The sequence below is a fragment of the Burkholderia sp. BCC1644 genome (assembly GCF_902833225.1).
GTDB lineage: Bacteria > Pseudomonadota > Gammaproteobacteria > Burkholderiales > Burkholderiaceae > Burkholderia.
The window spans coordinates 111,088-161,536 of sequence record NZ_CADFEI010000020.1 but is presented as its reverse complement, the minus strand read 5'-3'; the positions used below and the strand labels follow the sequence as shown (position 1 = coordinate 161,536).

47 protein-coding genes, 2 tRNA genes and 1 pseudogene (1 of these 50 cut by a window edge) are annotated in these 50,449 nt (G+C 64.0%); 29 read left to right on the top strand and 21 right to left on the bottom strand.

The window, feature by feature from the left end; genetic code table 11:
• From HWX87_RS31370 to HWX87_RS31355, 4 genes are all read left to right on the top strand, one after another.
• Positions 1–362 (top strand): aldehyde dehydrogenase family protein (locus HWX87_RS31370; RefSeq protein WP_176050850.1); only part of this gene is annotated, 362 nt, incomplete at its 5' end.
• Between the two features lie 180 nt (positions 363–542).
• Positions 543–1,325, top strand: coding sequence for an amino acid ABC transporter substrate-binding protein (locus tag HWX87_RS31365; protein WP_176050849.1), 783 nt, complete (start codon positions 543–545; stop codon positions 1,323–1,325).
• Positions 1,326–1,339: 14 nt separating this feature from the next.
• Positions 1,340–2,020: an amino acid ABC transporter permease gene (locus HWX87_RS31360; protein ID WP_176050848.1), complete on the top strand. Its 681-nt coding sequence runs from the start codon at positions 1,340–1,342 to the stop codon at positions 2,018–2,020.
• Positions 2,017–2,775 carry an amino acid ABC transporter ATP-binding protein gene (locus tag HWX87_RS31355; protein WP_176050847.1) on the top strand — a complete coding sequence of 253 codons (759 nt, stop codon included), beginning with the start codon at positions 2,017–2,019 and terminating at the stop codon, positions 2,773–2,775. Before HWX87_RS31360 ends, HWX87_RS31355 begins: the two co-directional genes overlap by 4 nt.
• A 24-nt stretch (positions 2,776–2,799) precedes the next feature.
• On the opposite strand, the gene HWX87_RS31350 is transcribed toward HWX87_RS31355, so the two are convergent.
• The gene (locus HWX87_RS31350) at positions 2,800–3,615 is read right to left on the bottom strand and encodes an alpha/beta hydrolase (RefSeq protein ID WP_176050846.1); all 816 of its coding nucleotides are present in this window, start codon (positions 3,613–3,615) and stop codon (positions 2,800–2,802) included.
• 81 nt (positions 3,616–3,696) lie between these two features.
• Here HWX87_RS31350 and HWX87_RS31345 point away from each other — a divergent pair, with 81 nt between their 5' ends.
• Positions 3,697–4,311, top strand: coding sequence for a CGNR zinc finger domain-containing protein (locus HWX87_RS31345; protein ID WP_176050845.1), 615 nt, complete (start codon positions 3,697–3,699; stop codon positions 4,309–4,311).
• A gap of 8 nt (positions 4,312–4,319) precedes the next feature.
• Here HWX87_RS31345 and HWX87_RS31340 read toward each other — a convergent pair whose 3' ends face one another.
• Entirely contained in the window at positions 4,320–5,369 is a 1,050-nt protein-coding gene (locus HWX87_RS31340) for a DUF3592 domain-containing protein (protein ID WP_176050844.1), read from the bottom strand.
• Positions 5,370–5,664: 295 nt separating this feature from the next.
• Positions 5,665–6,225 carry a hypothetical protein gene (locus tag HWX87_RS31335; protein ID WP_176050843.1) on the bottom strand — a complete coding sequence of 187 codons (561 nt, stop codon included), beginning with the start codon at positions 6,223–6,225 and terminating at the stop codon, positions 5,665–5,667.
• Positions 6,226–6,612: 387 nt separating this feature from the next.
• Here HWX87_RS31335 and HWX87_RS31330 point away from each other — a divergent pair, with 387 nt between their 5' ends.
• The 3 genes and pseudogenes from HWX87_RS31330 to HWX87_RS31320 form a co-directional block, all read left to right on the top strand.
• A complete protein-coding gene (locus HWX87_RS31330; protein ID WP_176050842.1) occupies positions 6,613–6,927 on the top strand; it encodes a hypothetical protein in 315 nt (104 codons plus the stop codon).
• Positions 6,927–7,583 (top strand): helix-turn-helix domain-containing protein, encoded by a 657-nt coding sequence (locus tag HWX87_RS31325; RefSeq protein ID WP_176050841.1) that lies wholly within the window; start codon positions 6,927–6,929, stop codon positions 7,581–7,583. The genes HWX87_RS31330 and HWX87_RS31325 overlap by 1 nt, the downstream gene beginning before the upstream one ends.
• 239 nt (positions 7,584–7,822) lie before the next feature.
• A pseudogene (locus HWX87_RS31320) lies at positions 7,823–8,007 on the top strand (integrase core domain-containing protein); the annotation flags it as partial.
• Between the two features lie 382 nt (positions 8,008–8,389).
• Here the strand turns inward: HWX87_RS31320 and HWX87_RS31315 are convergent.
• The 3 genes from HWX87_RS31315 to HWX87_RS31300 form a co-directional block, all read right to left on the bottom strand.
• A complete protein-coding gene (locus HWX87_RS31315; RefSeq protein WP_176050840.1) occupies positions 8,390–11,257 on the bottom strand; it encodes a hypothetical protein in 2,868 nt (955 codons plus the stop codon).
• Between the two features lie 143 nt (positions 11,258–11,400).
• Positions 11,401–13,122, bottom strand: coding sequence for an ATP-binding protein (locus tag HWX87_RS31310; protein WP_176050839.1), 1,722 nt, complete (start codon positions 13,120–13,122; stop codon positions 11,401–11,403).
• 462 nt (positions 13,123–13,584) lie between these two features.
• Positions 13,585–14,046 carry a sigma factor-like helix-turn-helix DNA-binding protein gene (locus HWX87_RS31300; RefSeq protein ID WP_176050837.1) on the bottom strand — a complete coding sequence of 154 codons (462 nt, stop codon included), beginning with the start codon at positions 14,044–14,046 and terminating at the stop codon, positions 13,585–13,587.
• A gap of 535 nt (positions 14,047–14,581) precedes the next feature.
• Between HWX87_RS31300 and HWX87_RS31295 the strand changes: the two genes are divergently transcribed.
• Positions 14,582–15,133, top strand: a complete 552-nt coding sequence (locus tag HWX87_RS31295) for a hypothetical protein (protein WP_176050836.1) — start codon at positions 14,582–14,584, stop codon at positions 15,131–15,133.
• Positions 15,134–15,646: 513 nt separating this feature from the next.
• Here the strand turns inward: HWX87_RS31295 and HWX87_RS31290 are convergent.
• Positions 15,647–16,177, bottom strand: a complete 531-nt coding sequence (locus HWX87_RS31290) for a conjugal transfer protein TraD (protein WP_176050835.1) — start codon at positions 16,175–16,177, stop codon at positions 15,647–15,649.
• A 357-nt stretch (positions 16,178–16,534) separates the two neighbouring features.
• Between HWX87_RS31290 and HWX87_RS31285 the strand changes: the two genes are divergently transcribed.
• Positions 16,535–17,638 carry a MobA/MobL family protein gene (locus HWX87_RS31285; RefSeq protein WP_208456554.1) on the top strand — a complete coding sequence of 368 codons (1,104 nt, stop codon included), beginning with the start codon at positions 16,535–16,537 and terminating at the stop codon, positions 17,636–17,638.
• Here HWX87_RS31285 and HWX87_RS31280 read toward each other — a convergent pair.
• The 5 genes from HWX87_RS31280 to HWX87_RS31260 form a co-directional block, all read right to left on the bottom strand.
• Complete coding sequence (locus HWX87_RS31280) at positions 17,635–18,726, bottom strand: type IV secretion system protein (RefSeq protein ID WP_176050834.1); 1,092 nt, start codon at positions 18,724–18,726, stop codon at positions 17,635–17,637. The two genes, HWX87_RS31285 and HWX87_RS31280, sit on opposite strands and share 4 nt — an antisense overlap.
• A 34-nt stretch (positions 18,727–18,760) precedes the next feature.
• Complete coding sequence (locus HWX87_RS31275; RefSeq protein ID WP_176050833.1) at positions 18,761–18,997, bottom strand: hypothetical protein; 237 nt, start codon at positions 18,995–18,997, stop codon at positions 18,761–18,763.
• A gap of 76 nt (positions 18,998–19,073) precedes the next feature.
• The gene (locus tag HWX87_RS31270; protein ID WP_176050832.1) at positions 19,074–19,301 is read right to left on the bottom strand and encodes a hypothetical protein; all 228 of its coding nucleotides are present in this window, start codon (positions 19,299–19,301) and stop codon (positions 19,074–19,076) included.
• An 80-nt stretch (positions 19,302–19,381) separates the two neighbouring features.
• Positions 19,382–20,599, bottom strand: a complete 1,218-nt coding sequence (locus tag HWX87_RS31265) for a site-specific integrase (RefSeq protein ID WP_244137796.1) — start codon at positions 20,597–20,599, stop codon at positions 19,382–19,384.
• Between the two features lie 27 nt (positions 20,600–20,626).
• Positions 20,627–20,702: transfer RNA gene (locus HWX87_RS31260), tRNA-Lys, on the bottom strand.
• Positions 20,703–20,892: 190 nt separating this feature from the next.
• On the opposite strand from HWX87_RS31260, the gene HWX87_RS31255 reads away from it, so the two are divergent.
• On the top strand, positions 20,893–21,297 hold the full coding sequence (locus HWX87_RS31255) for a PaaI family thioesterase (RefSeq protein ID WP_034201217.1): 405 nt from the start codon (positions 20,893–20,895) through the stop codon (positions 21,295–21,297).
• A gap of 8 nt (positions 21,298–21,305) precedes the next feature.
• The gene (locus HWX87_RS31250) at positions 21,306–22,172 is read left to right on the top strand and encodes a patatin-like phospholipase family protein (RefSeq protein ID WP_176050831.1); all 867 of its coding nucleotides are present in this window, start codon (positions 21,306–21,308) and stop codon (positions 22,170–22,172) included.
• Positions 22,173–22,221: 49 nt separating this feature from the next.
• Here the strand turns inward: HWX87_RS31250 and HWX87_RS31245 are convergent, their stop codons facing one another.
• Positions 22,222–23,235 (bottom strand): D-2-hydroxyacid dehydrogenase family protein, encoded by a 1,014-nt coding sequence (locus HWX87_RS31245; RefSeq protein WP_176050830.1) that lies wholly within the window; start codon positions 23,233–23,235, stop codon positions 22,222–22,224.
• Positions 23,236–23,661: 426 nt separating this feature from the next.
• Here HWX87_RS31245 and HWX87_RS31240 point away from each other — a divergent pair, with 426 nt between their 5' ends.
• On the top strand, positions 23,662–24,711 hold the full coding sequence (locus tag HWX87_RS31240) for a LysR family transcriptional regulator (RefSeq protein ID WP_176050829.1): 1,050 nt from the start codon (positions 23,662–23,664) through the stop codon (positions 24,709–24,711).
• 140 nt (positions 24,712–24,851) lie between these two features.
• Here HWX87_RS31240 and HWX87_RS31235 read toward each other — a convergent pair whose 3' ends face one another.
• The 3 genes from HWX87_RS31235 to dprA form a co-directional block, all read right to left on the bottom strand.
• Positions 24,852–27,491, bottom strand: coding sequence for a DNA topoisomerase III (locus tag HWX87_RS31235; RefSeq protein ID WP_176050828.1), 2,640 nt, complete (start codon positions 27,489–27,491; stop codon positions 24,852–24,854).
• A gap of 194 nt (positions 27,492–27,685) precedes the next feature.
• Positions 27,686–28,066, bottom strand: coding sequence for a thioredoxin family protein (locus HWX87_RS31230; protein ID WP_176050826.1), 381 nt, complete (start codon positions 28,064–28,066; stop codon positions 27,686–27,688).
• Positions 28,067–28,102: 36 nt separating this feature from the next.
• Positions 28,103–29,416, bottom strand: a complete 1,314-nt coding sequence (gene dprA / locus HWX87_RS31225; protein ID WP_244137795.1) for a DNA-processing protein DprA — start codon at positions 29,414–29,416, stop codon at positions 28,103–28,105.
• Between the two features lie 185 nt (positions 29,417–29,601).
• On the opposite strand from dprA, the gene def reads away from it, so the two are divergent.
• The 14 genes from def to HWX87_RS31155 all read left to right on the top strand — a co-directional run bounded on the left by def (position 29,602) and on the right by HWX87_RS31155 (position 42,401).
• Positions 29,602–30,105 carry a peptide deformylase gene (gene def / locus HWX87_RS31220; protein WP_176050823.1) on the top strand — a complete coding sequence of 168 codons (504 nt, stop codon included), beginning with the start codon at positions 29,602–29,604 and terminating at the stop codon, positions 30,103–30,105.
• A 34-nt stretch (positions 30,106–30,139) separates the two neighbouring features.
• A complete protein-coding gene (gene fmt / locus HWX87_RS31215) occupies positions 30,140–31,123 on the top strand; it encodes a methionyl-tRNA formyltransferase (protein ID WP_176050822.1) in 984 nt (327 codons plus the stop codon).
• A 120-nt stretch (positions 31,124–31,243) separates the two neighbouring features.
• Positions 31,244–31,885, top strand: coding sequence for a LysE family translocator (locus tag HWX87_RS31210; RefSeq protein WP_176050820.1), 642 nt, complete (start codon positions 31,244–31,246; stop codon positions 31,883–31,885).
• A 101-nt stretch (positions 31,886–31,986) separates the two neighbouring features.
• Positions 31,987–32,844, top strand: coding sequence for a zinc metalloprotease HtpX (gene htpX / locus HWX87_RS31205; RefSeq protein ID WP_176050819.1), 858 nt, complete (start codon positions 31,987–31,989; stop codon positions 32,842–32,844).
• Positions 32,845–33,064: 220 nt separating this feature from the next.
• Positions 33,065–34,456: a 16S rRNA (cytosine(967)-C(5))-methyltransferase RsmB gene (rsmB, locus tag HWX87_RS31200; protein WP_176050818.1), complete on the top strand. Its 1,392-nt coding sequence runs from the start codon at positions 33,065–33,067 to the stop codon at positions 34,454–34,456.
• Positions 34,453–35,043: a DUF4390 domain-containing protein gene (locus HWX87_RS31195; protein ID WP_176050817.1), complete on the top strand. Its 591-nt coding sequence runs from the start codon at positions 34,453–34,455 to the stop codon at positions 35,041–35,043. Before rsmB ends, HWX87_RS31195 begins: the two co-directional genes overlap by 4 nt.
• Complete coding sequence (esaS, locus tag HWX87_RS31190) at positions 35,033–37,447, top strand: sensor histidine kinase EsaS (RefSeq protein WP_176050816.1); 2,415 nt, start codon at positions 35,033–35,035, stop codon at positions 37,445–37,447. The genes HWX87_RS31195 and esaS overlap by 11 nt, the downstream gene beginning before the upstream one ends.
• Positions 37,448–38,149 (top strand): response regulator transcription factor EsaR, encoded by a 702-nt coding sequence (esaR, locus tag HWX87_RS31185; RefSeq protein WP_176050815.1) that lies wholly within the window; start codon positions 37,448–37,450, stop codon positions 38,147–38,149. It abuts the gene before it with no gap.
• Between the two features lie 60 nt (positions 38,150–38,209).
• Positions 38,210–38,285 (top strand) — tRNA-Phe (locus HWX87_RS31180).
• Between the two features lie 350 nt (positions 38,286–38,635).
• Entirely contained in the window at positions 38,636–39,370 is a 735-nt protein-coding gene (gene queC, locus HWX87_RS31175) for a 7-cyano-7-deazaguanine synthase QueC (RefSeq protein ID WP_089426591.1), read from the top strand.
• A gap of 75 nt (positions 39,371–39,445) precedes the next feature.
• A complete protein-coding gene (queE, locus tag HWX87_RS31170; protein ID WP_176050814.1) occupies positions 39,446–40,078 on the top strand; it encodes a 7-carboxy-7-deazaguanine synthase in 633 nt (210 codons plus the stop codon).
• A gap of 18 nt (positions 40,079–40,096) precedes the next feature.
• Positions 40,097–40,549: a 6-carboxytetrahydropterin synthase QueD gene (gene queD, locus HWX87_RS31165; protein WP_006482561.1), complete on the top strand. Its 453-nt coding sequence runs from the start codon at positions 40,097–40,099 to the stop codon at positions 40,547–40,549.
• A 317-nt stretch (positions 40,550–40,866) separates the two neighbouring features.
• The gene (locus HWX87_RS31160) at positions 40,867–41,652 is read left to right on the top strand and encodes an HpcH/HpaI aldolase/citrate lyase family protein (RefSeq protein ID WP_176050813.1); all 786 of its coding nucleotides are present in this window, start codon (positions 40,867–40,869) and stop codon (positions 41,650–41,652) included.
• Entirely contained in the window at positions 41,649–42,401 is a 753-nt protein-coding gene (locus HWX87_RS31155; RefSeq protein WP_176050812.1) for a tetratricopeptide repeat protein, read from the top strand. The genes HWX87_RS31160 and HWX87_RS31155 overlap by 4 nt, the downstream gene beginning before the upstream one ends.
• Before the next feature lie 81 nt (positions 42,402–42,482).
• Here the strand turns inward: HWX87_RS31155 and rodA are convergent, their stop codons facing one another.
• The 5 genes from rodA to HWX87_RS31130 form a co-directional block, all read right to left on the bottom strand.
• Entirely contained in the window at positions 42,483–43,631 is a 1,149-nt protein-coding gene (gene rodA, locus HWX87_RS31150) for a rod shape-determining protein RodA (RefSeq protein WP_176050811.1), read from the bottom strand.
• A gap of 11 nt (positions 43,632–43,642) precedes the next feature.
• Positions 43,643–45,928, bottom strand: a complete 2,286-nt coding sequence (gene mrdA / locus HWX87_RS31145; RefSeq protein WP_176050810.1) for a penicillin-binding protein 2 — start codon at positions 45,926–45,928, stop codon at positions 43,643–43,645.
• 94 nt (positions 45,929–46,022) lie between these two features.
• Positions 46,023–46,535, bottom strand: a complete 513-nt coding sequence (gene mreD, locus HWX87_RS31140) for a rod shape-determining protein MreD (RefSeq protein ID WP_176050809.1) — start codon at positions 46,533–46,535, stop codon at positions 46,023–46,025.
• On the bottom strand, positions 46,532–47,599 hold the full coding sequence (mreC, locus tag HWX87_RS31135; RefSeq protein WP_176050808.1) for a rod shape-determining protein MreC: 1,068 nt from the start codon (positions 47,597–47,599) through the stop codon (positions 46,532–46,534). The genes mreD and mreC overlap by 4 nt, the downstream gene beginning before the upstream one ends.
• 373 nt (positions 47,600–47,972) lie before the next feature.
• Complete coding sequence (locus HWX87_RS31130; RefSeq protein WP_004189550.1) at positions 47,973–49,016, bottom strand: rod shape-determining protein; 1,044 nt, start codon at positions 49,014–49,016, stop codon at positions 47,973–47,975.
• A 367-nt stretch (positions 49,017–49,383) separates the two neighbouring features.
• Between HWX87_RS31130 and gatC the strand changes: the two genes are divergently transcribed.
• Complete coding sequence (gene gatC, locus HWX87_RS31125; RefSeq protein ID WP_006477478.1) at positions 49,384–49,683, top strand: Asp-tRNA(Asn)/Glu-tRNA(Gln) amidotransferase subunit GatC; 300 nt, start codon at positions 49,384–49,386, stop codon at positions 49,681–49,683.
• A gap of 69 nt (positions 49,684–49,752) precedes the next feature.
• Positions 49,753–50,449, top strand: partial view of an Asp-tRNA(Asn)/Glu-tRNA(Gln) amidotransferase subunit GatA gene (gene gatA / locus HWX87_RS31120; protein WP_176050807.1) — the beginning only. The gene runs 794 nt beyond the window's last position; the window shows 697 of its 1,491 coding nt (coding positions 1–697); the start codon lies at positions 49,753–49,755; its stop codon lies beyond the right edge, outside the window.

Here is a 50,449-nt window from a genome sequence, read left to right as displayed (position 1 = left end):
GTGCGCTGTATTCGCCGACGGTGATCGATCGCGTGACGCCCGACATGCCGCTCGTGAAGTACGAGACGTTCGGCCCCGTGTCGCCGATCATGCGCTTTCGCGACATCGACGAAGCGATCCGGATGTCGAACAGCACCGACTATGCGCTGTCGTCGTCGGTGTGCACGAACCGCTTCGACAACATCACGCGCTTCATCACCGAGCTGGAAGTCGGCAGCGTGAACGTGCGCGAAGTGCCGGGCTATCGACTCGAACTGACGCCGTTCGGCGGCGTGAAGGATTCGGGGCTAGGGTACAAGGAAGGCGTACAGGAAGCGATGAAGAGCTTCACGAATACGAAGACGTATTCGCTGCCGTGGTAAGTGGCGTGTAAGGCGCTCGCGCCGGCTTCGCCGCCGGTGCGGGCGTTATTCGATCGGCTCATATCGTTAGCCGATTTGCGTTTTTGCCGTGCTCCAACGCGTCGGTAGAATTCGCGGACCTCTCGAACGGCGCATGCGTGCCGGCGGGATGATTCTCTCCAATCATTCGGGGTCCGCACCATGAAATTCCTCCGCTCCATCCTGATCGTCGCGCTGCTGCAGGCGACCGCGGCCACCAGTGCGCTGGCGGCCGACGACCTGTCGCAGATCAAATCGGCCGGCGTGTTCCGGGTCGGCACCGAAGGCACTTATGCGCCGTTCACGTACCACGACGAAACGGGCAAGCTGACGGGTTTCGACGTCGATATCGCCACGGCGATCGCGCAGCGCCTCGGCGTGAAGCCGCAGTTCGTCGAAGGCAAGTGGGACGGGCTGATCGCGGGCCTCGACGTGAACCGCTACGATGCGGTCGTCAATGAAGTGTCGATCACCGATGCGCGCAAGGCGAAATACGATTTCTCGTCCCCGTACATCACGTCGCACGCGGTGCTGATCGTGCGCGCGGACAACACGACGATTCGCTCGTTCGACGACCTGAAGGGCAAGAAATCCGCGAACACGCTGACGAGCAATTTCGGCAAGCTCGCGGCCGCGCATGGCGCCGACGTGGTTCCGGTGCAGGGCTTCAACGAATCGATCGACCTGCTGAGCTCGGGGCGTGTCGACGCGACGATCAACGATTCGCTGTCGTACCTCGATTTCCGCAAGCACAAGCCCGACGCGAAACTGAAGATCGCGGCGACCGACAAGACCGGTGCCGGCGATGCGTCCGGCGTGCTGCTGCGCAAGGGCAGTCCCGCGCTGGTGGCTGCGATCGACAAGGCGCTCGCGGACATCAAGGCCGACGGTACCTACGCGAAGATCTCGCAGAAGTACTTCGGCCGCGACGTGTCGCAGCCGTGACGCGAGGCTGAACGATGCCGGCCTGGCTGCACCTGATGGCGGAATCGCTGCGGCCGCTGCTTTACGCGGGGCTCGTGTTCACGGTTCCGCTCACGCTCGCGTCGTTCGCGATCGGCCTGCTGCTCGCGTTCGGCGCGGCGCTCACGCGGCTGTTCGGGCCGCGCTGGGCGCAAGCCGTCGTGCGCTTCTACATCTGGCTGTTCCGCGGCTCGCCGTTGCTCGTGCAGCTGTTCGTGATCTTCTACGGATTGCCGAACGTCGGCATCGTGCTCGACCCGCTGACGGCCGCCGTGATCGGCTTCTCGCTGAACGTCGGCGCGTACAACGCCGAGGTGATTCGCGGCGTGATCGAATCGATGCCGAAGGGACAGTGGGAGGCCGCCTACTCGATGGCGATGACGCGCGCGCAGGCATTGCGCCGCGCGATCCTGCCGCAGGCCGCGCGTGTCGCGCTGCCTGCACTGTCGAACTCGTTCATCTCGCTCGTGAAGGACACGTCGCTCGCGGCCGTGCTGACCGTGCCCGAGATTTTCCAGGCCGCGCAACGGATCGCGGCCGTGACCTACGAGCCGCTGATCCTCTATACAGAAGCCGCGGTGATCTATCTGCTGTTCAGTTCGGTGCTGTCCACGCTGCAACGTCGCCTCGAAGCCCGCTTCGGCCGGCACGCGCTGTTCCAGGCGGAGTTGCGATGATCCGTCTCGACCATATCGACAAGTCGTTCGGCGCACATCGCGTGCTGAGCGGAATCGACCTCGCGTTGCAGCCGGGCAGCGTGACCGCGCTGATCGGGCCGTCCGGCAGCGGCAAGAGCACGCTGCTGCGCTGCGTGAACCTGCTCGAAGTGCCGGAGGCGGGCGCGCTCACGGTCGGCGATGCGCGCATCGAGTTCGCGCCGGGGCGCCGGCCGTCGCGTGACGCGGTGTTCGCCGTGCGCAGGCAGACCGGCATGGTGTTCCAGAACTTCCAGTTGTTTCCGCACCTGAGCGTCGTGCAGAACGTGATGGAAGGGCTCGTGACCGTGCAGCGCTGGCCGCGCGAACAGGCGCGCCAGCGGGCGCTCGCGTTGCTCGGGAAGGTCGGCATCGCGGACAAGGCCGACGCATGGCCGGCCACGCTGTCGGGCGGTCAGCAGCAGCGCGTGGCGATCGCGCGGGCGCTCGCGCCGTCTCCGCAGGTGCTGTTGTGCGACGAGCCGACGTCGGCGCTCGATCCGGAACTGTCCGTCGAAGTAGTCGAGGTGCTGCGCCAGCTCGCACGCGAAGGCACGACGATGCTGATGGCCACGCACGACTTGCGCCTGGCCGCGTCGATCGCGCACGATGCGGTGTTCCTCGCCGACGGCCGCATCGTCGAAGCCGGTGCATCGCGCGACCTGTTCGGCCGGCCGCGCGACCCGCGCACCGCGAAGTTCGTCGCGACGCTCGCGCAGGGCGTACCGGCGTTCTGATGCGGGACGGAATGCCGGCGGTGGTCAGCCCGGCACGTGCCCATCCAGTACCGCGGCGACGATCGCCTCCGGCGCATCTTCCTGGACCAGATGCCCTGCTCGCGGCACCCTGATCAGCTTGCCGTTCGCGATGCGATCGGCAAGCGCCTGCCCCTGTTCGAGCGGAATCCACGCGTCGTCCTCGCCCCACACGATGCGCACCGGGAAGTCCGGCGGCGCGTAACGTGCCTCGGCTTCCTCGATGTAGCGTTGGCGCATCTGCGCGATCTGGCGATAGAACGCGGCCTGGCCGGCCGGCGTGAGCCACGGCGCACGGTAGATCGACAGTGTGTCGTCGCTCAGCGGCCGCGCCACTGCATTGCCGAGATAGGCCGACAGGAGCGCATGATGCGCGTATGCGGGCAGCCCGGTGAACGCGGCTTCGTGCTGCGCGACATGGCGTACGAACGGCGACCCTTGCGGCGCGATCGCGACCGGATTCACGAGCGTGAGATCCGCATACTCGATGCCGTCGAGAAAGTGCGCGCGCAGCACGGTTGCGCCGCCGTAGTCGTGCGCAAGCACGCGCGGCCGCGAAATTTCCCATTCATTCAGCAGCGCGCCGAACAGCGCGTTCTGGCGGCCGAGCGACACGTCCGCGTCCGGCATGTCGGACTGGCCGTAGCCGAGCAGGTCGTAGAAATACACGCGATGACGGCGCGCCAGCCACGGCGCGATCCGGCGCCACACCTGCGATGAAAACGGCGTGCCATGCACGAGCACGAGCGGTGGGCCTTCCCCGAGCCTGCCCCATGCAATCCGGTGGCCTTCGAAATTGAAGCGATTCGCGAGTTCGAGCATCGGCTTCTCCGTGCTAACCTGTTTTGGTTGTTAACAGGTTACGCCGGATTGTCCGGATATGAAACCGATAGGTGAAATTAAATGGTTACTCGATCCGAGCCTGCACGACACGCGCACACCTGGGGCGCGGCCGATTTCGTCGGTGGCCATCCGGCGCTCGACTTCCTCAATACGGTGGCCGACACGGGCAAGACGCGCGACGACGACAAGCTCGTCGACTGGCCGTGCGTGCGTGCGTGGGCGGAGCAATCGGGGTTGCTGGCGCCGGCCGATCTGGCGCGGCTGCTGCGTCATCCGCGGCAGGACGGGCCTGACGAACTGGCTGCGCTGCGCCGCTTTCGCGACGATGCGTACGCTGCGGTCGCGCACCTGACGGCCGAAGGTGGCGGCAGCGCCGGTGCGCGCGCGGCGGACCGGCTCGCGGTGGCGATCCGCGAAGCGATCGGGCGCAGCGCGTTCGACGCGGTCGACGGCCGCTTCGCGTGGCGGCCCGACGCGCGCGTCGCGTCACGCTGGATCGATGCGGCCGCGCTCGGCTTCGAGCAGTTGCTGCGCAGCGACGATTTCGCGCGCGTGCGGCAGTGCGGCCGGTGTACGTGGTTCTTCGTCGATCGCGGCCGCGGCGTCGGGCGCCGCTGGTGCGACATGCGCACGTGCGGGAACCGCGCGAAGGTCGAGGCGTTCAGGGAGCGGTGAAGCGCGCGTCATTGAGCGGCTTCGTGCGGCCGATGTTCGGGCCACAGTGTCGCGGCGATGAACAGCCCGGCGGCGAGGAACGGCGCACCGATCGCAAACAGGATGGCCGTGAGCCCCCAGCGATCCCAGAAGCGGTCGACGATCGCGCGTTCGGGCGTGACGGGGTCGTACAGCACGTCGACCGCATCGCCTTCGTGCAGGCCTGGATGCGACGACGCCGAACCCTGCGCGAACGTGATCAGCCGCCCGCTGTCGGTCGTGAACGCGACGATCGCCGAATACAGCGACGTGCGCAATCGCGCCGACCGCGCGTTCTTCGCGATCTCGACGACATGGCCGGTCGAGCGCGCATAGTGATGGACGATCTGCCACTGACGCAGGCCGGTCGCACCGGCGCCGGCGAGAAAGCCCGTGCCGATGGCGATCGGAATCAGCACGATCGCGATATCCCAGCGGCGCCGCGTTTCCTTGCGTGCGGCGCGGGTCGGCGGGGGCTCGGCTTGCCGGCGGCGACGCTCGCCGGCGATCAGCAGGCCGCCGATCGCGAACGACGCGACCGCGAGTAGCGCCGGCACGGCCACCGGAAACCAGCGTTGCGCGAAATCGTCGATCAGGGCGGGGCGGTCGGGGTGGTCGGGGTCGAGCAGCACGTCGACGTTCTCGCCGATGTCGTACGCGGGGACGGTCGACGCGGTATTGCCGGCAATTTCGCGGCGCAGGCCGTCGTTCGAGAGGTACGCGACGATCGGCCGGTACGCGCGCATCGCGTCGCTGTCCTGCACGATGCGCACGACGGTGCCCGGCGCGCGGACCAGGTGGCCGGTCGCGCGGCCGGTCGTGACGGCGAGTACGCCCGCCAGCACGAGCAGCACGACGCCGAGCGCCAGCGCGACGAGCGCGTCCTTACCGGGCATGGCCCGATCCGGTTCGTGCGTCGCGCGGCGGATTCGGGGGTACTCGGATGAACGGCTCGTCCCGACGGACAAGCCGATATCGGCGCAACCATGGCCTCTGAATGGTCGCGTCTCGTTCACATGCTTCCATGTCTGACGTCCCATGTTCTCTCAGTGCCGGCGGGCAACAGGACCTGCGCCGGTCGTGTGATATTTGTCGGACGATTCTAGCGGAAACGATGCGCAAGAGGCGTGCGGATGCGTCCCGCGAACGGCGCGCGCCGTGAATTCGGCGGCGGAAAAGGAAAAGGCCGGTTAGCTTGCGCTAACCGGCCTTTGAAATTCCTGGTGGGGCGTGAGTGACTCGAACACTCGACCTACGGATTAAGAGCCAAACCAAGCTGCTTGTACGTTACAGCTAATTCCTTGAGTTTACAAGGAATTTGTTGACTCCCGGTCGCTACAGTTGATTCGCCGTTACACCACTGCTCCGGCAGATTTCCGGCAGAAGATGGTCCGGCAGTTCCATTTCTTCCAGAAAGATGTCGACAAACGTTTCTGCGACGTTTCCCCATCCGGGAGGGCCGACCAGGTCGTTGGTTGTGGCGGAGATGAAACGCTCTCGGAGGTGCATTGTCCGTGTTCCCGTCCATCGGTCGATCAAGCCTGGATTCTCGCTCATCTTTTGTACGATCAACGGTAGCAAAATCTCGGTCGCCAGATCCTCGGATATGTCAACTTGTTCGCACCAGTACGAGAGCCAATGGCGGGGAATCTGCCTGAACTGGCTACACCACTTCTGCCGATGCTCATTGGGCGCTTCATCCCACAAGCAACCCCATTGCCATCCAAACCCGCGGAATAGCTCCGGTTGATCGGCCCAGGGGCATTCGATATCGAATCGTCCGTCTCTCGACAAGTCTGCATACGTGGGCCAGTAGTTGTCGTAGATGAGTTCGATGTCATCCGCGCCGACATGTCGCGGTAGCCCAAGGTTGGCCACTGGCATGCGATACAGCATTGCGAGGGCGTCGAGCTCATGAGTCTCGACAACGGCAATCAGATGGGCTGGGCGCCGCAACAGTCTCGCGACTCGGTTCTCTAGCGACTGTATTCCGCCAATCTGTACCGCCCGTGATTTGGGCCGAGAGGGGTCTAGGGAGTAGCGGTAACTGTTCCCGGACGTCAGTCCAAGTGCCTCGTCAAGCTTCTCATAGCTGAGCCCGGTAAGGTCGCGTGCCTCCCTGATCAGCATCGCAGTGAAACGGCTGATTGCGGTTTTGAGCCGTCGTCCTTGGTTGGGGCCAACGTTCGCCATTGATTACCAGTTCAAAAACTGGCCCTAGTTCGGATACCCGACGAATTCTAGGCTATCGACATGTTCACTGCCAGTCACTGGTGATTGCAAATGAAGAAAGCAGACACTGATTTCCGACAGACATTCGCTCGGATGGCGCCGCAAGCGATCGTTACGCGCGACGAACTCGCGGCACTGTTGGCGACCACCGTTGGCGCGATCGCGCAAATGACCTACAGGGGGGAGCTGCCGCAGACTGCCTTTCCGGATAAACGACGGGCATGTTGGTTTGCTGCTGATATTCGCGAGTGGTTGGACGACGTTGCAGCGCGGAGGGCAGGCCATGAAGCACCAGTGCCTAGTGAGACGAACTCGGACACGGTTCGACCGCGCATCGGCCGCCCGCGACATGCAACGGGTGAGTGATGGCTGACCAACTACCGGTACAAGGTGAACTTTTCAGGGCTGAGACTGGCTGGTTTCACGTCTTTCGGTCATTCGTCGACAGTGGGGCGATGGCGGAAATGGATGGGGCGACCCTGAAGGTCTACCTGGTCATCAAGACACACACGAATATCGAAACCGGGATTGCTGGCCCGATCGGGCACAAAACGATCGCATCAAAGTCCGGTTTGCACCAGTCGTCCGTTAAGCGCGCGATCAAAGAACTCGAATCGCTTGGATATCTGTCGAAGTCGCCGCGTGGACGCTCACACGAGTATCGCTTCACGGAGAAGTGGCGTGTCCAGGACAAGGACGGGCGACAGACTGCGATAGCGTCATGGGGATACGTTCCTTCATTAGTGAAGCCGACGGCGGATGAATTACGGGCGGGACTACTGGCCGGGCGTCTGCCGCCGGACGTTCACATTGAACGTCTGCAAGTCAACATTAACCATGTCGCTCCCGGCGCCGTTGTGATCAATTTCCAGGAAGGGGAGCAGACCGAGGGAGTGGCGAAAATTAGCGATCCGGCTCTGCGTAACGCACTCAATGCGCTCCTGGTCAAGCGCGTCAATGTGCCCAGGGAGGCATCGGCACAAAGTTATACACAGATCGTGGATGGTCGGGATCAGGAGTGATCTGCGTCGCGGACGAAAGGGATCACACGCGAGCTGCATTCATGGGGAAGTGGTCCCCCCATGAGCTACTAAATAGAGAGAGCCTTTTATCTAAAAGAGGGCGGGGCGACCAGCGATGATGCTCAGAAGATGAGTCTTCACCCATGGAAAATGTCAGGCTACCCCGGAATTTGTCAGATGCGCTCCTAGAGCATGGCAGGCTTCCCATTTCTGCACAGCGGAAATGGTGTGGGGTATGCGTGGCCGAGTCGTTCGTAAGGACCATGAAGCACAATTGCGTCGCCTGTATGGACAAGCCAGATGGGCCAACAGCGCTCTCGCATCTGGCCGTAGTGTTCAACCGCTACAACGACGCCGTTCGCATAAAGCATTGAAATACCGCTCGCCTCGGGAGTTTCGGCAGACTGCTGCGGTCTTGGCGTAACAATGTACAAGTGCCCTGACTTGCGGGCGCAACTCCTGGGGGAGCGAGAAAGGACCCCACTCGCGTTTTCGCGTACGCGAAAATCCTGGCAGACGATCGATTCCATGTGCCGCACGTATTTCGTCGTGAGCAGTCAGTTCGGTATCGCGAGCGCTGTGGCTGGCGTTCAAAAACACAGACGCGGAAAATCGGCCGACGACCATTGCTGACCCGGTGTGGGCTATTGCGTTGGCGATGCCTATGGCCGATTCGGAGATGGTGCGGCCGTACGGGGGGCGCTAGTTAGGTACAGCTATCCATCAAGAAGTTTGGGTACGTAGATACCGAACCGACGAAGGCAAGCAATCTGGTGCTGAGCAACATTGCGATGCTCGTCCGGTACTTACGCTTGCTCGCCATTCATGTTGTCAAGGAGCGCTAGTATTTCGTCGGCTGTGACGTTGTAGTTGCGCTGCACCCGCAAATACAACACCAACCACTTGATCATGGTTTCATGCAGCGGCCCAACGAAGGCGCGGGATGTCGCATCAGCCAACTCGGCCAACTCGTCTTCCGTGACAGGTTGCCGCGAATCGACATGTGACGACACGAGATTAAGCAAATCGATCAGGCCGCAAACATTGAACAGGAAAACTCCCGGTGCCGAAATTTCAGTGCTAATGCCTTGTGACATTGGCACTACGAGCTCCTCCGTAAGCATTCGCGCCGCGCCCTCGATATGCTCACGAGCGGACGTCATACTTACGATTACAAGAGATCCGGCAGCTTTTCTTAGACGTACTATTGCAAGGTGAAGATTAAACGACTCGTTCTTAAGGCCGCTGATAATCAGTTCCCGAAGCGCATCGTCTAATCCGTGAAGAGCGAGTTCCGGGCCGATGATGGACTCAAGTTCTGGTATAGGCTCCATATCGATGGCCAATAGCCCAGCCTCACCAATTGAGTTGCTAATGAATTCAACGGCTCCTAGTTCAATGAATAGTTGCGCTGCTGACACATACGTTTCGAGGGCCCTTGAGTTTTCTCCGGCATATGCTAAGCAGTTTCCGATGTGATGCAGGATCGATCCACGATTGATGGGATCGTTGCGCGCCTCAGTTCCGATCAAAGCCTCTTCGTATAGAGGCAGGGCCTCTGCCGGTCGATCACTAAACTCCAGGGAGCGCGCCAAGGTGAATAGCACTTGGTCTGCAGCGCGCGTCCCCCGCATGCCAGCCGCAGCATACAGATCAAACGCCTCCCGCCCAAGACGTTCCGCCTCGCGATATGCGCCACGTTCACCGGCGTCCAAAGCCTGCATGGCACGCAGCGCAATGAGATCGCTCTCGGAGGCCGCCTGTGAGATCTTTCGAGCTTCTTCGAGTGCACTCGCGGCGCCAAGTCGATCGTCGGAACGAAGACATAGAGAGTGGAGTTGTTGCAACGTTTCAATTGCATCACTAGTATCTCCGTCGTCTATCGCGACTTGCGCTGCGCGCGCCATCATCTGTTTTCCGATTCGAAATCTACCGCTTGTAAAAAGAAATGTCATCAGAACGGAGGCGTAACCCGAGATAGCCTCCCGGAGAGTTACATCTCGCTGAACTGCTCGACTCGCTATATCAAAAGCAGACAGAATGTTTGGAAACGCTCGCTCCATCAACTGCATTCCTGCATAATGCCGTCCACCGTGAATGAGTTCGCCGTCGATGTATGCTGCGTGGAAGAGCATGGACCGCACAAACCCGCTAATCAAAGAATGTTCATTTGATACAGGGTGGTCAGCCAGCCACGCTTCGGCAAAGGCTCGAACGGGCGAAGTCATGGAGATAAACACTAACCGCCCATTGCGTTCGACCTGGACGAGCTCCCAACGCCGAAGCCCTGCCACGGCCGCTCCAAGGTCCGGGACTTCGACCAGGTTAGCCTCGATCGTATGCTGGTAAATTCCAGCGGGGCTATGTGCGCAGATCCACATCAGTCGCCGCTCCTGAGGATCAAGGTTCTCCGCGGCAAGTTTGAGGCACAGATTCAGGGACGTTTGTGTCGTTTGACTCCGGCGCTTAGGCATTTGAAGGGCAGTCGCGCCATTGATGGTGATACGTTGAAGCACCTCCGAGGGCGAACCAAAGTGAGCTATTAAAGCAGCAAGAATACGGAGCGTTAGCGGGTGTCCTTCCGAAAATTCGGCGAGCGCGGTCACGTCCTCCTTCCCTTGTTCACCTTGGTCGTCGTGTGGAACATCGGCTAACATGCTCGTCGCTTCAGCCTGACTCAATCCGCCGAGTGGTAATTCATAATCGAAGCGTACTTCAGTGAGTTTCACTTGGGACGTCACAACAATCTGAGTGACAGATGTGGAGGCGATCAGATTGTCAATTATCTCGGTCAGGCCCTCAAAATCACCGCTCAACCGTTCGACGCCGTCAAACACGATGCAGGCCCGATGCTGGTCCAATTGTGCGGATGCTTCCGTATAGCTTCCGACACCCAGACGGGCAACCAGTGCGTTTAATGCGTCTTCGAGTTCCGCTCTTGTGCCGTATTGGTCAACCGAAAGCCAATACAGAGGTCTGCCACTGCTCACCTTACGTAACGCGCGTAGCATGAGCTGCGATTTTCCGATGCCACCGAGACCTGTCACCAATACGGTGCGCTGTGATCGCAGCGCATCAATTAGCTGCGAGAGTTCGTGAGTACGTCCTACGAACACTGATGCCAATGGCGGTGGTGGGAAGCCATCACGGCTATCTGATCCCTGCCGCAACGACGCGCGTACACGATCAACCAATCTTTGCTTTAAAGCGTCGATTTCAATGCGTGAAATTACACCCGTGTCATAAGAACCGTGACACGCTTTGCACAGACGAATTATGTTGTGGGGATGATGGCTCCGACTGATCGCGTAAGCATCGATGTGTGCATTCTCAAGCGGCCCTCCTGATCTGCATCGAGCACACCCTGCGGCGCACTCGACCTTCAGATACTCGTCAATACAACGCGGAATTGCAGGTCTGCTTTCACCCAGTTGAGACCACGGCTCTCGAAGGTGAGAGTCGAAATCAGTGAGGTCGCGTGTTGAGAAGCGGATTTCCCCTCGAACTTCTATTGTCCTCAATCGCATACCCGCCTCTTTGGGGGCGCGTTTTGCGAAAGCGAACAGTAGCTCCGGCGTAACGCCCAGTCTATCCGCCGCCTCCAAAGGTGTGAGGAGGGACTCGGATCCGGCGGCGTTGATTTGCGATGCTTCTGGCATTTCATCGATCGGCATCGGCGTTACCTTGTCGCATTTATTATTTCAAGTTTATCATCAACGATCTTCTCTACCGGACGAGTTGTGCACAACCCGTCCGGAACGTTAGTTTTTCTCGATGCTTCTATTCGGATACCATATAACTACCGAACGCCGAGACGTTAGCCATTTCGCGTAAGCTCACGAATAAGGCCGCTGGTGAACAGTCCCCAGTGCGAACGGAGTTCACCATATGCTTCTTCTGGCTCTCGGTGCATGTTCTCAGCCTTCGCATATGCTAGTAGCAAGAGGTCAATACCAGAGGAGAGCTTTTTTAGCAAAGCCGAAACGTCGTCGACACTCAACTCGTCGGGCGCCTGGGCGGCCATGTTTTTTAGCGGCAGGACCATCTCGGCGAAGAATGGGTGTCGGGTGTTGAACTTGACGATTGCCTTGCCGTGGAGATGTCTGATGTCGATCAGCTCTTTGCCGGGCCAGCCGGCATCGACAACCGTTAGGGCGCGCTCTTCAAAGCTTTTGCGAATCCACTTCACCTTTTCGCGATCCTCCGGCTGGCTGACGTCCAGCTCAAGATCATCGGCAAGCTCCTCCATGGTCTTGTCGACTGCCTCAGGATTCGGGTCGCCAAAGCCGGCCTGTCCTTGCGGCGCAGTGCGTTCGAACTGATCCACTGCCTCGTGGGCAGGCACGTGGTTGTCGCCCGTGGCCAGGCTCTTTTGTTGCTCGACCTCGCCCCAGTAACGGCGAACCTCCTTGCGCGCGTAGGCGACTGGTTTACTCAGTGCGGTGCGAAGCTGCTCGCGCAGCTTTAAGACCGGCTCCGCACCGCGCTTTACATTTCGTACCTGAAAGTACTCGTCCAACTCGGCTGGAAACGAGACCTCGATACCAATAAAGCGGTCAACGATGTCCACCCCATGCGGTAGCAGCTTTGGAACGATTTCGTAGTAGATCTCCCGGCCGTTGCGGAGGATGCTGAGTTTGCCCTCATTGTCCGGGATGTAAAGGTCCTTGAAGTCTTCGCGGCCCCTGGCGCTTCCTCGACCGCCCACCCCTTTATCCTTTCGCACTTCCTCGGGCAGAAGAGATACAGTCCAAGTCACCTTATGACCGTCGATAATGAATTCGTCCTGCTGGATGATTTTTGCGCGGGCGTCCTTGCCGACCCTTTTCTCGACCCGCGGGTTGTTGAGTATGAAAAGCGGATCGTGCAACGTCACTTCGGTGCCGTCGAGGTCGATGTACAACCCCGCGTCGATGAATCGGCGGTAGGCGCGCGCCAAGAACTTGGTTAGGTCAGAGATCCGCTGGTCCACACCCTCCCCGTAGTGCCCTCCACGGCGAAGACGATCGATCTTCCGCCAGACGACGAGCGTACCTTGACCAAAGGGCTCGTTTGTTTCAGGGTGCCGCATCAAGCCTTCGAAGTCGTTTGGCCAAGTGCCGACATCCTCCACGTAGAGGTATTCCTGAGTCCCCGCTTGGACGTCTTCGAGGTCCAAGACGGTTCTGTAGACGGTGGTCTCGCCTCGAGCCTTCGTGTAGATCTCAGCGCGCCGACCCTGGCTGAGCGCGGCGAGCTTCAACCCCATGCCGAAGCGGCCTAGGCCCTTCCGGGAGTTGTAGCGAGAGGAATACCCAACTGAAAGGACGTTAGGCAGAATTTCGAGGGGTATCCCGCCACCGTTGTCGGCAATGCCGATGTCGCTGATGGAGCCGTCCGAGGCCTTTAGTGTGCCAATCCGAATAATAGATGCGCCAGCCTCAAATGAGTTGTCGACGGGCTCTCCAATGGCTGCACTCAGATCGAAGCCCGAGTCCCGGGAGCTTTCGAGAGCTTGGCCTTGGTGAGTCAACGGGGCACGAATGTCCAATGCGTTCATAGTTTTACTCCGGTTAGCTGAGGCAGTCGAACGATCCGTCCCAGCGGGGTGAAAATGTGAAACGTATGACTGCCTATTTAAGGGGCACAATCAGTTCCATTTGAGACACATTCGGGGAGTTGCTCGTCTCCTTGTCGGTGTCTTGGCAGATGAAGCACGGTCTTCCGCTGCCTTTTGGCGAACCGGGATGGTTTCGGTTAGTAGTCGAGTACTGCAGAGCGTGGAACAGCGCACATTCCATATCGAACGCGCGTTCGGCGTCAGGAAAGACGGCAAAACCGAAGTGTTCTGCCCGTCGTGCCTTGGCGTGTGTCACGAGCCGGTTCCGCAAGTCCTTGTCTGAGCGACCCACGTATATGGGCTTGCCGCGGCAATACAGCAGGTACGTGCCTGCCTTCCCACGCGGGACAAGCGCTCTAACCAGCCACGGCTTCAGACTGAACAGGCGATGTTGCCGGCCGATCACAGCGGCGTCCCCATTCTGAGCGCACGGGCACGTGCACGAGCACGGCTCAGCCGCTCCCGCACGCGCTGTACCGGTAGACCAATCTCGAGGGCGATCTCTCCGGCATCAGCGCCGTCGGCGGACAGCTCCAGCAGCGTGCGCTCCGCAGTCGGCATGCGAGACAGGACGGCCTCGATGTCGAGCCCGCTCTCCGCGATGCTGTGATTGATTGGGCGGTCAGAACCGAACGACAGACTATGGAGAAACTCGTCTTCCAAGACCGAACGTCGCTTGAGCTTCTTGCTCGCATTGGAAAGCGCGTTTCGGACCAAGTGAGGAGGGGGTGCAGAACGCTGCGCGTTGTTGACCAGCTCAGTAAGAGCCTCTTCCGCTTGATCGGTCAGCCAGTGGTTGAACCCTTGGGTGCGAGCAATGCGCCTATAAAGCGCTGCGCACGCCTCGACGACGTGAGGATGCATGATTGACTCCTATGCGTGGCTACTGGCGCCGAATGGTCGCTGGTGGCCGCAGTTGGAATGTTGATGATATACGAGGTGCGCATCGCTGCGCGACTCTCGTGAACATTAGGGGTGTGAAACCAAGTGTATTGCAGAGGAACGCAAAAATTCGCACGGCGCAGTCAACGAGCGAGCGTTTCAGTGAATTCACATGGCACGAGTGAATAATTGGGGGCAGATTTTTGGGCGTCGCTCTAAACCGGTTCCTACCACGCAATCGGCGGTGGTCGACCCGCTGTGGCCAACCGACAGCGTGTCAAGCGGTTGATGGCCTTCGAGATAGCGGTCACCCGCGCTCCTCCGTGTGCGGCCCATCTTGCTCCGCAGTGATGGCTGTCCTAAGCCGTTGGCAGCCGGCAGCTCGGTGTCAAAGCAATCCCGGACCAGGTAAGCGGGAATCGTCTGGAACCGGTTCTCAAATCTGGCGAGCGTGGCTAGCTTGAGGTTTCGTTTATTTCGCTGTAGACTGATTTATCCTACAGCGAAAATGGTGTGTATGCCTGTTCAATTTATCCACGACGCCGACGGTAAACCGGTGTATGCAGTCATTCCTATAGACGAATATTCGAAGATGAAAGACGCGTACGTTACGGGGGAGAGCCCTTCGACCCAGGAATCGCTTTTGAGCGCTGACCTGCTTTACATCACGCTACCGCACGGCGGTCCTGACGCTCGAATCGATATGCGTCAATTCGTGGAGGCCTGGCTGAGCCGGGGAACAAGCTTCGTTGCGCTGCCTATGCCCGTTAACAAGCGCCGGCAGGTGTACTCGAAGTTCATCGGCAATGGTCTCAATACGTTGGATCCGATTCTGCGGCGCTGTTTCTTGCCTGATCGTTCACCTTATGCCAATACAATGCAGGCGACGAACGCAGTAGTCGACGCCCTTGAGCAAACCGGCGTGTTCACTCGGACGGTCGAGGGATACGACGGGTTTTATCGGCCGGTCCAGTGTATCCGCATCAATGAGGAGAAAGCACGGGAGTTTCTTCAGGTTCACGGACAACCCAAAGAACGATTGGACCCGAGCCTGTTTATTCTGCCCTAAACGTCACCATCGCTCAGCTCGTTTAAGAGCTCGATATCTGCCAGAAAATGGTTGCCGGTGTGCTGTATGCGGACGTTTGTAGGGTAGACGTGAACGTCCGATTTTTTGCCGCTCCCGGTCTGAGACGCAGGGAGTTCAAGGACGCCGGTTTGTGCCGAAATGTGAGCCCACAAGCAACCGCTTGAGATGCGCACGAGTTTTCGGAATACGCATGCCGCGCGCTGTCCGGGATTGCGTCGACTATCAGCCGACGATAGAACGCCGCCAGCTAGGCGTGACCGAGAACGAGAACGAGCAGGAGGACGATTGGTGCGGGTGACGCCGAGCAGATACGTCATAAGGGCATCTCGTCTCGCAATTGGTTGACCAGATCGAGTGTGACTAGACGGGCCGTGCACGCGTTCGGTAGGACGGCTAGGCCGTTTCGAGTAGTCGGCGTATCCGTGTTCAACCGCCGTGCTGCACGAGTGAGCGCCGACATTACGCAATCGATCAGGCTGACATGATCGCTTTTCATGCTGTCTTGGTCCGCTTCATGTGGTTGGTTTGCTCGCTAAGTATGCGCCCGAACTGCTCGAACGCGGCGTCAACATAAAGCATCGTCGCTGCCTTGTCGGTCACTGCGCGCTCGTCGAGCCGGGCGTCGCCGGCGCGCTTCCACTCTCTGACAGTTTTCTCATCGCGTTTCCTCTCGGCCATATCGAGTAGGGCACCGAGAAGCTCGCCACGATCACGTAGCGGCTTACCAGTGGCACTATCGACCAGCCCTGCGAGTATCAGCAGGCCAGCTACCTTATACAGTTCGTGATTCCGTGCTTTGCGCTCCGCCTGCTTCACGGCTGTTACGACACGTGCTGCTTCGGCACGTGCTTTCTGCGCACGCTCTTCCGCCTTTTCTGCCTTGATAAGCGTGTCCAATTTTCGTTGATCGTCTGCGGAGCGAAACCGCTTCTCAGTCAGCAGTAACAGCATGCGTTGTCGGTCGGTTGGCTTTTTCAAGCCGCGAATGTAGGCGACGCGATGCTCAATCCATTCGGTGGTCATGGTCACTCCTCTATATGCCGTAATCCTAATTATATGGCGCAACATAACGCGGTGGCGTATCCTTCTGCAGAGCAGAAGGCGCGCTTAGTTGTTTCTCGGCAAGCCGAGAAACGCGCGACCCTCCGGGCGGATTTTCGCGTACGCGAAAATGGAAACTGCTATCGAGGTTCCATCAATGTTCCACTGATGTTCCCTTTGTGTTCCTCCAGTGTTCCTCCAGTGTTCCTCCAGTGTTCCTCCAGTGTTCCTCCAGTGTTCCGTCGATGTGCCTGTTTGTTCCATCGATGTGCCGTTTGGTTTCCTCTGGAGTGCGGCGCTTTCGGAAAAGGTGTCTTCGTGGCGATAGGTCGTCTGAGTATGAAAGTTGGAAAGGCCGGCAAGGCTGCGCCTCATGCCGCCTACATCTCACGGGCGGGGCGGTATGCGAATCGGCTCGAACGCGGCGAGGTGCTCGAAGCGACCGAGGCAGGCAATCTACCCGCTTGGGCCGAGCACGACCCGCAGCAGTTCTGGCTTGCCGCAGACGCAAACGAACGGACCAACGGCACAACGTACCGCGAAATGGAGATCGCGCTGCCGCGCGAGTTGACACCAGGGCAGCGCGCCGACCTTGTGCGTGAGTTCGTGCGGCAAGAGATTGGCAATCACCACGCATATCAGTGGGCGATTCACTCTCCAACGGCTGCGGACGGTAAAGAACAGCCTCATGTACATCTGATGTTCAGTGAGCGCCAACGCGACGGGGTCGAACGCGATCCGGATCAATACTTCAAACGCTACAACGCTAAGGCCCCAGAGAAGGGTGGGGCGCGCAAAGGCTATGGTCCGCATGCAGGGCAGACTTTGACGCGCGGTGAGCGGGCCGACGACCTCAAGGCACTACGTGGCCGCTGGCAGGAAACGGCAAATGTGCATCTGCATCGTGCTGGACACGATGCGCGGATCGATATGCGCAGCTATGCCGAGCGCGGTCTAGCGATGGAGCCGGAAGCTAAGCAACTACCCAGTCAGTGGCGCGGCGACGGTCGTGCGAAGGTTCTGGAGCTTCGAGCGGCACGCGCCGATTTGCGGCAAGCGCGACGAGAGCTGAGTGACCTGGTACCTAATGTGCGCGCCGAGGTAATCGATCTGGAAGCCGCGCGAGCACAGCGAAGAAGCAAGGCAGAGTTGCCGTCAGGAACGGCGAAAGCGCTACGAGAGCAGTTTGAAGGGCATATCGACGGGCAGTCTGCGGCAGTGAAGGAAATGGCGCGCGAGATATTCGAGCGACGTGTCGCAGCTCAGCAACGAGATGCCTTTGAGCGGAGGATAGCGAACAAACCGCCAGCGAATCAGGAAAAGCTGCGTGCGGCCTTCAATGAGCGGCTGGCCCGGCAAGTGGGCCAGCCGAAGGACGAGAAGCAGCCCGAGCGAACGACGCAGGTCCCGCATCGATCCGGTCAAAATGACAAGGAGCGTTAGGCGTTACCGCCGGGTTTGCGGCGATATGCCGAGGACTGGCCGCTTCCTGTCGGGGCAGCGCTCGTCGTCCGGTCGGTGCCTTGCTGATGTGCCAAAGTGCTCGCGCGCCGGTAGGCCGGCACTCCACCGGAACTATCAGACGAAGAATTGCTACCGACGATTGCGCCGCCGCGGTTAGCCCCCGATGACGACTGCTTACCGGGTTGCACTTGTGGGACGCCGGCGCTCCAATTTCCCATCGCCTGACGAGCCATGCCGAGGCCGTGATCAAGCGCCATGCCGCCCACTAGGCCCGAGGTGATATGTGGCAGTTGCCAGATAACCACCGCGAGTACGGCGCAGACGGCCAGCAAGTCAAAAGCATCACCCAACTGGCTTGTGTTGCCGCTCGTCATGCTGCTCGACATGTGGTCGGTGAAGTACTGAGCGATTTGCATGAACAGGCCGCAGGCGCCTACGAGCATGGCTTGCAGGAAGGCATAGTTGAGTACCTTCGAAACCCACTTATCGAAGTAAGGCGCGACCGTGGGGAACGCTAGGCACGCAATGAATGCCGGTCCGACAGCGAGCAGAAACACCAAAGCCATTTTCGCGACGAGCATAACAACCAGCGTGAACACCGCGACGAGCCCGCCGGAAATCAATACGACGCTTCCGGCGAACACATCGCTCCAGCCACCCCAAGGTAAGGACTGGCTGCCGCGATCCCAAAGGGCCATGCCAAGATTCGCTACCGTCTGGTTAAAGGTGTCTAGGGCGCTATAGAGCGATGTAGAACTGGGCCAGAAAATCTGAGCCATGCCGTTGATGAAGTCTTGGACGCCGCCAACAATCATCGATTGATAGTTGCCGACGCTGAGTGCGATACCGAGTACTAGGCCAATTTTGATGGCTGTCAGTAGAAAGTTCATCACGGGCGATTCGGCAAGTCCAGTCATCACTCGGTAGCCGTACCACATGACCCAAACCGTTAAAACAAGAAGCACGATCGGTGTTATGCCGCCGACCAGGCGCGAAGAAACGCTCGTAACCCATGTGGCCGTAGCGTTGTCTATCGAGGTTCCGACGTAGGTGTAGATGTCTGCCATGTTGTATTCCTCAATTCATTAGTTCTAGGCTCGGTCAGTCGGCAGAAGGCAGAAGGTGGCGACCGTCGTCGAGTTTCCTGTCGATCGTTGCCGCCAGCAGCTTGACCGCGTTCAGCAGAACGCCCTGTTGGTCCAGGCCGGTCTCGAGACTGAGCAGCATCTTCATTCCGTCGTGCGTTAGCTGCAGGTCGTCAATCCAGTCATGGAGCGCGAGTACGTCGTCCTTTCCTATGGATGCTGGTTTAGCTTCGTTAAAATTGATCTCAGCCATGATTCACCTCTCATATAGGTGGGTTGTGGTCAGGCCTGGCGCGGTGTTGGTAGCACCGCGTCGGGCCGCTTTGCTGCTACTTTTGTTCGACGTACTTGCCCGCCTTCGGGTCGTAGACGAGCGGCTTCAGGCGATCCGCGATGTGCGCGCGTCGCGTCGACCGCTCTTTGTCTTTCTGGATCGCATCGGCTTTTGCCGCTATGTCTGCCGCCACTGCATCAGAAAGCCTGCGTTCGTCGCTCTTGCCGCAGCCAGTCAAAGCGATTGAGATAAGAAGGGGGCCGAGTATTAGTAGTCTTTTCATTTCCTAACGCCTATAAATTAGAACTACTTAGAAATTAATGTCTAAGGTGGCCGTGGTTTCCGAGATGCTTGTGATGTGGGTCAGCCGAGTCTTTCGAGGAGACTTTCCGGCCGCAGATGCGTGTAGCGCTTGAGCATCTGCATGCTCTTGTGTCCCGTGATGCTCGCGACTTCCATGGGATGCAGGCCCTTCTCAAACAATCTGGACGCTGCCTCGTGACGTAAGTCATGCCATCGAAGCTCTTTGACGTTGGGAAGGGACTTGCTTGCTTTCTGAAGGCTGCGCTTCCAGACGCAGAGCACGGCATTGGCCGTGGTGTGGAAGACCGGCCCTTTAAGCCTGCCCGGATCGACGTTCACTGGGCCGAAAGTGGCGCGAGGATCTTCAAGCCGTATCGGTGCCTCGGCGAGCGCGGCGAGATGGCGCAATACCGTCACTGCGCGACTTGAAAGGGGCAGAGCACTTGGAACGCCCTTGTTGTCGCTTCCCCGAGCCGCTGCAGGGAATGTAATGAGACGGGATTTGAGGTCGATCCATGCCCACTGAAGGCTGAACAACGTTCCCTGCCTCAAACTGGTTTCGATTGCCAGCTCGAAGGCCGGGGCGGCCCATGCGTTGTTTGATGCGGCAAGTTGCGCGTGTAGGACCTCGAATTCCCCTGGGTTCAAGCGCCGGTCGCGGGCGCGACTGCCTGACGGCTTTCGGATGTTCTTGAGCGGGTTTGCAAGGCTTTCCAGCCCCCATTCCTTCCGGGCGATCTCAAAGAGGTGGCTGACGAGCTGGAGTTCGAGCCGAATGGTATTTTCTGCGCGTCCGGCTGCCCGGCGCTCGTCTCGGTACTTTGCGAAATCTGCGCCACGCAAGTTGGCGAGAGTTCGATACGACAGAGGGTTGTCGATCCAGCGTTCGATGCGCCGATTTTCCTGATAGGGGTGGCGCTTCTCTGGGACGATTTCGCGACGGTACCGCTCCAGTGCCTCACGCAGCGTAGTCCGCTCGGCTTCGGTGCGATCGACGTATGCGCCGCTATCCATCTCTGATTCCACGCGTCGAGCCCATTGCTGGGCTTGCTGCTTGGTGTCGAACGATCGATAGACCGGCTTGTATCCGCGCCGACGGACTTCGGCTCGCCAATACTCGCCGCGCTGACTGATGTGTGCCATTCCAGACTCCATGCGAAAGGATGAGATCGCTTGGTCTGGATTTTTCCGTTCCGGCAGATTTCCGGCAAAGGCCAGTTTTTGACGCCTGCACACGCGGGCTATAGACGAAAAAAAAGCACCAACGCTTTCGCGCAAGTGCTTGATTTCCTACGGCTAATTCGGTGGTGGGGCGTGAGTGACTCGAACACTCGACCTACGGATTAAGAGTCCGCTGCTCTACCAACTGAGCTAACGCCCCCAACAGAAGAAAGATTATGCCGGGGTTTTTAGGGCATGGCAAGACCTTTCTGCAAATTTCCTGAAAATATTTCGTCACGCCAACGGCGGCTGTCGGCACGGTAACGAGCGATCGCAGTTGGCGCGCTCCCGGTATGATGACGCCACACGTGTTGCGCGGCGGTCGCGCAACGCTCTCTGGACATTCGAAGATGGACGAAAACGCAGTCCGCGAATTGCTGGATCGCCTGCTGGCCCCGTGGGTCCGCTCGCTGGGTCTGGTCCCCGTGTCGATCGGCGACGACAGCGTCACGCTGCGCCTGCCGTTTTCCGGCGAATTCCGCCATTCGGGCGGCATCATCTGCGGCCAGGTGTTCACGGCGGCCGCCGACACCGCGATGGTGGTCGCGATCTCGTCCGCGCTCGGCGAGTTCCGGCCGATGACGACGGTATCGCTGAACACCAACTTCATGCGTCCCGTGCGCAAGGGCGACGTGCTCGTCACCGCGCGCGTGCTGCGAATGGGCCGCAACCTCGTGTTCGGTGAAGTCGAGCTGTTCGACGAGGATGGCAAGATGGCCGTCCACGCGACGTCGACCTACGCGCTCGTCAGCTGAGCGGCGCGATGTTCGACCAGATCGTCTTTGCAGGCGGCGGCAATCGCTGCTGGTGGCAGGCCGGCTTCTGGGATGTCGCACGGCCGGCGCTCGACCTGCGCCCGCGCGTGATCACCGGCATCTCGGCCGGCGCGGCGACCGCGTGCATGCTGTATACGCGCGACGCCCAGTGGGTGATGCGCTATTACGAAGAGGCGCTGCGCCACAACCGGAAGAACGCGTACTGGGGCAACCTGTTCGGGCGCGAGCCCGTGTTTCCGCATTACCGGATCTATCGCCAGGCATTGCTCGACATCTACGGCGAGCCGTTCGCGAAGCTGGCCGACGCGCCGGAGATCCGCATCGGCGTGTCGCACGTGCCGCGCTGGCTCGGCGCGCGCAGCGCGGTCGCCGCCGGTCTCGTCGCGTACAACATCGAGAAATACGTGCGCAAGACGCTGCACCCGACGCTCGGGCGCACGCTCGGCTTTCGTCCCGAATTCGTGCGCGCGCAGGCCTGCACGCAAGTCGACGAACTCGCCGACCTGATCCTGCAGTCGTCCTGCACGCCGCCGTTCACGCCTGTATTGCGCCGCGGCGGCCGGCCCGTGCTCGATGGCGGGATGGTCGACAACGTGCCGGTCGACGCGCTCGACCCGTCGCCGGGCGACGTGCTGGTGCTCGTCACGCGGCTGTATCCGCGCCCGCAGATGTTCACGGTCGCGCACGGCGACCAGCGGCGGCTGTATGTGCAGCCGTCGAGCAAGGTGCCGATTTCGAGCTGGGATTACACGAGCCCGTCGCAGATGCGGCATGCGTACGATCTCGGGCGGCGCGACGGCGAGCATTTCCTCACGCGCGTCGGCGCGATGACGGGCGGCCGCGTGGCCGCCTGACGATCGGGAAGGGAGAAGCGGGGCCGCGCAGTGCGCGCAGCCCGTGCGATCAGCGCTTGCGGATCGGCGTCAGCGCTTCGGGGTTGGCGACGCTCGACATGTCGCCGTCGTCGAACGCGAGGATGTTGCGGAACGCCGCGCTGAAGTAAAGCTCGTAGCTTTCGCGTTCGACGTAGCCGATGTGCGGCGTGCAGATCACGTTTTCCATGCGCAGCAGGCTGTAGCCCTGCAGGATCGGCTCGCTCTCGAACACGTCGATCGCGACCATCCCCGGACGGTTGTGCGACAGCGCGTTGACGAGCGCGTTTTCCTCGAGCAGCTCGGCGCGGCTCGTGTTGACGAGCAGCGACGTCGGCTTCATCCGCATCAGGTCTTCCTGCTTCACGATCCCGCGCGTGTCGTCGTGCATGCGCAGGTGCAGCGACAGCACGTCGCTCTGCTCGAACAGCGCTTCGCGGCTCTCGGCCGCCGTGTAGCCGTCGGCGCGCGCGGCTTCGAGCGAATGCTCGCGGCCCCAGATCAGCACGTTCATCCCGAAGGCCTTGCCGTAGCCGGCGACGAGCCGGCCGATCTTGCCGTAACCCCAGATGCCGAGCGTCTGGCCGCGCAGCACCTGGCCGAGACCGAAGTTCGGCGGCATGGCCGACGTCTTCAGGCCCGATTGCTGCCAGGCGCCCTGCTTCAGGTTAGCCACGTACTGCGGGATGCGGCGCTGGGCCGCCATCACGAGCGCCCACGTCAGTTCGGCGGGCGCGAACGGCGAACCCGTGCCTTCGAGCACCGCGATTCCGCGGTCGGTACAGGCTTCCAGATCGATGTGGCTCGACACGCGGCCGGTCTGGCTGATCATGCGCAGATTCGGCAGCTTGGCGAGCAGTTGCGAGGAAATCGGGGTCCGTTCACGAATCAGCACGAGCGCCTCGACTTCCGCCAGGCGGCTTGCGAGCTGTCCCAGGCCGCGCACCGTATTGTTGAAGACCTTCACGTCGTGGCCGGCAAGCATCTCGAAGCAGTTCAGCTTGCGGACGGCGTCCTGGTAGTCGTCGAGGATGGCAATTTTCATGGTGAACGGGTGTCGCGCGTTGAAAGCGGCAGTGGCGGCGGCGCACGTCGCGCACCCGTCCCGCCCGGCCGGGGCCGACATGATGCTACGTCGGCCGCCTTCATGGTGTCTTTTTAACAGGTTGTTACGCTCCGCCGCAATTGGCGGGAGCCTGACCCGGCGCCGCTCGCGTGCGGGGCGCAAGGGTGCGCTGTTGTGTCGCATCAAACACGTCTTTCCTGATTCGGCTACTTACTCGACGAGGTTCACCCAATTGTTGCTCCAATCAGAATAATTGGATCATCTATCCACGAAGGGCGAGGATTTTTGACTATTTTTATCGTCAACCGGCCCCTTGTTGAGCAACTCTGCATCATTTCCGCTGTCGTAGGAGAATTACGCATTTGCTTCATCTTTTTGAAGTTGTACTAGCGGCAGGAGTCGTTTATGGATCACTTGCAGTCGATGCGCGTATTCGTCAAGGTTGCAGATCTCGGCAGTTTCGCGCGGGCCGCGAGCGCAATGGATATCTCCAACGCGGTCGCGACGCGCCACGTCGCCGACCTCGAAGGCCGGCTCGGCACGCGCTTGCTCAATCGCACCACGCGCAGCCTCTCCCTGACCGAGTCGGGTCAGGTCTATCTGGAGCGTGCCCGCCAGATCCTCGATGAGCTCGAGGACGTCGAGCAGATGGTCGTCGCGCGCAATCACGAGCCGGTCGGCACGCTGCGCATCGTCGCGCCGGTCGTGTTCGGCCTGCACAACCTCGCACCCGTGCTGCAGTCGTACACGGAGAATTTCCCGAAAGTGGTGCCGGATCTCACGCTGGTCGACCGGCAGGTCGATCTCGTCGAGGAAGGCTTCGACGTCGGCATCGTCGTCACGCGCCAGATGCGCAGCGCGAGCATCGTTACGCGGCGCCTGACCACCGGTTGCATGACCGTGTGCGCGACGCCGAGCTATCTGGAGAAGCACGGCGTGCCGACTCATCCGGAACAGCTCGCCGAGCACCCGAGCCTGAGCCTGCCGACCGAATACTGGGGCGACGAGCGCGTGTTCACGGGGCCGGATGGCGAAGTGCGCGTGCGCCCGACCAACGTGATCGTCGCGAACAACACCGCGATGCTGCGCCAGTTCGCGCTGCTCGGGATGGGCGTCGCGATCCTGCCGAGCTACCTGATCGGCAGCGACATCGCGCGCGGCGCGCTCGTGCGGCTGCTGCCGGATTTCCGGCTGCCGCAGGTCGAGATCAACATCGCGTATCCGAGCCGGCGCCATCTGCCGGCGAAGGTGCGGACGTTCATCGATCACCTCGTCGAGCATTTCAGCCACTCGACCGACGCGATGATCGGCGAGCAGTGGGCCGCGCAGGGTTCGGCGCTCGCGCCGATCGGCGTCGAGACACGTGCCGAGCAGCCGGAAGCGGCCGACCCGAACCTGTCGCCGCGCCTGCCGCGTTCGCCGCGCACGCGCGTCGCGGTGCCGTCGCCGCTGTAACGGCGCGGCGGCCGGGCGGCGGTTGCCGTCAGCACAAAGAAAAAACGCGGATCGAGCGATCGATCCGCGTTTTTTTATTGGCTGCGTGATGAAGTCCGACGCGAAGCCTGATGGCCGGGGAGGCCCCGGCGGCCATGTCGTTACGAACCCGTCTTGCGCGCCGTCGTCTTGCGGGCGGCCGTCTTGGTGGCTGCGGTCTTCGCGGCGGTGGTCTTCGCGGCGGTCTTGCGGGCCGGTGCCGGTTTCTCTTCGGCGCCTTCCGTCACGGTTTCGGCATCCTTCGTCGCCGATTTTGCCGTCTTCTTCGCGGCGGCGGCCTTCGGTTCCTTCTTTTCGAACTCGAAGCCGATCTTGCCGTCCGGCTGCTTCACGAGGAACGCCTTGAAGTTGCGGCCGGTACGCGACGACTTGAAGTTCGGCAGCAGATCCGTGCGGCCGTCGGCGAGCAGCTTGCCCATCTGCTCGCGCGTGATTTCCTGCTGCAGGATCACCTTGCCCGAGCGGAAGTCGCAAGTCTTCGGGTTCGCCACCGAGTGTTCGCAGACGTAGCTCATCCCGTGCTCGAACACGCGACCCTTGCACTTCGGGCACGCGCCGACCGGCTCCTGCGCTGAGAAGTCGGGCGCTTCGCCTTCCTCGCCGCCCTGATCCTGGCCGAAATCGAACTCGAGCTTGTAGTTCTTCGTCTCGTCGTCGAAGGACAGCTTGAGGATCGCCGAGAACGGGCGGCCCATCTTGCTGCGGAACCCGGAAAGCGGACCGATTTCCTTCTTCTGCAGCAGCTCCTCGACTTCCGGGATTTCGAACTGCCGGCTGCCGGGGATCTTCGAGATCGAGAACTCGCACTTCGTGCATGCGAAGCGGCGGTAGTTTTCCTTCACCTGGCCGCCGCAGTTCGGGCACGGCGTCTCGAGCGTCGCGTAGTCGCCGGGGATCGTGTCGGAATCGTATTCCTTCGCGCGCTTGACGATTTGCTGCGTCATGCGGGCGATTTCCTGCATGAACGCGTCGCGCCCGAGGTTGCCGCGCTCCATCTGCGACAGCTTGTATTCCCATTCGCCGGTGAGCTCCGGCGCGGTCAGTTCCTTCACGCCGAGCCCGCGCAACAGCGTCATCAACTGGAATGCCTTCGCGGTCGGGATCATTTCGCGACCCTCGCGCAGCAGGTATTTCTCGCCGAGCAGGCCTTCGATGATCGCCGCGCGCGTGGCCGGCGTGCCGAGGCCCTTCGCGGCCATCGCCTCGCGCAGCTCGTCGTCCTCGACCAGCTTGCCCGCGCCTTCCATCGCGGACAGCAATGTCGCTTCCGAGTAGCGTGCGGGCGGCTTCGTCACGAGCGCGACGGCGGCGATCTCGTCCGTCTTCACCTTCTCGTCCTTCTGCACCGGCACGAGGTTCGCGTCCGCGCCTTCGGCGTCGCGACCGTACACCTGCAGCCAGCCCGGCTCGACGAGCACCTTGCCTTCGGTCTTGAAGTGATGGCCGGCGACTTCGGTGATCCGCGTCGTGACGCGGAATTCGGCGGCCGGGAAGAACACCGCGAGGAAGCGCTTCACGACCAGGTCGTACAGCTTCTGCTCGGGCTCGGACAGCGCCTTCGGCGCCTGCAGCGTCGGGATGATTGCAAAGTGGTCGCTGATCTTCGAGTTGTCGAAGATCCGCTTGTTCGGCTTCACCCAGCCCTTGTCGAGCACCTGCTTCGCATGCGGCAGGTAGTTGTTGCTCTCCTTGAGCATCTCGAGCGTGGACTCGACCGTCGACAGGTAGTCTTCCGGCAGCGCGCGCGCATCGGTACGCGGGTAGGTCAGCACCTTGTGCTTTTCATACAGCGCCTGCGCGAGACCGAGCGTGTTCTTCGCGGAAAAGCCGAAGCGGCCGTTCGCCTCGCGCTGCAGGCTCGTCAGGTCGAACAGCAGCGGCGACAGTTGCGTCGACGGCTTCGATTCCTCCGAGACCGTGCCGATCTGGTCACGGCATGCAGCGACGATCGTTTCGGCGGCAGGCAGGCTCCACAGGCGGGAGTCGCGTCGCTCCGGATCGAATTCGTCGCGCTTGAATTTCGGGTCGTACCACTTGCCTTCGTAGAAGCCGCCCGCGCACGCGAATTCGGCCTTCACTTCCCAATAGTCGCGCGGGATGAAGCGGCGGATTTTCTCTTCACGTTCGACGACGATCGACAATGTTGGCGTCTGAACGCGCCCGACGGTCGTCAGGAAGAAGCCGCCGCCCTTGCTGTTGAACGCGGTCATCGCGCGGGTGCCGTTGATCCCGACGAGCCAGTCGGCTTCCGAGCGGCAGCGTGCGGCGTCGGCGAGCGGCTGCATGTCGGTGTCGCTGCGCAGGTTCGCGAAACCGTCGCGGATCGCCTGCGGGGTCATCGACTGCAGCCACAGGCGCTGGACCGGCTGCTTCGCCTTCGCGTGCTGCGCGATCAGGCGGAAAATCAGCTCGCCCTCGCGCCCCGCGTCACATGCGTTGATCAGCCGGTCGACGTCCTTGCGCTTCATCAGCTTCGTGAGCACCTTGAGGCGCGACTCGCTTTTTGCGATCGGGTTCAGGTCGAAATGCGGGGGGATGACGGGCAGATGCGCGAAGCTCCATTTCCCGCGCTTGACCTCGTACTCTTCCGGGGCGGCGATTTCCAGCAGGTGGCCGACAGCGGACGAAAGGACGAAATCGTCGCTCTCGTAATACTCGTCATGCTTGGTAAAGCCGCCCAAAGCGCGTGCGATGTCGTTCGCGACAGAAGGCTTTTCCGCAATGATCAGTGCTTTGGACATGACAGGTGTGTGTTGGTAGACCGGGTTCGCCGGTTGTGGGTCCCTTTTACGACCGCTTTATAGCACACGCCGCAGCGACGGCGGCTCAGCGTGTAAAAAGCGGCTCATCATAGAGGGGGGCTGCAACGGCGGCAAGCGCCCGCCGCGGCGGGCGCCCGCAAATACGGGCAAAACCGCCGCGCCGGCCCGCCAATTCAGGCTTCGACGATCAGGACGTTGCGCAATTTCGGTGCGTGCGGCGCGCCGGGCACCGCGCTCAGGTCGGACAGCATCCGCTCGACGATCGCCGCGTGCGGCAGCACCGTGCCGAAGAAACGTGCGGTGTTGGCATCCTCGATCAGGATCGTCGGGAAGTTCTCGACATCGAGATCGTCGAGTTGGTCGGCATGCGTTTCGATGTCGATCCAGGCGAAGCAGGCGTTTGGATGCGCGTCGGCGAGCTGGTCGAAGGCCGTCCGGTAGTCGCGGCACGTGCCGCACCATTCGGCGCACAGGCAGGCGACGAGCAACGTGCCGGGATCGGCGAGGCGCTCGGCGATCCGATCCGCATCGGTGTCGAGATTCAGCGCGGGCATGGAATTCCTTGGATATCGTCGGCGGCGTGGCCGCCCTTATGCCGGGGAATGTAGCACGCCGCACGGGGCCGGGGTGGGCGTGGCGTCAAGCCGCGCGAAGCGTCCGCCAGGGAGGCTGGCGACGCGGCCGGCCAGCTCCAGCGCCAGCAGCGCGCCGTGCAGCACGTCGTCGGACAGGCCGCTGTGTTCGGCGAGCCATTCGTAGGTAACGGGGCCGTATCCCAATGCGGCCAGCGCGGCCTGCTCGGATGCGGCGCCCGGCGGCGGGGCTTCGATTCGGGCTGGCGTGGCGGCCGGAACGGCGGGATCCGTCTGCTCGGCGCCGGCAGCTTCGATGATGCGGATGCCGTCGGCGTTCGCGCCGGGATGCCCCGCGCGAGCCGGGCGGCCGGTTGCACACGCGGCCGGTTCGGCCAGCCCGTACTCCTCGAGCACATCGAGCGGCGCCGCCGTGAGCTTCGCGCCGTCGCGGATCAGCGCGTGGCAGCCCTGCGCGAGCGGTGCGTGGATCGAGCCCGGCACCGCGAACACATCGCGCCCCAATTCGTTCGCGAGCCGTGCGGTGATCAGCGAGCCGGAGCGCGGCGCGGCCTCGACGACGAGCGTGCCGATCGCCAGTGCGGCGATCAGCCGGTTGCGCTGCGGGAAATGCGCGGCCCGGGCCGGCGTGCCGAGCGGCCATTCCGACACGATCGCACCGCGCGCGGCGATCTCGTGCGCGAGTGCGCGATGCCGCGCCGGGTAGACGAGATCGGCGCCCGTCGCGATGACGGCGACCGTGCCCGAGCGGCCGTCGAGCCCGCCGCGATGCGCGGCACCGTCGATCCCGAGCGCGAGGCCCGAGACGATCGAGAGCCCCGCGTCGGACAACGCGCGCGCGAAGCCCGTTGCGTCGGCGAGCCCCTGAGGCGTCGCGTGCCGGCTGCCGACCACGGCGAGGCCGCGTGCATGCAGCAGGTCGAGCCGGCCCTTTACATATAGCAGTGGCGGCGGATCGTGCAGGTCGCGCAACCGCGGCGGGTAGGCTGGATCGTGGAGCGTGACCAGCGCATTGCCCGGCGCATCGAGCCACGCGAGCACAGCGTCGGTGCGTGCGTCGAGATCGCCGCGCTCGCTCGCGCGAACCGCTTGTGCGGCGGCGGGACTGCTCACCGCGGCGATGGCCGGATCAGATGCGCGCAACAGTGCGGCCGGTGAGCCGAAGGCATCGAGCAGGATCTGCAGCACGGCTGGCGCGAGGCCGGGCGCGAGCGCGAGCTGTAGCCACGCGCGCAGCGCGGACGGCGTCAGCGCTTGCGGCGACATGAGGCTGCCCTCGAATGCGGCGGCCAGCGGACCGCGTGGCGCCATGATAAAATTTTCATCATCCGAAATACTCGACAAGGCCGTGCGCACGAGCGCCCGGCCAATTGCAGGAGGCGTGATCCGCGGCGTTGAATCGCCACGCATCCGCCTCATCTTCATTGCATCCCGGCGGCGGCACCAGTCGGCCGGATGGCCGATGCGGCACGCCGCTCCACCGAATACCGAACACCATGGCTTTGCTCAATATTCTTCATTACCCCGACAAGCGGCTGCATAAGGTCGCCAAGCCCGTCGACAAGGTCGACGACCGGATCCGCAAGCTCGTCGCCGACATGGCCGAGACCATGTACGCGGCGCCCGGCATCGGCCTTGCGGCCACGCAGGTCGACGTGCACGAGCGTGTGATCGTGATCGACATCTCGGAGGAGAAGAACGAACTGCGCGCGTTCATCAACCCCGAGATCGTGTGGTCGAGCGACGCGAAGCAGATCTATGAAGAAGGCTGCCTGTCGGTGCCCGGCATCTACGACGAGGTCGAGCGGCCCGACCACGTGCGCGTGCGCGCGCTCAACGAGCAGGGCGAGACGTTCGAGCTCGACTGCGAAGGCCTGCTCGCCGTGTGCGTCCAGCACGAGATGGATCACCTGATGGGGCGCGTGTTCGTCGAATACCTGTCGTCGCTCAAGCAGACGCGCATCAAGACGAAGATGAAGAAACTCGAACGCGCGATGTAACGCGCGTTCGCCCTGCCCGACCTCGAACGCTGTCATGACCCATACGTTGCGCGTGATTTTTGCCGGCACGCCGGAATTTGCCGCGGCTGCCCTTGCCGCAATCCACGAGGCCGGTTTCCCGGTGCCGCTCGTGCTCACCCAGCCCGATCGCCCTGCGGGGCGCGGGATGAAGCTGCAGGCGAGCGCCGTGAAGCGCTACGCCGTCGAGCACGGGATGCCCGTCGCGCAGCCGCCGTCGTTGCGCCGCGCGGGCAAGTACCCGGCCGAGGCGGCCGCTGCGATCGAGCTGCTGCGCACGACGCCGCACGACGTGATGGTGGTGGCCGCCTACGGCCTGCTGCTGCCGCAGGAAGTGCTCGACATCCCGCGCGCCGGCTGCATCAACATCCATGCATCGCTGCTGCCGCGCTGGCGCGGCGCCGCGCCGATCCATCGTGCGATCGAGGCCGGTGACGCCGAGACGGGCGTCACGCTGATGCAGATGGACGTCGGCCTCGATACCGGTGCGATGATCGAGGAAGCACGCAACTCGATCGCGGCCGACGATACGACCGCGACGCTGCACGACCGGCTCGCTGCTGATGGCGCGCGGTTGATCGTCGATGCGCTCGTGCGGCTCGAGCGCGACGGCACGCTGCCGGCGACGCCGCAGCCGGCCGATGGCGTGACCTATGCGGAAAAGATCGGCAAGCATGAGGCGGCGCTCGACTGGCGCAAGCCGGCCGACGTGCTCGCGCGCCAGGTGCGTGCGTTCGATCCGTTCCCGGGCGGCGTCGCGATGCTCGACGGCGCGGCGATCAAGCTGTGGGCGGCCGAGCCCGTGGCGGCGCGCGGCGACGCGGCGCCCGGCACGATCGTCGACGCCGCGCCGGAAGGCGTGGTCGTCGCATGCGGCAGCGGCGCGCTGCGCGTCACGCAGTTGCAGAAGCCGGGCGGCAAACGGCTGCCCGCGCGCGAATTCCTGGCTGGCTCGCCGCTCGCCGCAGGCCAGCGTTTCGCGCTGCCCGACGTTGCCTGACGCGGGCTGACCGTCATTCGACACGGCCTGCCGGCCCTGCACAATTGGCCGGACGGCCGAGTCGCGCGGCGCGGCAGGCGCGCGTAGAATTTCCCTGCGCTCTCCGGTTTCGAGGATTTCATGTTCGGCATCACCCATTTCGGTTTCTTCGTGCTGGCGGTTTTCTTGCTGAACGTCACGCCCGGCCCCGACACGGCTTACATCGTCGGCCGCAGCGTCGCGCAGGGCCGCGGCGCGGGGCTGATGTCGGCATTCGGCATTTCGGCAGGCTGCTGCGTTCACGCGCTCGCTTGCGCATTCGGCCTGACCGCGCTGCTTGCGGCGTCGGCCACCGCGTTCACGGTGATCAAGCTGGTTGGCGCGGCCTACCTGATCTACCTCGGCGTGCGGATGATCATCACGAAGCAGGCCGCCGCGCCGGCGGGCGCCGAAGCCGCGCAGGCCGCGGCTGCCAAGCCGCTGCGCCAGTTGTTCATGCAGGGCTTCTGGACCAACGTGCTGAACCCGAAGGTCGTGCTGTTCTTCGTGTCGTTCTTCCCGCAGTTCGTGTCGGCCGACAGCCCGCACAAGGCATGGGCGTTCCTGACCCTCGGCGCGGTGTTCGTCGCGATGAGCAGGGTCTGGACGAGCCTGGTCGCATGGGTTGCGGGCAGCGTCACGCAGCGCTTTTCCGGCAAGCCGGGCGTCAAGAAGTGGCTCGACCGCACGGTCGGCAGCGCGTTCGTCGGCCTCGGGCTGCGCCTTGCAACATCGCAACGCTGAGATTGAATTTTTCCGGCAAGACCTTATCTAACAAATCGCTTACAATTTTTCCGCCGCGCCCTGTGATGCGCGGCGGGTCCCCTGACGGATAAGGAGTGGGTATGTTCAATTGGGTCAAAACGGCGATGCTGATGGCCGCGATCACGGCCCTGTTCATCGTGATCGGCGGCATGATCGGCGGCTCGCGGGGCATGACGATCGCGCTGCTGTTCGCGCTCGGCATGAATTTCTTCTCTTACTGGTTCTCGGACAAGATGGTGCTGCGCATGTACAACGCGCAGGAAGTCGACGAGAACTCGGCGCCGCAGTTCTACCGGATGGTGCGCGAGCTGGCCACGCGCGCGAACCTGCCGATGCCGCGCGTCTACCTGATCAACGAGGACGCGCCGAACGCGTTCGCGACGGGCCGCAACCCCGAGCACGCGGCGGTCGCCGCGACGACGGGCATCCTGCGCGTGCTGTCGGAGCGCGAGATGCGCGGCGTGATGGCGCACGAGCTTGCGCACGTGAAGCACCGCGACATCCTGATCTCGACGATCACCGCGACGATGGCAGGCGCGATCTCGGCGATCGCGAACTTCGCGATGTTCTTCGGCGGGCGCGACGAGAACGGCCGGCCGGCCAACCCGATCGCCGGTATCGCGGTCGCGCTGCTCGCGCCGATCGCAGGCGCCTTGATCCAGATGGCGATTTCGCGGGCACGCGAGTTCGAGGCCGATCGCGGCGGCGCGCAGATTTCCGGCGATCCGCAGTCGCTCGCGACCGCGCTCGACAAGATCCATCGCTATGCGGCGGGTATCCCGTTCCAGGCGGCCGAGGCCCATCCGGCCACCGCGCAGATGATGATCATGAACCCGCTGCACGGCGGTGGCCTGCAGAACCTGTTCTCGACGCACCCGGCCACCGAGGAGCGCATCGCGCGCCTGATGGAGATGGCGCGTACCGGCCGCTTCGACTGAACCCCGGCGTACCGTGCGGCCGTTGCCGCGCGGGGTCCGGCACGCCACCCCGCACGCTTCGCGCTGCGGGGTGTTTCGTTTGTGCGCGCCGTAAAGGGGACAAAGGGGCCGCGTGGTCGCACGCTACAATGCGCGATTTGGGATCGCGAGGCCTTGCGGCCGCCGCGATCCTGCCGTTTGCCGCATTTGCTTGCTGCGCTTGATTGCCGATTCCGTACCGATGACACGAACCCGTTCTTCCGCTCCGTCTTCTTCCGGCCGCCCGGCGCGTCTGGCCGCGCTGCACCTGGCGCCCGATTCGCTCGGCTTCGCGCTCGACGCGGCCGCGCAGGCGGTCGATGCGGTACGGCGCGGCACTGCGCTGCCGGCAGCGTTGTCGGCGGTATTCGCACAGATGGAGTCCGGTGCGCAGGCGCTCGCGCGCGGTGCGACGCAGGATGTTGCCTACCGGACGATGCGTCGCCTTGGCAGCGCGGATTGGCTGATCGGCAAACTCGTCAGCAAGGCGCCGCCCGCGCACGTGCATGCGGTGCTCGCCGGCGCGCTCGCGCTGTTGCTCGACCCGGCGGACGATGCCGCGTATTCGGCATTCACGGTAGTCGATCAGGCCGTCACCGTCATCGGTGCGCGGCGTGAATGCGCGTTCGCGAAGGGCATGGTCAACGCGGTATTGCGCCGTTTCCTGCGCGAGCGCGATGCCCTCGTCGCGGCGATGCAGGACGATCCGGTCGCGCGGTGGAATTACCGCGCATGGTGGGTCGATGCGGTGAAGCGCGCATGGCCCGATGCATGGCAGGCGATCCTCGCGGCCGGCGAACGACAGGGCCCGTTGACGCTGCGCGTGAATGCGCGCCGCGCGAGCGTCGACGCGTATCTCGATACGCTGCGGGCGAGCGGGATCGAAGCGACGGCGATCGGCCGGCACGCGGTGCGGCTCGCGTCGGCGTTGCCGGTCGAGCGCATTCCGGGCTTCGCCGACGGCGTGGTGTCGGTGCAGGACGCCGGCGCGCAGCTCGCGGCCGAATGGCTCGGCGCGCGCGACGGCATGTGCGTGCTCGATGCCTGCGCGGCCCCCGGCGGCAAGACCGGCCACATTCTCGAACTGGCTGACGCGGAAGTCGTTGCGCTCGAAAGCGATGCAACGCGCGCGGCGCGCATCGGCGAAAACCTCGTGCGCCTGTCGCTCGAAGCGAACGTGTGCGTCGGCGATGCAGGTGCGCCCGACGCGTGGTACGACGGGCGCCCGTTCGACCGTATCCTCGCCGATGTGCCGTGCTCGGCGTCCGGCATCGTGCGGCGGCATCCCGACATTCGCTGGTTGCGCCGCGAGGCCGACATTCCGGCGCTCGTAGCGGAACAGCGCCGCATCCTGTCGGCGCTGTGGCCGCTCGTGAAGCCGGGCGGCGAGCTGCTTTACGTGACCTGTTCGATCTTCCCCGAGGAAGGCGAATTGCAGGCCCGCTGGTTTGAAGCGGCCTGTGAAGATGCGGTACGATTGGACGCCCCCGGCCAGCTGCTGCCAGGCGGCGTGCAGGGACGGGCGGCCGCCGGCGCACTCGACCAGAACACCGATCAAGACGGATTTTTCTACGCGCGGTTTCAGAAACGGTGACGATCAAACACCTTTTTCCATTTCGGCTCGCGGCCGTCTTGCTGGTCGCGTTGATGCTGTGCCTGGCCGTCGTCCGGCCGGCGCATGCCGAATCGATCGCCGTGCAGCGCGCGTCGCTCCAGTCCGACGGAAGCGGCTGGAGCCTCGACGCGCGTTTCGACTTCGAGCTGAATCCGAACCTCGAGGATGCCGTGAACAAAGGCATTCCGGTGTATTTCACGACGGATTTCGAGTTGAGTCGCGCGCGCTGGTACTGGCTTGACGAACAGCCGGTATCGGTGTCGCAGACGATCCGCCTGTCGTTCCAGCCGCTCACGCGCGAGTACCGCGTATCGACCGGCGGCCTGCAGCTCGGCTTCCCGTCGCTGAAGGACGCGCTCGCGGTCGTCCGGCACATCACGTCGTGGCACGTGATCGACCGCAACCAGGTGCGCTCGGGCGAAACCTACACGGCATCGGTACGGATGCAGCTCGATACGGCGCTGATGCCGAAGCCGTTCCAGGTCGATGCCGTGAACAACCGCGACTGGACGCTCGGGTCGGACTGGAAGCGCTTCACTTTCACGGTGACCGAACGTGCTAAATAAAGTGCGCCGCGCGGCCAGCGGGAAGAGCCTCCTCGTCCGTGTGATCGTCTCGACCGTCGCGCTCACCGCGCTGCTGCTGCTCGTGCTGCTCGCGGCCGCGAGCGCGAACACCGAATTCTTCGATCGCTACTACTCGTGGCTGTACGCGACGAACATCGTCGTCGCGCTCGTGTTCCTGCTCGTGGTGCTCGGGCTGATCGGGATGATCGTCGTGCGCCTGAGGAAGGGCAAGTTCGGCACGCGGCTGCTCGCGAAGCTCGCGGTGTTCTTCGCGCTCGTCGGCGTGGTGCCGGGCGGGATCATCTACATCGTGTCGTACCAGTTCGTGTCGCGCAGTATCGAGTCGTGGTTCGACGTGAACGTCGAGACCGCGCTGACGGCCGGCCTGAACCTCGGCCGCGGGATGCTCGATGCGTCGCTGTCCGACCTGCAGACGAAGGCGCGGATGATGTCCGACCAGCTCGCGAGCGTCGATGCGAACACGAACGGCACGACACTCACGCTGCTGCGGCTGCGCGACCAGTTCGGCGTGCAGGACGCGACGATCGTCGAGCCGAGCCGCGGCGGCTCGGGCGCGGCGCCCGACCTGCATATCGTCGCGCAGGCGTCGGGCAATTTCGCGGCGCTGATTCCGGACGACCTGCCGACGCCGCTGATGCTGAGCCAGGCGCGCGAACACGGCGCGTACGCGGCGATCGAGGGCGAAGTCGACGGCGACCCGCGCGCGCATGGCGCGAAGGGCGCGCTGCGGCTGCGCGTCGTGCGACCGATTCCCGATGCGACGACGTCGCTGCTGCAGCCGGCGGAGCGTTTCCTGCAGCTCACGCAGCCGGTGCCGCCGACGCTCGCGCACAACGCGGACGCCGTGCAGCGCGCGTATCGCGAGTACCAGGAAAAGTCGCTCGGCCGCACGGGGCTGCGCAAGATGTACATCGGCACGCTGACGCTCGCGCTGTTCCTCGCGACTTTCATCGCGATGATGCTCGCGCTCGCGCTCGGCCAGCAGCTCGCGCGGCCGCTGTTCCTGCTCGCGCAGGGCACGAAGGAAGTCACGGAAGGCGACTACACGCCGAAGCGCGAGATCAAGACGCGCGACGAGCTCGGCTTCCTCACGCAGTCGTTCAACGCGATGACGCGCCAGTTATCCGAGGCGCGGCTCGCGGTCGAGAAGAACCGCGTCGCGCTCGAGCATTCGAAGACGTATCTCGAAAGCATCCTCGCGAACCTGACCGCCGGTGTGTTCGTGCTCGACCGCCAGTTCAGGCTGACGACGGCCAATCGCGGTGCCGAGCGGATCTTCCGGCAGCCGTTCAACTCGCTGATCGGCACGACGCTCGACCGGATCGGCATGGCGGCAGGGTTCGGCGCGATGGTGCGCAAGGCGTTCGCCGATCGCGAGGCGGCGTCCGATGGCGGCAGCGGCGACCGCGGCCACTGGCAGCAGCAGTTCGCGATCGAGGTGCCGGGCGAAACCGAGCCGCTGACGCTGCTCGTGCGCGGCACGCGCCTCGTGTCGACGGTCGAGGGGCAGGCCGACGACCCGCAGACGTCCGGTTACGTCGTCGTGTTCGACGACATCTCCGACGTGATTTCCGCGCAGCGGTCGGTCGCGTGGGGCGAGGTCGCGCGCCGGCTCGCGCACGAGATCAAGAATCCGCTGACGCCGATCCAGCTGTCGGCCGAGCGGCTGCAGATGAAGCTGTCCGACAAGCTCGCGCCGCCCGATGCGGATGTGCTCAAGCGCGGCGCGACGATGATCGTGAACCAGGTAGCCGCGATGAAGCGGATGGTCGACGATTTCCGCGAATACGCGCGCACGCCGCCGGCGGTGCTCGCGAACCTGCAGTTGAATGAACTGGCGAGCGAGGTGCTCGGGCTGTATGGTGTCGGCGAAGGGAAGAACCCGATCATCGCCGAACTCGCGCCGTCGCTGCCGGTAATACGCGGCGACGCGACGCAACTGCGCCAGGTGATTCACAACCTGCTGCAGAATGCGCAGGATTCGGTCGCGGAGTCTGCGCATCCGCGTGTGTTGATCGAAACCAAGACAGTAGAATATGGCGATCCCGACGCCGAGGGCAAAACGCGCGTCGCGGTACGTCTTACCGTGTCCGACAACGGGCCCGGTTTTCCGGCACGCATCCTGACCCGCGCGTTCGAGCCTTACGTGACGACGAAGGCGAAGGGCACGGGGCTCGGGTTGGCCACGGTCAAGAAAATCGTCGACGAGCATGGCGCGCGGATCGATCTGCGCAATCGCATGCACGGCGAGACCGTCGAGGGTGCGCAGGTGTCGATCCTGTTCCTGCAGATGGCGAGCGATGCGCCAGGCGCCGAATCGGGCGTGCAGGACGGGACGGCCCCCGCCAAGACAAAAGCAAGTGAGCAGACAAAGGCAGCGTAAATGGCAACCATCCTGGTGGTAGATGATGAAATGGGCATCCGGGAATTGCTCTCGGAGATCCTCAGCGATGAAGGACATGTCGTCGAGGCAGCGGAGAACGCGCAGGCCGCGCGGGAATACCGGCTGAATCAGGCGCCCGATCTCGTGCTGCTCGATATCTGGATGCCCGATACCGACGGCGTGACCTTGCTCAAGGAGTGGGCGGCGCAGGGGCTGCTGACGATGCCCGTGATCATGATGTCCGGGCACGCGACGATCGATACGGCCGTCGAGGCAACGAAGATCGGCGCGCTCGATTTCCTCGAGAAGCCGATCGCACTTCAGAAGCTGCTGAAGTCGGTCGAGCACGGTCTCGCACGCGGTGCGGCGCCCATGTCCGCCAACGCGGCGGCGAAGGCCGGCGCCGGACAGGCCGCGGGGCCTGCATCGGTGGCGTCCGCGGCAGCGCTGCCGACGCTCGGCGACGACATGGCAGTGGCGCTCGGCCTCGCGGGGCAGACGGCCGCGATCCCGTTCGACATCCCGTTGCGCGAAGCGCGCGATGCGTTCGAGCGCGCGTACTTCGAATATCACCTCGCGCGCGAAAACGGCAGCATGACGCGCGTCGCGGAGAAGACGGGCCTCGAGCGCACGCACCTGTATCGCAAGCTCAAGCAGCTCGGTGTCGAGCTCGGCAAGAAGCCGTCCGAAGGCGTCGTATAAAATATTTCGCGAAACCTCTTGCTCGGGTACGAATAGCTCGATATACTTTCATTCTTCGTTGGCCCGGTAGCTCAGTTGGTAGAGCAGCGGATTGAAAATCCGCGTGTCGATGGTTCGATTCCGTCCCAGGCCACCAGCATTTAAAACCCCAAGAATCGGAAGGTTCTTGGGGTTTTTCGTTTGTGGTGGGTATCGCGTGTCGTTGGCGGCGTGTCCGGCAGCATTCGCAGGGGCATGATAAAATCCGTGCCCGCTCAATGACTTAGCGCATCGCTTCATGCGCACGGCAGGCTGCGAGTCGCGCGCCGCCGTGGCGCGCGGCAACGATGCTGCGCGATGGGCGGTATAAGCGCACCGCCGCGTTCGCGGCCGACCGCGCTGCCTATACTGGTCGAGCCGGCGCAGGCCGGCCGCGTCGGGCCGCCCGGCGGCAGCCGGCCTTGGGGCGCAGCGCGACGCGAGCCTACACATTCACGGAGTATCACGGTGATTCGGACAGACGCTAAAGACGGCGCGCTCGTGTTGTTTTCCGGCGGGCAGGATTCGGCCACGTGCGTGGCATGGGCCCTCGAACGCTACCAGACGGTCGAGACGCTCGGCTTCGATTACGGCCAGCGGCATCGCGTCGAGCTCGAATGTCGCGAAGGCGTGCGCGAAGCACTGAAGCGCGATTTTCCCGCATGGTCGGACCGGCTCGGCGACGATCACATGATCGACCTGTCGGTGCTCGGCGCGATCAGCGATACCGCGATGACGCGCACGATCGAGATCGAGACGACCGCGAACGGCCTGCCGAATACGTTCGTGCCCGGTCGCAACCTGATGTTCATGACGATCGCCGCGGCGATCGCCTATCGTCGCGGCTTGCGCGTGCTGGTCGGCGGGATGTGCGAGACGGACTTCTCGGGCTATCCCGACTGCCGCGACGACACGATGAAGGCGCTGCAGGTCGCGCTGAACCTCGGCATGGACACGCGCATGGTGCTCGAGACGCCGCTGATGTGGCTCGACAAGGCGCAGACGTGGCAGCTCGCCGAGCAGCTCGGCGGCGAGGCGCTCGTCGAACTGATCCGCGTCGAGACGCACACGTGCTACGTGGGCGAGCGCGCGGAACTGCACGACTGGGGCTTCGGCTGCGGCGAATGCCCGGCCTGCAAGCTGCGCAAGCGCGGCTACGAGGCTTACCTGAAGGGCGAGCGGGTGACCGAAGCGCCGCTGTGACGCGGGTGCGCCGGCGGCACCGAATGAATAACGGATTCTGATCGACAACGAGCGGCGCGAGCCGGACGAAGCACGATGACTTACGCGGTCAAGGAAATTTTCTACACGTTGCAGGGCGAAGGCGCGAATGCGGGCCGGCCCGCCGTGTTCTGCCGGTTTGCCGGCTGCAACCTGTGGTCGGGCCGCGAAGAGGATCGTGCGGAGGCCGTGTGCCGCTTCTGCGATACCGACTTCGTCGGCACCGACGGCGAGAACGGCGGCAAGTTCAAGGATGCCGAAGCGCTCGTCGCGACGATCGCTAGCCTGTGGCCGGAGGGCGAGGCGCATCGCTTCGTCGTCTGCACGGGCGGCGAGCCGATGCTGCAGCTCGACCAGCCGCTCGTCGACGCGCTGCACGCGGCCGGTTTCGAGATCGCGATCGAGACCAACGGTTCGGTGCCGGTGCTCGAATCGATCGACTGGATCTGCGTGAGCCCGAAGGCCGACGCGCCGCTCGTCGTCACGAAGGGCAACGAGCTGAAAGTCGTGATCCCGCAGGACAACCAGCGGCTGGCCGACTATGCGAAGCTCGACTTCGAGTACTTCCTGGTCCAGCCGATGGACGGCCCGTCGCGCGACCTCAATACGAAGCTCGCGATCGACTGGTGCAAGCGTCATCCGCAGTGGCGGCTGTCGATGCAGACCCACAAATATCTGAACATTCCCTGAGCCACGGCTTTTGACATCGTGCTGATTACCCGAAAACTCGAATTCGACGCGGGCCACCGCATCCCCGATCACCGCAGCCAGTGCAGGAACCTGCACGGCCATCGCTACGTGCTCGAAATCACGCTGCGCGGCGATCTCGTCGATACCGAGGGGGCGCCCGACCGCGGCATGGTGATGGATTTCGCCGACGTGAAGGCGCTTGCGATGGAGCACCTCGTCAGCAAGTGGGACCACGCGTTCCTGGTCTATGCGCGCGACGAAGTCGTGCGCTCGTTCCTCGAGCAGATGGCCGACCACAAGACCGTCGTGATCGACCGGATCCCGACCGTCGAGAACCTCGCGGCGATCGCGTTCGACCTCCTCGCGAACGTGTACGACGCGCACTACGGCGTGAATCTGCGCCTCGAGCGCGTACGCCTGTACGAAACGCCGAACTGCTGGGCCGACGTCGAGCGCCAGCCCGGCCGCTGATCCGCCTTCCTGGCAGCCCGCGCCGGCCGGCGCGGGCTGCCTGCCATCGTGCCGCGCGGCTTCGATCCGCGCCGGCGCAGCTTCCCGCCTGTTCCCACATTCCGCGTAACGCCGCGCTATGATCGTTGAGTGGCACCGGACAATCCGCCCGTGCGCCGTCGCACGGCGCGCGCTGTCAGATCCGCTGCCCGTCGCCGACTAACGTTCCAGGGCGCGATCCCGGTGTCGCCGCCGTGCTGCGCTGCACGACGTGTCGTGTCCCGCGTCGCCTGTTGCTTGTCCCGTTCGATTGCCGTTCCGTCCAGGAGGCCGTATCGATGAGCACGCTCACCAATTCCCTCAAACAACGCCTGCGTGACGGCGACGATCCGCTGTACGGCCTGTGGCTGTCGCTCGGCAGTGAATCGGCCGCGGAAGCGCTCGCGCATGCCGGCTACGACTGGCTCTGCATCGACATGGAGCACGCGCCGAACGACAGCCGCGACGTGGCCTCGCAGCTGCGTGCGATCGCGGCCGCGCACCTGCCGAGCGAGCCCGTCGTGCGCGTGCCGGCGCGCGAGCCGTGGCTCGTGAAGCGCGCGCTCGACGCCGGCGCACGCACGCTGATGTTTCCGTCCATCGAGACGCCCGACGAAGCCGCGCACGCGGTGCGGCTCACGCGCTATCCGTCGCCCGATTCGCCCGACGGGCTGCGCGGCGTCGCGGGCATGGTGCGCGCGGCGGCATTCGGCATGCGCCGCGATTACGTGCAGACGGCCAACGCGCAGGTCGCGGTGATCGTGCAGATCGAATCGGCGCGCGGTGTCGACGAGGTCGAGCGGATCGCGGCGACGCCGGGCGTCGACTGCCTGTTCGTCGGCCCGGCCGATCTCGCGGCGAGCCTCGGGCATCTCGGTGACATCCGCCACCCGGACGTCGAAACCGCGATGGCGCGCGTGCTCGCGGCCGGCAGGCAGGCCGGCGTCGCGGTCGGCATCTTCGCGGGCGATACGGCGGCTGCACGCCAGTACCGCGAGGCCGGTTACCGGATGATCTCGGTGTCGGCGGACGTGAGCTGGTTGTTGCGCGCGACGCGGCAGGCGCTGCAGGAGGTACGGTCATGAACGGCGGTGACGGTGCGTGCCGCGGGCGCGCGCGGATCGGTGTGATGTTCGGCCTGTGGGCCCTGTGTGTCGCGGCGGTCGCGCAGGGCGCGCCGCAAGAGAAGCCCGATCCGTCGCGCGAGACGCAATCGGCGGTCGCCGACTACAACGCCGGTGACTATCGCGCGGCGCTGGTGCAGTTCCACGACGCGGCCGAGCGCGGCGATCGTCTCGCGCAATTCAACTACGCGATGATGCTGCTGACGGGCGAAGGCGTGACCGCGAACGTCGACGAAGGGTTGCGCTGGCTGAAGCGCGCGGCCGACGCGAACATGTCGCATGCGCAGTACGTGTACGGCCGGATGTTCGACGACGGCGAGTTCGTCGCGCGCAATCCGGTCGAAGCGCACCGCTGGTTCCTGCGCGCGGCGAAGCAGGGGCACGTGCAGGCCGCGCTGTCGCTCGCGAACCAGTTCCTCGACGGGCGCGGCACGCCGCGCGACAACCGGCAGGCGTTCGCGTGGTACAAGCAGGCCGCCGACGCGGGCGAGCCGACCGCGCAGTACGTGACCGCGTCGTTCTACGAGCGCGGCGGCGACGGCGTCGCGCAGAACCTGAACATCGCGCGGGCATATTACGCGGCGGCGGCCGCACAGGGCGACGAGACGGCCGGGCTGAAATTCAAGGAGCTGAGCGCACGGCTGAAGTCGCAGGGGCCGGCGTCGGGCGGCGGGGCGGAGCCGGGCGGGCCGCATGCGCCGCCGCAGTGAGCGCACGCGGCGTTCGGTCCGCCCGATGAAAAACGGCGCCCAGGGGCGCCGTTTTCCTTGACTGCGGTGCAGGCCGCGCGGTCAGCTCTTCATCAGCCGCCGCTGCCGCCCGACGCTCATGATCATCCCGATCGCGATGCCGAGCGTCGTGAGCGCGGTGCCGCCGTAACTCATGAACGGCAGCGGCACGCCGACGACCGGCAGCACGCCGCTCACCATTCCGATGTTGACGAACGCGTAGACGAAGAACGCGAGCGTGAGCGAGCCCGCGAGCAGGCGGCCGAACAGCGTCGCGCCCTGCGCGGCGATGTAGAGCCCGCGCGCGATCAGCGCCATGTACAGCGTCAGCAGCACGAGCCCGCCGACGAGCCCCCATTCCTCCGAGAACACCGCGAAGATGAAGTCGGTGTGCTTTTCGGGAATGAATTCGAGGTGCGCCTGCGTGCCTTTCAGGTAGCCCTTGCCGAGTACGCCGCCCGAGCCGATCGCGATCACGGCCTGGATCGTGTGGAAGCCCTTGCCGAGCGGATCGGAGGTCGGGTCGAGCAGCGTGCACACGCGGTGCTTCTGGTAGTCGTGCATCAGCGGCCACTGCACTTCGGGCTGGCAGATGCGCTGCTCGAACACGGCGATCGAGCCGACCGCGATCACGCCCGCGACGAGCACCGGCACGATCAGCTTGAACGACAGGCCGGCGAGGTAGATCACGAAGAAACCGGCCGCGAACACGAGCAGGCCCGTGCCGAGGTCGGGCTGCTTCGCGATCAGCCCGACCGGCACCATCAGGATCCCGAACGCGGCGAGGAAGTCGTACCAGCGCACCCCGCCCTCGCGGCGCTGGTAGTACCACGCGAGCATCAGCGGTGTCGCGATCTTGAGGATTTCAGACGGCTGGATCACGACGCCGACGTTCAGCCAGCGCTTTGCCCCCTTCTTGGTCATCCCGAACAGCGCGACGGCAATCAGCAGCGCGACCCCGAACGTGTAGAGCGGGACCGCGAAGCGCATCAGCGTGGTCGGCGGGATGTTGGCGATCACCCACATCAGCACGAACGTCAGCAGGATGTTGCGCAACTGGTCCTCTACGCGGCCCGGCATGTCGATCGCCGCGCTGTACAGCGTGACGATGCCGACGCACAGCAGCAGGAACACGATGAGGGCGAGCGGGCGGTCGAAGCCCGCGAACATCTGCTTGATCTTGTCGAGCCAGGCGCGCTTGTCGAATTGCATGCCTTTCTCCGTTAATGAGCGGTGCCGGCGTCCGCCGCTTTCGCGGGGGCCGTCGCACGGTGGTTGTCGTCCCGCGGCGTGGCGACGAGCGGCTGCGCGTCGCTGGCGGGGCGGCGCGGCCGGTGCGGGCGCCGGATCGGCGGCAGGCTCGCGGCCCTCGGCGCCGCGGCGCTCGCGTCGGCCGGCTGGGCCGCGCTGGCGCCGGCCGCGTCCGATGCGGCGGCCGCGGACGCAGCCGATGCCGCATCCGCCGCGCTGGCCGCGTTCGGCACGACCGGCTGCGGCAACGCCGTGAAGCCGGCCGCGACGGCGGCGGGCTTGGTCGCGTCGCCGATCACCGGCGCACTGATGGGTTCGGTCGCCGACGCGGCGGCCGCCACGGCCGCAGCCTCGTTCTTCGGGTTCTGGCGGTCGATCAGGTAGTAGTCGAGCACGCGGCGCGCGATCGGGCCCGCGGCCTGCGCGCCCCAGCCGCCGTTCTCGACGACCAGCGCGACGGCGATCTGCGGGTGGTCGACCGGCGCATACGCGATGAACAGCGCGTGGTCGCGCAGGTGCTCGGCGAGCAGGTGGCCCTTGTAGTTCGAGCCCTGCAGCGAGAACACCTGCGCGGTACCGGTCTTGCCGGCCGCGAGGTACGGCGCGCCGCGGAACACCTTGTATGCCGTGCCGGACGGGTTCTCGATCACGTTCTCCATGCCGCGCTTCACGACGTCGATGTCGGCCTGCTTGAGCGGGATCACTTCGCTTTCCTTCGGCACGGTCAGGTGGCGCCCGCGCGTGATCGGATCCTCGACTTCCTTCACGAGGTGAGGCTTCATCACGACGCCGTTGTTCGCGAGCGTCGCGGTCGCGTGTGCGAGCTGCAGGATCGTGAACGAGTTGTAGCCCTGGCCGATCCCGAGGCTGATCGTCTCGCCGTCGAACCACTTCTGCTGCGCGGCCTTCTTGAACGCCTTCTTCTTCCAGTCGGTCGACGGCAGGATCCCGCGCGCCTCGCCCTGGATGTCGATCCCGGTGATCTGGCCGAAGCCGAACGGCTTCATGAAGTTCGCGATCGAGTTCACGCCGAGGTCGCGCGCGAGCATGTAGAAGTAGGTGTCGTTCGACACCATGATCGCCTTGTTCATGTCGACCCAGCCCTGGCCGGAGCGCACGTCGTTGCGGAACGTGTGGCCGCCGAAGGTGAAGTAGCCGGGATCCTGGAAGCCCCAGCCCGGCGTGCGCTTGCCGAGCGTCAGGCCCGCGAGCGCCATGAACGGCTTGTACGTCGAGCCGGGCGGGTAGGTACCGTGCAGCGGGCGGTTCAGGAGCGGCTTGTCGGTCGAGTTGTTCAGCTCGTCCCAGGTCTGCTGGTCGATGCCGTCGACGAACGAATTCGGATCGAAGCTCGGCGACGACACGAAGGCGAGCACGTCGCCCGTCTTCGGCTCGATCGCGACGAGCGCGCCGCGCTTGCCGGCGAACGCCTGCTCGGCGGCCTGCTGCAGCCCGATGTCGAGCGACAGCACGAGGTTGTTGCCGGGCGTCGCCTGCGTGCGCGACAGCGTGCGCACCGGCCGGCCGCCGGCCGTCACCTCGACTTCCTCGAAGCCGGTCAGCCCGTGCAGCTCGGTTTCGTAGCTCTGCTCGACGCCGATCTTGCCGATGTAGTCGGTGCCCTTGTAGTTGTTCGCGTCGCGGCGCGGATCGTAGTTTTCCTGATCGCTGTCGTTGTCGTCGCTCATCGCGTCGATGCGATCCTGGTCGCGCTTCGAGATCCGGCCGATGTAGCCGATCACGTGCGCGGCCGTCATGCCGAGCGGGTACTGGCGGAACAGCCGCGCGCGCACGTCGACGCCGGGGAAGCGGAAGCGCTGCGCGGTGAAGCGCGCGACTTCCGCGTCGGTGAGCCGCGTGCGGATCGGCAGGCTCTCGAAGTTCTTCGAGTCTTCCTGCAGCTTCTTGAAGCGGCGGCGGTCGCGCGCGTCGATCGGGATGATCTCGGACAGCTTGTCGATCGTGTTGTCGAGCGTGTCGTCGAGCTTCGACGGCGTGATCTCGAGCGTGTACGCCGAATAGTTCTTCGCGAGGATCACGCCGTTGCGGTCGGTGATGATCCCGCGGTTCGGCACGATCGGCGCGACCGAGATGCGGTTTTCCTCGGCCTGCAGCGCGTATTTGCCGTGCTGCATCAGCTGCAGGTAGAAGAAGCGGCTCGCGAGCAGCCCGAAGCAGACGAACACGAACACGCCCGCCGCCGCGACGCGCAGGCGGAACTTCGAGAGCTGCTGTTGGGTGTCGTTGAATTCGGTCATGCGGTTACAGTCGATCCGGCCCGCGCGGGCGGGCGAGGTGCCGCCCCTGGGCGCAACGGGCGTGGGGGCGGCGGGTATTCAAGGTCGGTCCGGCTCAGATGGGGCGCGTATCGTCCGGGTCGACCGGGCGGCGTTGCGGCATCAGCAGCAGGTGGCTCGCGATCGGCCACAGCGCGGCTTCGACGAAGCCGTCGACGAGGTAGCGCCAGCCGGGGAACGCGGCGCCCATCACGAGACGGATCACGAACGGCACGAGCTGCGCGACGACGAGCAGCGGCGTGACATACAGCACCTGCACGCCGATCGGCATCCACAGCACGCGGCGGTGGATCGTGATCGCGCCGTACGACAGCAACGTATAGGCGAGCGCGTGCTCGCCGAGCAGCCCCGCGTCATGCACGTCCATCAGGATGCCGAGCAGGAACGCGACGCCCATCCCGACCTTGCGCGGCTGGTGGATGTTCCAGAACAGCAGCACGAGCGCGACGAAGTCGGGCACGCCGGGCAGGCGGCCCCACGGCATCAGGTTCAGCAGGAACGCGGCGGCGAGGCTGAAGACGATGAAGTACGGATTGACCGGCTGCAGGATGTATTGCGGGCGGTTCATCGCTGGGCTCCTGGTTGCCCCGCCGCGGGCTTCGCGGGCGCGGTGGCCGGTTTGCCGGAGGCGGCGGGCGCCGCTGGCGCAGGCTTCGCGGCGGGCTGGGCCGCGGCGGCCGGCTTCGCGTTCGCGTCGGCCTTGTCTGCCTTCTCGCCCTTCGCGGCGGCTTTCGCGCCCTTCTTGCCCTTCGCGTTCTTCTCGGCGGCCGGATCGGGCTCGGCCGGGCGCGGCGGGATGTCGTTCTGGTAATGCAGCACGAGCATCTGGCGCGCGCCGCGCACGGCGGCGATCGGCGCGCAGGTCACGCGCGCGAAGGCGGTATCGGCGAGCTTGTCGACGCGCGCGACCTTCGCGACCGGCAGGCCGGGCGGATAGACGCCGTCGAGGCCGCTCGTGACGAGCTCGTCGCCGGCGACGAGATCCGCGCTCGTCGGCACGAAGCGCAGATCGAGCGAATCGCCCTTCGGCGTGCCGTAGATCACGCTGCGCAGGCCGGTGCGCAGCACTTGCACGGGAATCGCGAGATCGCGGTCGGTGACCAGCGTGACTTCGGCCTGCAGCGGGAACACGCGCGTGACCTGGCCGATCACGCCGTCTTCGCTGACGACGGGCGAGCCGTTCTGGATGCCCTGCTGCGAACCTTGCCCGATCACGATTTTCTGCGTGAACGGATCGCTGGTGTCGTACTGGATCTCGACCGGCGTCGATTGCGTCGCGATGTGCTGGCGCAGCTCGAGCACCGCGCGCAGGTGCGCGTTTTCCTGCGTGAGCACGGCGGCCTGGTTGGCCTGCGTGGACAGCTGCAGGTTGCGTTTGCGGAGATCGTCGTTCTCGTGGCGCAGCGATGCGCCGGTGACGGCGATGTCGGCCGCGCCCATGAACAGGTCGCGCGGCACGAGCGCCGCGCGCTGCAGCGGATAGAGCACGGTGCCGAGCACGCCGCGGAGGATTTCGAGCGTGCTGAAGCGCGCGTCCGATACGAGGAGCGCGATGGCGAGGGCAACGAAGAAGATGAGCCGCGCGAGCGCGGGCGGACCTTGCTTGAAGAGGGGCGGCGGACTGTATTCCATGGTCGGCGCCGGGCGCGTGGGATCGGTTAAATGATGCTCAGACGCGCAAACGGCGCGGCGGTTCGTTCTGAATGAGCGAGCCGGCCACGCCGCGGGTGCGTCATGTCAACGAAACTGGGGGGCTGTTTTCTCATGAAACGTGCGTGCGTTGCCCCGAAACGGGCCGCTCGCAAGGAGCATGACGCAGCGAGCGGCCCGTTTCGGGGCAACCCCAAATTTAAAATTCATTCCACGGGAATGCCCGAAATCGGCCGCATGGCGGCGTCGTTCGTCGCTTGTTTGGCGCGGCCAAACGGCGCTCCTCACTTCTTGCCCTGCGACCGATTTCGGGCATTCGCACGTACGTTTCATGGGAAAACAGCCCCCTAGACGATCACTCGTACGAGAAGATGCTGCCCAGCTTGTCCATGCGCTCGAGCGCCATGCCCGAACCGCGCACGACGCAGGTGAGCGGATCTTCGGCGACGAGCACCGGCAGGCCGGTTTCTTCCGCCAGCAGGCGATCGAGGTCGCGCAGCAGCGCACCGCCGCCCGTCAGCATCATCCCGCGTTCGGCGATGTCGGCGCCGAGTTCCGGCGGCGTCTGTTCGAGCGCGATCTTCACCGACGACACGATCTGGTTCAGCGGATCGGTCAGCGCTTCGAGGATTTCGTTGCTGGAGATCGTGAAGCTGCGCGGGATGCCTTCCGACAGGTTGCGGCCCTTCACTTCCATTTCCTTGACTTCGGAGCCCGGGAACGCGGAGCCGATTTCCTTCTTGATCGCCTCGGCGGTCTGTTCGCCGATCAGCATGCCGTAGTTGCGGCGGATGTAGTTGACGATCGCCTCGTCGAACTTGTCGCCGCCGACGCGGACCGAACCCTTGTACACGATGCCGCCGAGCGAGATCACGCCGACTTCGGTCGTGCCGCCGCCGATGTCGACGACCATCGAGCCGGTGGCTTCCGACACCGGCAGGCCCGCGCCGATCGCGGCCGCCATCGGCTCCTCGATCAGGTAGACCTGCGATGCGCCGGCGCCGTGTGCGGCTTCCTTGATCGCGCGGCGCTCGACCTGGGTCGAGCCGCACGGCACGCAGATGATGATGCGCGGCGACGGCGAGAACATGCGCGATTCGTGAGCGGTCTTGATGAACTGCTTGATCATCTGCTCGGTGACGGTGAAGTCGGCGATCACGCCGTCCTTCATCGGGCGGATCGCCTCGATGTTGCCCGGCACCTTGCCGAGCATCTGCTTGGCTTCCTTGCCGACCGCCTGGATCGTCTTCTTGCCGTTGGGGCCGCCTTCCTGGCGGATCGACACGACGGACGGCTCATCGAGCACGATGCCCTTGCCGCGCATGTAGATCAGGGTGTTTGCGGTGCCGAGGTCGATCGCGAGATCGTTGGAGAAGTAGCTGCGCAAAAAACCGAACATTCAGAATCCTGTTTCGCTCTGGGCCGGCCCTGCATAGCGAGCGCTGAGGGCGGCAGCGGAAAAAATAACAGCCTCGGGAAGCGTGGCGGAAGCGGCCGCCGCGGCGCACGAAGCTGCGAGTGATGTCTACCGGGGATCGCACGATGCACGCACGGCTTGCCGAAGTGAGGCGAAACGGTGCGGGAAAAGGCTGCCGGGTTTGGGTCGAACGCGTAATGATACCTTATAATTTCACGGTATTTGAATCGAAACGGGTGGTATTTTTGCCGCTTCGGCCCCGATTTTTGAGGGTGGGATCGCACCCTCCAACCCCCCGCCGCAGCGCTGCTTTTGATGCGCTGCGCAGCCTTGTTTTTCCGGTGATCGCATGGCCCTGACCCTGACCGATGTGAAACGCATCGCGCACCTGGCGCGACTCGAAATGGCCGACGCCGACGCCGAGCACATGCTCGGCCAGCTCAATGAATTCTTCGGCCTCGTCGAGCAGATGCAGGCGGTCGATACCGCCGGCATCGCGCCGCTCGCCCACCCGATCGAACAGATCCAGGAAGTCGCGCAGCGCCTGCGCGACGACGCCGTGACGGAAGTCGTCAATCGCGACGACAACCAGCGTCCGGCGCCGGCCGTCCAGGACGGCCTCTATCTCGTGCCGAAGGTGATCGAGTAAGCATTCGATGACAAGCGCGCCGCCGCCTTCGCGCCGCGCGCGACCCAGAATTCCCAGGAAAACCACTCAATGCACGCAAAAAGCCTGACCGAACTGCGCGCCGCGCTCGCCGCCAAGGAATGCTCGGCCGTCGAGCTCGCGCAGCACTACCTGAAACGGATCGACGCCGCACGCGACCTGAACGCGTTCGTCCACGTCGACGCCGATCTGACCCTCGCGCAGGCGAAAGCCGCCGACGCGGAGCTCGCGCGCGGCGCGGGCGGCGCGCTCACCGGCCTGCCGATCGCGCACAAGGACGTCTTCGTCACGCGCGGCTGGCACTCGACCGCCGGCTCGAAGATGCTCGCGAATTACGAGAGCCCGTTCGACGCGACCGTCGTCGCCCGCCTGCAGGCGGCCGGCATGGTCACGCTCGGCAAGACCAACATGGACGAGTTCGCGATGGGCTCGTCGAACGAGAATTCGGCTTTCGGCGCGGTGAAGAACCCGTGGGACACGAACGCGGTGCCGGGCGGCAGCTCGGGCGGCAGCTCGGCCGCCGTCGCCGCGCGCCTCGCGCCGGCCGCAACCGGCACCGACACCGGCGGCTCGATCCGCCAGCCCGCGTCGTTCGCGGGCGTGACGGGCATCAAGCCGACCTACGGCCGGGTGTCGCGCTACGGGATGATCGCGTTCGCGTCGTCGCTCGACCAGGGCGGCCCGATGGCGCAGAGCGCGTCCGACTGCGCGCTGCTGCTGAACGCGATGGCCGGCTTCGACGAGCGCG

Bases quoted from the DNA above. Each gene is read 5' to 3' on its own strand.
- HWX87_RS31365 (WP_176050849.1), top strand. From the start codon at position 543: ATGAAATTCCTCCGCTCCATCCTGATCGTCGCGCTGCTGCAGGCGACC.
- HWX87_RS31360 (WP_176050848.1), top strand. From the start codon at position 1,340: ATGCCGGCCTGGCTGCACCTGATGGCGGAATCGCTGCGGCCGCTGCTT.
- HWX87_RS31355 (WP_176050847.1), top strand. From the start codon at position 2,017: ATGATCCGTCTCGACCATATCGACAAGTCGTTCGGCGCACATCGCGTG.
- HWX87_RS31350 (WP_176050846.1), bottom strand. From the start codon at position 3,615: ATGCTCGAACTCGCGAATCGCTTCAATTTCGAAGGCCACCGGATTGCA.
- HWX87_RS31345 (WP_176050845.1), top strand. From the start codon at position 3,697: ATGGTTACTCGATCCGAGCCTGCACGACACGCGCACACCTGGGGCGCG.
- HWX87_RS31340 (WP_176050844.1), bottom strand. From the start codon at position 5,369: ATGGGACGTCAGACATGGAAGCATGTGAACGAGACGCGACCATTCAGA.
- HWX87_RS31335 (WP_176050843.1), bottom strand. From the start codon at position 6,225: ATGCTGTATCGCATGCCAGTGGCCAACCTTGGGCTACCGCGACATGTC.
- HWX87_RS31330 (WP_176050842.1), top strand. From the start codon at position 6,613: ATGAAGAAAGCAGACACTGATTTCCGACAGACATTCGCTCGGATGGCG.
- HWX87_RS31325 (WP_176050841.1), top strand. From the start codon at position 6,927: ATGGCTGACCAACTACCGGTACAAGGTGAACTTTTCAGGGCTGAGACT.
- HWX87_RS31315 (WP_176050840.1), bottom strand. From the start codon at position 11,257: ATGCCGATCGATGAAATGCCAGAAGCATCGCAAATCAACGCCGCCGGA.
- HWX87_RS31310 (WP_176050839.1), bottom strand. From the start codon at position 13,122: ATGAACGCATTGGACATTCGTGCCCCGTTGACTCACCAAGGCCAAGCT.
- HWX87_RS31300 (WP_176050837.1), bottom strand. From the start codon at position 14,046: ATGCATCCTCACGTCGTCGAGGCGTGCGCAGCGCTTTATAGGCGCATT.
- HWX87_RS31295 (WP_176050836.1), top strand. From the start codon at position 14,582: ATGCCTGTTCAATTTATCCACGACGCCGACGGTAAACCGGTGTATGCA.
- HWX87_RS31290 (WP_176050835.1), bottom strand. From the start codon at position 16,177: ATGACCACCGAATGGATTGAGCATCGCGTCGCCTACATTCGCGGCTTG.
- HWX87_RS31285 (WP_208456554.1), top strand. From the start codon at position 16,535: ATGAAAGTTGGAAAGGCCGGCAAGGCTGCGCCTCATGCCGCCTACATC.
- HWX87_RS31280 (WP_176050834.1), bottom strand. From the start codon at position 18,726: ATGGCAGACATCTACACCTACGTCGGAACCTCGATAGACAACGCTACG.
- HWX87_RS31275 (WP_176050833.1), bottom strand. From the start codon at position 18,997: ATGGCTGAGATCAATTTTAACGAAGCTAAACCAGCATCCATAGGAAAG.
- HWX87_RS31270 (WP_176050832.1), bottom strand. From the start codon at position 19,301: ATGAAAAGACTACTAATACTCGGCCCCCTTCTTATCTCAATCGCTTTG.
- HWX87_RS31255 (WP_034201217.1), top strand. From the start codon at position 20,893: ATGGACGAAAACGCAGTCCGCGAATTGCTGGATCGCCTGCTGGCCCCG.
- HWX87_RS31250 (WP_176050831.1), top strand. From the start codon at position 21,306: ATGTTCGACCAGATCGTCTTTGCAGGCGGCGGCAATCGCTGCTGGTGG.
- HWX87_RS31245 (WP_176050830.1), bottom strand. From the start codon at position 23,235: ATGAAAATTGCCATCCTCGACGACTACCAGGACGCCGTCCGCAAGCTG.
- HWX87_RS31240 (WP_176050829.1), top strand. From the start codon at position 23,662: ATGGATCACTTGCAGTCGATGCGCGTATTCGTCAAGGTTGCAGATCTC.
- HWX87_RS31235 (WP_176050828.1), bottom strand. From the start codon at position 27,491: ATGTCCAAAGCACTGATCATTGCGGAAAAGCCTTCTGTCGCGAACGAC.
- HWX87_RS31230 (WP_176050826.1), bottom strand. From the start codon at position 28,066: ATGCCCGCGCTGAATCTCGACACCGATGCGGATCGGATCGCCGAGCGC.
- dprA (WP_244137795.1), bottom strand. From the start codon at position 29,416: ATGGCGCCACGCGGTCCGCTGGCCGCCGCATTCGAGGGCAGCCTCATG.
- def (WP_176050823.1), top strand. From the start codon at position 29,602: ATGGCTTTGCTCAATATTCTTCATTACCCCGACAAGCGGCTGCATAAG.
- fmt (WP_176050822.1), top strand. From the start codon at position 30,140: ATGACCCATACGTTGCGCGTGATTTTTGCCGGCACGCCGGAATTTGCC.
- HWX87_RS31210 (WP_176050820.1), top strand. From the start codon at position 31,244: ATGTTCGGCATCACCCATTTCGGTTTCTTCGTGCTGGCGGTTTTCTTG.
- htpX (WP_176050819.1), top strand. From the start codon at position 31,987: ATGTTCAATTGGGTCAAAACGGCGATGCTGATGGCCGCGATCACGGCC.
- rsmB (WP_176050818.1), top strand. From the start codon at position 33,065: ATGACACGAACCCGTTCTTCCGCTCCGTCTTCTTCCGGCCGCCCGGCG.
- esaR (WP_176050815.1), top strand. From the start codon at position 37,448: ATGGCAACCATCCTGGTGGTAGATGATGAAATGGGCATCCGGGAATTG.
- queE (WP_176050814.1), top strand. From the start codon at position 39,446: ATGACTTACGCGGTCAAGGAAATTTTCTACACGTTGCAGGGCGAAGGC.
- HWX87_RS31160 (WP_176050813.1), top strand. From the start codon at position 40,867: ATGAGCACGCTCACCAATTCCCTCAAACAACGCCTGCGTGACGGCGAC.
- HWX87_RS31155 (WP_176050812.1), top strand. From the start codon at position 41,649: ATGAACGGCGGTGACGGTGCGTGCCGCGGGCGCGCGCGGATCGGTGTG.
- rodA (WP_176050811.1), bottom strand. From the start codon at position 43,631: ATGCAATTCGACAAGCGCGCCTGGCTCGACAAGATCAAGCAGATGTTC.
- mrdA (WP_176050810.1), bottom strand. From the start codon at position 45,928: ATGACCGAATTCAACGACACCCAACAGCAGCTCTCGAAGTTCCGCCTG.
- mreD (WP_176050809.1), bottom strand. From the start codon at position 46,535: ATGAACCGCCCGCAATACATCCTGCAGCCGGTCAATCCGTACTTCATC.
- mreC (WP_176050808.1), bottom strand. From the start codon at position 47,599: ATGGAATACAGTCCGCCGCCCCTCTTCAAGCAAGGTCCGCCCGCGCTC.
- HWX87_RS31130 (WP_004189550.1), bottom strand. From the start codon at position 49,016: ATGTTCGGTTTTTTGCGCAGCTACTTCTCCAACGATCTCGCGATCGAC.
- gatC (WP_006477478.1), top strand. From the start codon at position 49,384: ATGGCCCTGACCCTGACCGATGTGAAACGCATCGCGCACCTGGCGCGA.